The following is a 54,623-nucleotide window of genomic DNA, read 5'->3' as shown; positions in this document are numbered from 1 at the left end:
CTCCAGGGACACCTTCATCCCGGCCGACGTCGCGGCGTCGACCAGCGCGGGGATGCCGGTGACGCCACGGGAACCGGAGTGCTCGTCCTGCGGGGTGCCGTCCCGCAGGATGCCCACGACCTCCCGCAGCTCGTGCATCGCCGCCACCGACGCCTGGCGCAGCACGCCGACCGCCTCGCGCTGCTGCCCGGTCAGCGTCCGGTCCACCTCCAGGGCGCCGGTCTGCACGGCGATGAGGGCCAGCTGGTGGCCCAGGCTGTCGTGCATGTCCTGCGCGATGCGCTGCCGCTCGCGCATCCTGGCCTGCCCCACGATCATCTGGCGCTCGCGCAGCAGCTGGGCGTTGCGCTGCTGCAGCGTCTGCAGCAGTGTCCGGCGCTGGGTCCAGTAGCGGCTGGCCAGGCCGGGGACGACGGTGATCACCAGGAAGAACAGGGTGTTGAGCACCACGATGAACGTGGACGACTGGTGCCCCACCCATGCGGCCAGCCCCACGAACAGCACCAGGGAGGCGGCGAAGGCCAGCAGCGCCCGCAGCACCCCGGCGATCCGGCGCCCGGCGGACCAGCCCGCCACCGCGAGCACCAGCACCGCCCCGCTGTCGGCGAGCCCGGCCAGGACGGCCGCGGCGATCAGCGCCGTCGCGGGCAGCACGCGCCGGACCAGCAGCAGCGCCACGACGCCGAGGGTCGCCGCGACGGCTCTCGGCCAGCCGTGGTCCTGCACGAGCTCCGACCAGACGGTCAGCAGTGCCAGGACGACGGCCAGCACGCTCTCGCCGACGACCCGGCGCCGCGACCACTCCCGCCGGTCGGTCAGCCGCGCCCTCAGATCACGTGCCCACGATGTCGCATCCACCCCCGCACCTTAGGCAGACCGGTCCGCCCGGCACATTCACCGAAGGTCGCGACAAGGTCCGACGAAAGTAGATCCGGCGCAGCCGGCGGGCGCGGGGGCCCCGCCTCACATCCTGGGGTGCGCGGCCACATGGGTGACCGCCTCGATGTCGTGCCCGGCCTTCTGCAGCAGTTCCCGCGACAGCTCGTTCAGCGCCCGGGCCGCGGCGACCTCCTCGCCGACCCGCTCCTGCTCGGGGTCGTCCGGGTGCCGGGTGGCGTGGGCCCGCGCCCTGAGCTCCGTACCGTCCGGGAGCCTGAGGAGCACCGCCGCGTGGGTCCGCTTGTCGATCTCCTCGAACTCCACCTCGACGTGCCAGCCAACGATCGTCTTCATGAGTGCACCTCCTCCGGCAGTACCTTCCAGCGTGCACCCGTGGGGCGGAATGCGACACCGGTGGCGTCGGAGGCCGTGCCATGCTGCCGGACCATGGCCGATGGCACCGACGCCGCGACCGAGGCCTCGCAGGCCCTGTGGCCCACCGTCCGCACATCCGTCGCCTGGCTGGACGCGGCCGCCGAGCTCTGCGACGCGGCCGGCGCCGGCTGATGGCTGCATCTGCGGGTACGTCGTGGCTTGTCGCGCAGTTCCCCGCGCCCCTACGGGGCGCGGGAGACGCCCTAGGCCGCCGCCGTGCCGAACTCGCGGATCGCGCCGTCGACGATCGCCTGCAGCCGCGCGTGGTGCGCGCCGCGCCAGTAGACCCGTCCGCAGGCGACGCACTGGGCGAAGACGTCGTACGTGCGGCGCGTCCCGTGTTCGAGGTGCTCGCGCACCGCGTCCTTGTCGGCGTCCTGCAGCGGACCGTTGCAGGCCGTGCAGCGCGTCCAGGGCGCCAGCGGCGGGCCGAAGCGGCTCAGGACGTCCTTGAGCTGGTCGTCGGGCCGGTCGCTGTAGACGTAGCCGCCCGCCCAGATCTCGCGCCGGCGCAGCAGGCCGCGGTCCCGCGAGAGCAGCACGCGCCGCTCCGCGGCGGAGAGCGCCGCAAGGGCCGGGTCGCCGATGTCCTCGCTCTCGTACGCCGCGTCGACGCCCAGCAGCCGCAACCGCCGCGCGAGCGTGCCCAGGTGGACGTCCAGCAGGAAGCGCAGCGGTGCCCCCGGCACCTCCTGGGGCCGTTCGACCGCTTCCACCTCCACGTGTTCGCCCGCCGCCGGCACGTGGGAGACCGGGACCGGGCGGCCGTCGACGAGCAGCCGGCCGACCTCGGTGAGCGGGACGCCCAGGGACTCCACGACGTGCCCCAGGGTGGAGACGCCGTCGGTGACGAAGGGCGCCCGGGGCCGGCGTCGCTCGGCGGCGACGAAGAGCTGCAGGCCGGGGGCGAAAGTCAGGTGGATCTGCGGACCGTTCACGTCCCACAGCATGCCACCCTCACCACCGCGAGCGCCCCCGGGTTTTGCGGGGGCCGCTCGCTGCCGTGACGGGCCCGGCTGTCCCGCCCGCGGGGCCGAGGGGCCGGGCCCGCGGGGTCAGGGCAGCTGGGCGCCGACCGCCCGGAGGGCGGCGGGGACGGGCTGGAAGAACGTCTCGCCTCCGGAGGAGCAGTCGCCGCTGCCGCCGGAGGTCAGGCCGAGCGCGGTGTCGCCGTCGAACAGGGCGCCGCCGCTGTCGCCGGGCTCGGCGCACACGGTCGTGCCGATCAGCCCGTCGACCTGGCCCTCCTCGTAGTTGACGGTGACGTCGAGGCCGGTGACCTGGCCGTCGTGGACCTGCGTGGTGCTGCCGCTGCGCCGGACCTGCTCGCCGACCGTGGCCTCGCCGGCGCTGCCGATGGGCTGGCTGCCGCCGTCGTACAGGTCGACCGCGCTCGGGTGGGGCTCGCTGCCGGAGGTGTAGCGCACGAGGGCGTAGTCGTGGCCGGGGAAGGAGGAGGTCTCGGTCGAGCCGACCACGGAACCCCCGTAGGAAGGGGACCAGGAGGCCGAGGCGTTGCCGCAGTGCCCGGCCGTCAGGAAGTACGGCTCGCCGGACTTGGTGACGTTGAAGCCGAGGGAGCAGCGCACGCCGCTGCCCCATATCGCGTCGCCGCCGGCGAGGAGGGGCCGGATCTTCCCGGTGGTGTGCCGGAGGGTCGCGCGGTCGCCGAGGTCGGCCACGGCTTTCTGGACGCGGGCCAGCCGGTCGCCGGTGACGGTGCTGTCGACGGTGACGACGACCTTGTTGCTCCTGGGGTCGGCGGACCAGGCGGTGCCCGCGACGGCGGCCCGGCGGTTCAGGAGCACTCTGGCGGCGGCGAGTTCGGCGGAGGAGTGCGTGACCGTACGCGGCTGTGCTCCGGCGGCCCTGACCTGCTGTGCGGTGGTGGCATCGAGGACGTTGACGACGAGAGTGCGGGTTCCGGCGTCGTAGTACGAACCGGCGGTGCCGGCGGCGAGTTCGGTGCCGAGGCGCTGGGCGAGCCCGGCCGCCCGGGCGGCGGTCAGCGTCTGCGGGCCGGGCGTGGCCGCCCGGGCCTGCTGGAGGGTGAGGGAGGCCGTGGCCAGGGCCACGGTGGCGGCGACCGCGAGGGTCGTGCGCCGGGCGGGCATGCGTGAGGGAGTCAACTCGTCGACCTCCTGTGAGGGGGGTGTGCCCGGCGGGAGGCGCCGGGCCCGGAGGGTCTGGCCGGCATGACGGCAACCGCACGTCGCGTTCATGCCAAGCGAGTCGCGAACGAGTGTCCGCCCGGGCGCGGACGGTCCACAAGAAGACATCCGGCCGCACACGTTCGCTCAGAACCGCACGCGTGCCTCTCCCAGCAGCGGGCGACTACCGGACGTTCGCTCGGGCGACTGTCCGGTAATCGCCCCCGTTCCCCTCCGTCTCAGGAGCAGCTGCTCCCCCCGCCACAGCTCGAACAGCTGCTGGACGACGAACAGGACGACGACGAACAGCTCGAACCACCGGAGTCCGAGGAACTGCCGGAATCCGAGGAGCTGCCGGAGTCGGAGGAGCTGCCGGAGTCGAAACTGCCGCAGAAGAGGCCCCCGTCGCACGAGGCGCCCACCACGGCCACCGACGACGAGGACGAGGAAGACGAAGAAGAAAAGGACGAGGAGGAGGACGACCGGGAGGTGCCCGAGCGGCGGTGGCTCCTGCGTCGCTCCGCCGCCCGCTCGAACGCCTTGCGCAGCTCCTTGCCGGGCAGCACGCTCGTACCGTGCACGGCGACGATCCCCGCCTCTCCGGCCGGGTGGGTCTCCGCGTTCTTCCGGCTCCAGGGGTCGTCCTTCCCGATGCTGCGGGCCAGGGCCGCACCCGCGTCCGTGTACGGGATCCCGGCGGGCGGTCGGCAGTGGTGCCGGACCACCAGGGCCGGCACGGCCGACAGCAGCGGCACGAGGGCCCACGCCCACAGGTCGCCCTGGACGAGGACGACAAGGGCCAGCGCCACGCCGGCGATCAGCCCTGCGAGCTGCACCGTGACGGCCCGGGGCCACTCGCGCCGCAGCTGCGGGGTCAGCAGGAGGCCCAGCTTGACCAGGGTGGTGTCGAGAGGGGCCATGGCGTCGTCCTGGCGCAGCTTTGTGCGCAGGGTGCGCAGGGTGTTGCTCCAGTCGGCGCCGCAGTGCTTGAGCAGGGCCCGTTCCACGGCGTTGTGCGCGACGGGCTCGACCACCTGGATGCGGCCGCCGCTGACGGTGAGGCGCCCGTCGGCGTGCAGTGCGGTCACGGCGGTGTCGGCGACGCGGCCGGCGCCGCCCCGCAGGTAGGCGAGGACGGTCAGGTCCAGGTCCTCGGGCCGCAGCGACCACGACGAGCCCTGGGCCCGGCGGCGCAGGATCATCAGCCGGGCGGTCGGTATGAGGATGCACAGCAGCGCGGCACACAGTGCCGCCACGACGACGAAGGTCATGGGTCGGATGCCTTTCGATCGGCAGGTGAGCGGCGCGTCAGCGCGCGGTGTGCCGGCGGCGCAGGGACGCGGCGAGGCGGCGCAGCGGCCCCCGGGCCGGCTGCGTGGGGGCGTGGTGCCCGTCGGCCCACGCGGCCAGCCGTTGTCGGCGCTCCGGATCGGGGACGGCGCCTCGCAGCAGCAGGTAGTGGGCGAAGTTCAGCGCGTCCTTGCGGTAGCCGCCGGTCATGGGGCGGTTGCGGGCGTAGGCGAGGAACAGGTCGCGGAAGTCGGCGCCCAGGATTCCGGGGAGTTCGGGGGCCACCTTGCCGACGACGGAGACGCGTTTGGCCAGCAGGGCGCGGCGCTGGGCGGTCAGTCGCCGCTCGTCGAAGCCCTCGGGCGGCGGGCCGCCGGCGACGAGGGCGCACAGCAGGGCGTGCTGGGCGTGGGCGAGGCGCCGGCGGGCGGCCTCGGTGCCCGGTGCCTGCTCAGGCGCGGACACGGGCACCCGCCACGACAGCGCGGACGGCGTCGAGTTCCGCGGCCAGTTCGGCCTCTTCGGGGAAGAGGTCGTCGCGTTCGAGGAGGACCCCGGGCGGCGTGATCCGGTCGCAGAGCTCGGCGAGCACGGCGAGGACGGGTTCGCCGACGGGGTGGGCGTGGCTGTCGTGCCACAGGCCGTCGCGCTCGAACCCGCCGGCCACGTGCACGTAGGCGATGGCCTCCAGGGGCAGGCCGTCGAGGACGGCGGCCGGGTCCTCGCCGCGGTTGACGTGGTTGGTGTGGAGGTTGGCGACGTCGACGAGGAGCCGTACGCCGGTGCGCTCGACGAGCTCGGTGAGGAACTGCGCCTCGGTGAGCTCCTCGTCGGGCCAGGCCAGGAACGCCGCGATGTTCTCCAGGGCGAGCGGTACGGGCAGGACCGCCTGGGCGGCGCGCACGTTGGCGCACAGGACGTCGAGGGCGTCGCGGGTGCGGGGCACGGGCAGCAGGTGTCCGGCCTCCATGAGGGGCCGGCCGCTGTGGCCGCCGCCGGCCCGCACGAAGGCGATGTGCTCGCTGACCAGGGGTGCCTGCAGCGCCTCGGCCAGCTCGGCGAGGGCGACGAGGCGGCCGAGGTCGGGCCGCTCGGCGCCGCCGAGGCCGAGGCCGACGCCGTGCGGGACGACGGGCGTGCCGCGCTCGCGCAGGCGGCGGAGCTCCTCGGGCAGGTGGCCGGGGCAGATGTTCTCCGCCACGACCTCGACCCAGTCCAGGCCGGGCAGCCGTTCGACGGCTTCGGCGATCTCCGGCCGCCAGCCGATGCCCGTTCCCAGGACGGCGTGCGGTGCCGCATGCCGTGCTGCGTCGCGTTCGCGTGTCGCGTGCTGTGTGGCGTTCATCGCCGTACACCCCCCGTACGTTCCCCCGTGGCGCCCTGGGCACCGTGTTGCGAGGGTGATTCCCTGCGTGGGCCTGGTAAACCCTTGATCGACGAGGAAAAAACCGGGCGGGATGTGATCTTGGCAATGCCGCCGCCCGGCCCACGGCGGGCCGGGCGGCGCGGGGCTCAGGCCACGGCCGCGGAGGTCTCCTCCAGCAGTGCGGCGTGGTGGCGGCGGGCCACCTCGGGGTGGGCGCGCAGCCAGCCCTTGATCTCGTTGCGGCCGTACTCGGCGAACAGCGGGTTGGCCGTGTCCTGCGTGACGCCGGGGGCCCGGTCGGCATGGGCGAAGGGCAGCGGCGCGATGCGGGCGTCGAGCCGGGGGTTGAAGAAGAAGGGCACGGAGAACCGCTCGCGGCTGCCGGCCGGGCTGATCACCCGGTGGTTGGTGGCCTTGAGGTAGCCGTTGGTGGCCACCTCCAGCAGCTCGCCGAGGTTGATCACGAAGGCGCCGGGCAGCGGGGGCACGTCGATGGGCGTGCCGTCGCCGCGGTCGACCTGCAGGCCGCCGACCTGGTCCTGCAGCAGCAGGGTCAGGAAGCCGTAGTCCTTGTGCCAGCCCACGCCCTGGCCCGCGCCGTCGGGTGCGGTGCCCGGGTAGCGCACGAGCTTCAGGTGCAGGTGCGGGCGCTCGGCGAAGGCGTCGTCGTAGAAGTCCTCCGGCGCGCCGATCGAGGCCAGCAGCTCGTGCAGCAGGCGCCGGGCGACGTCGCCGAGCCGCTCGACCCAGGCGAGGGCGGTGGTGCGCAGCTCAGGGAGGGCGGCGGGCCACTGGTTGGGGCCGTCCAGCCACCAGTAGCCGGGCTCGCCGGGGCCGGGGACGTGCGGTTCGCGCTCGGCGCCGATGTCGAGCTGGTCGCGCCAGTCCTGGCTGCCGCCCGTGCGCTCGTCGCCGATGCGCGTGTAGCCGCGGAAGTGGGGGGAGTTGAGGTTGCTGATGGCGAGCCGGTCGGCTTCGGGCAGGGCGAAGAACGCCCGCATGACGCGCATCAGCTCCGCGGTCTCCTCGGCGGTGATGCCGTGGCCGATCAGCTGGAAGAAGCCCACGTCGCGCGCGGCGGCGTGCAGGGCCTCGCGGAAGCGGGCGCGGGCGTCGGGGCCGGCGGAGGCGGCGGAGAGGTCGAGGACGGGAAGCTCATTGATCATGGAAGGTCCACTGCGTGAGAGCCCGGTCACGCCCGGCGGGTGGCCGGACGGCCCGCCGGACAGCCGCAGGATGTGCGGACGGAGCGGGGCCGGGGAGGGGTGGAAAGCAGGATGAGACGATCAGGCGCAACAAGAGATCGCCCGGAGGGGATCACGCGGCCGCGGGCCCCGGGTACGGGACGGGCTCGGGCGTGGTCAGCCGCAGCGGCGACAGGACGTGCTCGTGACGCGGGCGAAGTCCACGTGGCGGCGCTTGACGAGCATGTTCATAACGCCAGCTTATACGTTCTCAAAGGAAGAGCCAGATGTCGGCGGCGTGGCACGCGTCACACGCCGTTCACAAAACCGTAGCCGTTCAGCCGTCGCCGCTTGGTCTCGGCCGTCCAGCCGTCGCCGGTCACCCGTCGCCGCTCGCCTCCGCCCCTGCGCCCTTCGCCCGTTCACCTTCGGCGCTTGTCGACCAGCAGCGTCCGTTCATAGTGCCGCATCTCCTCGACGTCCCGGGCGTACGGCCCGACGTGGGCGAAGAATGGCGGGAAGTGGGGGCCGTGGCGGAATCCGTGCTCATGGTCCTCGACGGAGGACCACTCGATGCGCAGGACGTAGCGCTCCGGCTCCTCGACCCCGCGCGAGAGTTCGTACCCCAGGCACTGGGGAGCGGCGTACAGATGCGGGGCCGCCGCGGCGTAGGCCTTCTCGAAGGCGGCGCGGCGCTCGGGGTCGGCGATGCGGTAACGGATGTATTCGACGGTCACGTCGCACCCTTCTGCAGCGAACCCCCGACGGGTTCGGCGATGCTCGGCGGAACCTGGGAACCTGCGAAGGCCCGCCCGGACTCGGCGCGTGGGGGCGCTGTCCGGACGGGCCGGGCGGTCGGCGAACCCGCCGCGCCGCGCACGCTACCAGCCGGACCGGCGGGAAATCGCAAAGCCCGCCACCACAAAGGAGTTGACCTGTGTTCCTGCCCTTCTTGCGGTAATTCCGCACTGGAGCGAATGAGTGAAACTCCGGAACTTCTCAATTCGGCCGCAGTTACTCAGTTCGCTTCCCGGTGGGAATCATCGATCGATCGAAAGGCAAGTGACGTGCTCAACAAGGTGCTCGCCACGGCAGCGGTAACGGCATCCGTCGTGGGTGCCGTCGCCTCTCCAGCGATGGCCGTCGACAACGACCAGGATGTGGCCAACGCCAACGGTGCGAAGACCGGCTACGGCAACACCCGGACCGGGGGTCACGAAAGCCCGCAGATGAGCCTGATCCAGGGCTCGCTCAACAAGCTCTGCGTGGGCATCGGCAAGGTCGGCGTCCAGTCGATCCTCGCCCTGATCAACATCGGCGTCCAGGACGTTCCGATCCTCACGTCCCAGCAGCAGCAGCAGTGCACGGACAACTCGACCATCAACGACGGTGACGACCCGCTGTCGCACCTGGTCGACGAGATCCCGATCATTTCGGGCAACGGTTCGGGCAACGAAGGCGAGGGGCACTGACGATCGTCGCAGTGCCATGAATTCCCCCCGCTCCGGGTGTACGGGCCCCGGGGCGGGGGGATTCTTGTATGTCCGGACGGGCGGCACCGCGCCGGGGCGGCCCGGCCGGATTCCCGGCTCGAACGCAATTCCGCAGGGCCGGCCGCCCGCCGCCCCTCGATCAGGGAGGCCACGCACTCGTGCTCGTAGCATCCGCCCCCACACTGGCCGTCAACGTCCTGGACGCGTCCTCGTTGCTGACGGCCTTCGGCACGCTCGGGATCGCCGTCGTGCTGTTCGCGGAGACCGGTCTGCTCATCGGCTTCCTGCTGCCCGGCGACTCGTTGCTGTTCACCGCGGGGCTGCTGTGCCGCTCCGGAGCCCATTCCGGACCGCACCTGGACCTGCTGTCCGTGCTGGCCGCCGCCGTGGCCGGCGCCCTGCTGGGCGCGCAGTGCGGGTACGTCCTGGGGGCGCGCGGCGGCCGCGCCCTGCTGGCGCGCTCGCACAACCGGCGGTTGCTGGAAGGCGCCGCCCGCGCCGAGGAGTTGCTCGGCCGCTACGGGCACGCGCGGGCGATCGTCCTGGCCCGCTTCGTGCCGGTGGTGCGCACGGTGCTCAACCCGCTCGCGGGGGCGCTCGGCGTCCCGGCGCGCGTCTTCGCACTGTGGCAGGTGACCGGGGGGCTGGTGTGGACGGTGGGGCTGACGCTGGCCGGGTACGCCCTGGGGTCCGCCGTCCCCGACGTCGACCGCTATCTGCTGCCCCTGGTGGGCCTGGTGGTGGCGGTGTCGCTGCTGCCGGTGGCCCTGGAGGTGCTGCGCGGCAGGCGGCGGGCCGCCGCCGCATGCTCCGGTGAGGCCGCGACACACCCGCCCCATCCCGACCGGACCCCCGAGGTCCCCTCGGACCCCGAGGGGGCCCGTTGACGGCGCTCACGGGCCCCGGGCCGCGGCCCGCACCCTCCCCCGGGTTCGACGGCTCGGGCATCGACGGCGGCCTCTACACGGACATCACGCACGACGCCCAGCACGCGCCGTGGCTGCTGAACGACACGGTCTGCACCTGGTCGGCGTTCGGGCTGGCGCTGTTCGCCGCGCTGATGCTCGTCGCCTGGTGGCGGGCCCGGCGCTCGGACTCGCCGATGATGGCCCGGGCGCTGGCCGTCCCCCTGGTCGTGGTGGCGGTCTACGGCGTGGACCTGCTGCTCAAGGCGGTGGTGCGCGAGGAGCGGCCCTGCCGTTCGATCCCCGGCAGCTTCACGCTGGCGGCGTGCCCGCCGCGGGACGACTGGTCCTTCCCCAGCAATCACGCGGTGGTCGCCTTCGCGGCGGCCGGCGCGCTGTGGCTCGTCGACCGCAGGGTGGGTGCGGTGGCCGTGCTGGCCGCGATCGCGATGGCCGCCTCCCGCGTGTGGATCGGGGTGCACTATCCGCACGACGTCGCCGCCGGCGCCCTGGTGGGCGTCGCCCTCGCCGTCCCCCTCACGGTGTTCGCGACGCACGGGGCGCGCTGGGTGGAGCGGGCCCGCAAGGGCCGGCTGCGGCCGTTGCTGGTGGCCCCGGCCTGACCCGCGGGACGATCCCGGACCCGAATCGGGGAGCATTCCCCGGTTACTGTAGGCTCGTACCGAGAAAACGGGGAACAGCCCCCGTTTGATTTCCGGTCATCCGGCCGCAGAAAGGGATCCCGCATGCCCGCACCTGCCCTCGACGACCTCACGTACCCCGGTACGGACCTCGCCGCCGACCGCCACCCGCTCTACGCCCGGCTGCGCGCCCAGGGGCCCGTCCACCGCGTGCGCACCCCCGACGAACGCGACGCCTGGCTCGTCGTCGGCCACGAGGAGGCCAGAGCAGCGCTCGCCGACCCCCGGCTGAGCTGCGACCTGCGCCACTCCCCCGGCTGGAGCGGGGACGGCGGCTACGCCATCGGCCTGAACATGCTCCAGACCGACCCGCCGGACCACACGCGGCTGCGCCGCCTGGTGGCCCGGGAGTTCACGGCGCAGCGCATGGAAGCCCTCCGCCCGCAGATCGTCCGCCTGGCCGAACGGCTCGTGGCCGGCCTGCCGTCCGGCGGCCGCGCCGACCTGGTCGAGTCCTTCGCACTGCCGCTGCCGCTGACCGTCATATGCCAACTGCTCGGCGTGCCCCCGGCCGACCGCGCCGACTTCCGGGCCTGGTCCGACGAGATGGTGCAGCCCACGAGCGAGGCGGCGGCCACCGCGGCCGCCGGGGCCATGACCGGCTACCTCGCCCACCTCATCGAAGCCAAGCGCACCGGCGCCGCGGACGACCTGCTCGGCGCCCTGACCCGCACCGCCGACGACGACGGCGACCGCCTCTCGTCCGCCGAACTGCTGGGCATGGCCTTCCTCCTGCTCGTCGCGGGGCACGAGACCACGGTCAACCTGATCTCCAGCACGGTCCTCAACCTGCTGCAGGATCCCGGGCGCATCGCCGCGGTGCGCGCCGATCCCGCACTGGTGGCGGCAGCCGTCGAGGAGACCCTGCGGCACGACTCGCCGGTGGAGCGGGCCGCGTACCGCTACACGAAGGAACCCGTGGAGATCGGCGGCACCCTCGTGCCCGCCCGGCAGGCGGTGATCGTCGTGCTGTCCGCGGCGGCCCGCGACCCGCGCCGCTTCCCCGAACCCGACCGCTTCGACCTCCACCGCGAGGCGCGCGGCCACCTCGCCTTCGGCCACGGCGTCCACCACTGCCTGGGCGCGCCGCTGGCCCGCCTGGAGGCGGCCGTCGCGGTGGAGACGCTGCTGCGGCTCCTGCCCGGTCTGACCCTGGACGCCGACCCGGCGGACCTGCAGTGGCGGCCGAGCCTGGCCCTGCGGGGCCTGCGGGCCCTGCCGGTGCGGTACTGACGCACCGGCCCGGGGGTGAGCGGCGCGTGCCGGCCGCGTGTGCTGCCCGCCGTGGCCGCCCCGATGGGCTAGTTTGCGCCGTGTGACGCCCTATAGGCCGACGGTCTCCCGACGGGCCCTGGTGACCACCGGAACCGCCGCCGCGTGGGGAGCGGCGGGCCGGGCGCCGGCCGGAGCGGCCCCACGCCGCGCCGGCCGGGTCCGCACCGGGTTCGAGCGGCTGGCCGCCGACGGGTACCGGCTGCTCGCCGGACAGCGGATCGGCGTCATCACCAACCAGAGCGGCATCACCTGGGACGCGCGCGGCATCGTCGACGTCCTGCACGCCGACCGCAGGGTGCGTACGGTCGCCGTCCTCGGCGGAGAGCACGGCTACCGCGGCACCCCGCAGGCCGGCCTGTCCGAGGGCGACTCCAGGGACGCGGCGACGGGGCTCCCGGTGTACGACACCTACCGCAAGAGCGGGCAGCCCCTGGTCGAGCTGTTCGAGCGGGCGGGGGTGGACACCCTCGTCTACGACAGCCAGGACTGCGGCGCCCGCTACTACACGTGCATCTGGACGCTCTACGACTGCCTGGTCGCCGCCGCCGCGGCCGGCAAGCGCTTCGTCGTCCTGGACCGGCCCAATCCGATCTCGGGCCGGCACGCCCTCGGGCCCGTCCTCGACCCCCGGTGGGCCACCTTCGTCGGCCGCGCGCCCATCGCCCAGGCGCACGGCATGACCGTCGGCGAGCTCGCACTGCTGTACAACGGCGAGTTCGTACCCGCCGTCGCCGGCCGCAGGGCGGAGCTGACCGTCGTGGAGATGACCGGCTGGCACCGCGCCGACTTCTTCGACGCCACCGGCCTGCCGTGGGTGCCGCCCAGTCCCAACATGGCCACCCCGGACACCGCCCTCGTCTACTGCGGCACCGGATTGTTCGAGGGCACCAACATGTCCGAGGGACGCGGTACGGTGCGGCCCTTCGAGATGCTGGGCGCGGAGGGACTGGACGGGCGCTGGGCCAAGGCCGCCAACGCCGCCCGCCTGCCCGGTGTGCACTTCCGCGAGGCGTACTTCGTCCCCACCTTCGGCCCGTTCCTGGGCAGGACGATGGGCGGCGTGCAGCTGCACGTCCACGACCGCGCCGCCTACGACCCCCTGCGCACGGCCGTGGCCCTGCTGGTGACCGCCAAGCGCACCTGGCGCGGGTTCGCCTGGCGCCCGGACCACTTCATCGACAAGCTCTCGGGATCCGCACGGCTGCGCACCATGATCGACGCCGGTGCGGACACGGACGAGGTCGTCGGCGCCTGGCGCACGGAGCTCGCGGCGTTCCGGACGGTACGGGCGAAGTACTTGCGCTATGCGTGAGCGCCGCACGGGGAAGCGGGCGGATCAGCAGGGCAGCGGGTGCGGGACGTTCTCCGTGACGGGGCCGGTGTTGCGGCACAGCTGGTAGCCCTGGGCGTGCAGGTCGGCGATGATGTCGTTGAGCGCGGCGGGGAAGTTGCTGAACAAGTGCCCGAGGATCACGCCGTTGTGCTTCTCCTCCTGCGAGGCGTCCCGCACGCTCGCCCTGACGGCCTCGGCGCTGCGCAGCCCGCCCGGGCCGTCGCCCTTCTCCCAGTCGTGCGTGTCGATGGTCCAGTTGCAGATGCGATAGCCCAGATCCGCGGCCACGTCGCGCTCGCGCTCGCCGGCATCCCCGTAGGGGGGCCGCAGCAGGTTCCCGTTGACGCCGCTGCGGATCTCGTCGTGCAACTCCTGCTCGTCGAGAGCCGTGAGCTGCTTGTGGGTGAAGGAGTGGTTGCCCACCCAGTGCCCCTGCTGCCGCAGCGTGGCGGTGATGTTCGGGTACTGGGCGGCGAACTTGCCGATGAGGAAGAACGCCGCCCGCACGCCCTGGGCCTGCAGCTGGGCGCCGATGCGCACCGAGCGCTCCGGATCGCTGTACGCCCAGTCGTCCAGGGACAGCAGCAGGCGCCCGGAGGTGTTGCCACACCGCTCGCGGTCGTAGCCGCCCTCGGCCTCCGGCGGCGCGGAGGCCCGGCCGGGGCGGCCACCGTCGCCGTCGTGCGGCACCCCGTCCGCGCCCTCGCCGCCGGCGTGGCCCGGCGCCTTGCCCGCCGGCGCTCCCGCGCGCAGCGCTGCGGCGGCGCCCCGGCACTCGGCGGGCAGGCGTGCCGGGCGCCCGTCCGCGCCGCGGCGGGGCGCGCAGTCCAAGGGGTCGTCCTCCATCCGGGTCACCGCGAACGCCGAGCAGGTCACCAGCGCGGAGAGCACCGCCACGGTCTTCAGCGGAATCCGCCGGCGCCGCCGGTGGCGCCCCCGGCCACGCCGGAAGACCTCTGCGTATCCGGACATGCACGACTCCTCACGGGTGACGGACCGCCGGCACGGCACGGTCCCTCACCTCACCCCGGCACGACACCGGTTCGATGATCTTGACACCAACCCTCGGGGCAGGTGCGCACTCCCGCAACCGCGGACGCCGGGGCGCGTCGCCCGCCCGGGTGGCACCGCGCGCGGCGGCCGCGGCGGTCACGGCGTTGCGGGACGCGCCGGGGCCGTAGGCCAAGCGGCCGTCGGACGAAGAGGTGACGCCACGCCCGGCCGGGGGCCGCGGCAGCGCCCCGGCGGCGGCGCCGGCTCGTCACTCGGCGCGACCGCGCCCCAAGGGGCGCGGGGAACTGCGCGACAAGCCACGACGCGCCCGCAGATGCGGTGCCGTGCTGCGCCCGGATCCCGGGGTGGCGCGTTCGACTGCGGGCCGTCGGTGGCCGCTCGCGCCCACGCGGCGGCAGCCGCCGATCGGCACAGCCCCGCGCCCCTTACGAGGCCGCTGCCAGCCAGCGGGGGTCGAGGGCGCCCTCGGCGCTGATCGCGGTGGGGCCGGTCAGGAGTGCGGGGGCGCCGGCGGCGAGGGTGACGGTCAGGGCTCCGGCGGGGTTCTCGACGACGGTGGTGTCCCAGCCGCCGGCGGCGTGCTGGACGGCGGCGGCCGCCGCGCAGGCGACGGTGCCGCCGGTGCGGACTTCGCCGGTGCCGGGCCGGTAGGCGCGTACGCGCAGGCTGCCGCGGGGCAGCACGTTGACGAAGACGAGGTCCGGGGCGGGGTGGATGACGCCCGCGGTGCGGGGGAAGGCGGCGGAGTCGGTCCGCGGTTCCTTCCTCAGGTCGAGGTAGGAGACGGGGGTGTCGACGACGCTGACGAGGTGCAGGCTGCCGAGCGAGATCGTCGTGGCCGGGTGGGTGCGGTCCTCGGCGGTCACCGACGCGCTGCCCAGCACGCGGGGGCGGGGCAGTTCGACGGTGGCGCGGCCCTTGTCGTCGACGCTGGCGCGCTGGTCGCCGACGGGGGTGGCGAAGCGCACCGGGCCCGCGGGGGCGAGGCCGGCCTCGGCGAGGTAGCGGGCGGCGAAGCCGGCGCCGGGTCCGCACAGGAGGGTGTGCGAGCCGTCGGGCTCGCGGCAGTCGAGGAACCAGGCGGTGCGCGGCCTGCGGTGGGAGCCGCCGCCCGCGGTCTGCGTCAGCCGCACCAGCCCGTCGCCGCCCAGCCCGGCGTGCGGGTCGCACACGCGGCGCACGGCGTCCTCGGACAGCGGGATCCGGTCGCCGGGGTCGAGCAGGAGGAGGAAACCGTCGCCGCAGCAGTGGCCCTTGACGTAGCGCGGCCCGGGCCGGGCGGTGCGTTGCCGTTCCATCGACCACCTTCCGGGTGCGGGGTGCCGCGGCGGGCCCGTGGCGCCCTGATGGCGCATCGTGGTCCGGGGCGGGCGGGGGCCGCAACGCGTTCGCCGGGCTTCTGTCGGCCAACTGCCGGTCGGCTTCCGGTCCGTGGGGCGGCTGGTGTGCGCGCGTCCGCCGGGCGCATGGCGCCGCGTGCTCCGGCGCCGGGTTCGCGCCGTCTCACCGTATTGCCTGCATAGCGGGTGGTAGGAGGCATCTTGACCGTGTCGGTGGGCACCTTACGCTGGAAGGGGCCGGTCGCGGGGGAGGCTGCCGGCGCGAGGGGGAATGGGTGGGGTGGACGGTTCCCAGGAGGTCGCCTTCGGTGCGCTGCTGCGCCGCTGCCGGCTCTCGGCGGGGATGACGCAGGAGGAGCTCGCCCGCGCCTCGACGCTGAGCGTGCGGGCCATCAGCGATCTGGAGCGCGGTCGCACGGCGAGCCCTCAGCGCAAGTCGGTCGAGCTCCTGACCAGCGCCCTGACGCAGCGTCAGCCGGTGTCGGGCGGCCGGGAGGGCGCCCGACGGCTGCTGGAGGCGGCCGTGATGGCCCGGCTCTCCCCCGGGCGCGGTCCCGAGCGGCCGGTGCTTCCGCGCCCTCTGCCGCCGGACGACGGCATTCCGCGCGAGCTGCCGCCCGACGTCGCGGACTTCACGGGCCGTACGGCCGAACTGCGCGACGTACGGGAGGCCTTGTGCCCGCCGCTGGGTCCGCCGCAGCGGCTGGTGCTGATCACCGGGCATCCCGGGGCGGGCCGCACCGCGCTGGCGGTCCACGCCGCCCACCGCTGCCGCGGCGCCTTCCCCGACGGGCAGGTCCACGTCGACCTGGCGCCCGCCGGCCGCCCGGCGCCGCGGCCCGACGAGGTCGTCCGCCGGGTCCTGCGGTCACTGGGCGCCCCGGCGGGGGCGTACGACTCCCCGGAGGAGGCGAGCGCGCGCCTGCGCGCCGTGCTCGCGCGCAGGCGCGTGCTCATCGTTCTCGACGACGCCGTGCGCGAGGGCCAGATCCGCTGCGTGTGCCCGGCGCTCGGCGGTTCGGCCGTGCTGGCCACCGGCCGGCGGCGGCTCGCGGCGCTGCCCGGCGCCCGGCACGTCGAGGTGGGCGCCTTCACGGCCGGGGAGGCACTCGCGTTCCTGGCCCGGACGGTGGGGGCGGAGCGGGTGGGGCGGGCACCGCGGGAGGCCGCGCGGGTGGCCGAGTTGTGCGGCCGGCTGCCGCTGGCGCTGCGGGTGGCCGGCTGCCGGCTGCGGGCCCGGCCGCACTGGACGCTGGGCACGCTCGCGGAGGAGGTGCTGGGCGAGCCGCGGACCCGGCTGCGCGAGCTGAGCGCGGGGGATCTGTCGGTGCGGGCGTCCGTGGCGGCGGCCTTCGCCCTGCTCGACGACCAGACCCAGTGGGCCCTGCTCCGACTGGCGGCGGACGGCGGGGCCGTCTTCGGTATGGAGGAGGCGGCCGCGCTGCTGGGCTGCGGGGCGCCCCGGGTGCACCGGATCCTCGGCGACCTGCTGGACTGTCACCTGCTGGAGGTCACGGACACCGAGGGCGCGACGCGTTACCGCGTTCCGGTACTGGTGCGGCTGTTCGCGCTGGAGGGTCAGCGGGTGGTGTAGCCGCCGTTGACGAACAGGGTCTGGCCGTTGAGCCACCAGCCGTCGGTCAGCAGGAACTTCACGTACGGCACGATGTCCTCGATCTTGGTCAGTTCGCCGTTCATGGACGAGGACTTGTGGTACGCGATGGAGTCGTCGGTCTCGGCCGGGTAGAAGAACGAGGTGTCCATGGGGCCGGGGGCGATGTTGTTCACCGAAATGTTCCGGCCGAACAACTCCTTCGACAGCGCCCGGGTGAAGTGCTCGACCGGCGCCTTGCTGCCGGCGTAGACCGAGTACAGCCCCGTGTAGGCGGCGAGCAGCGAGGTGACGATCGTGACGATCTTCCCGCCGTCCTCGATCCGGCGGGCGGCCTCCTGCATCGTGAAGAAGGCCGCCTTGGAGTTCACCGCGAACATCTTGTCGTACTCGTCCTCGGTGACCTCGGTCATCGGCTTCTTGATCACCATGCCGGCCGTGTTCACCAGGCAGTCGACCCGGCCGAACGCGCCCACCGCGACCTCGAACAGGCCCTCGGCCTCCGACGGCCGGCTGAGGTCGGCCTCGTGCACCACCGCCTCGCTGCCGGCCGCCCTGACCGCCTCGGCGGTCTGCTGGGCCCCCTCCTTGGAGGACGGGCTGTTGTAGTGGACGACCACCTTCGCGCCGTCCGCGGCGACTTCCTTCGCGATCAGGCCTCCGAGGTTCCTCGAAGCGCCCCCGATCACGACGACCTTGTCCTTGAGCGTGTGGCTGGGCATACGCCCCTCCTCGGCGAGGGCTGACGGCAGGGCACGACCAATTTATGGTGGTACGGCATGCCCCGCATGTCGGCTCCCCCGCCGGCGAGGGTCCTTGGTCAGCCCTGCGCCGGCCCCTCCTGATGGCGGCGTGGGAACAGCAGCCGGGCGATCAGCCGGGCGCGGGCGGCCGGCCCGCAGGGACGCTCCCCCGCAAGCCGCCCACCGGCGCGCCCCGCACCGAACCCCTGGGCGATCTCCTCGGCGATTTCCTCGACGGACTCCTCCACCACGACGGGGGCCGGCTCCGGCTCGGGCGTGGGGCGGACGGAACGGTAGGCCTCGGCGCGCACGTAGGCGCCGAGTGCGCGCGCAGCATCGATGCGCATGACGTCACTCCTGGGTCGTACCTGCGGGACAGCCGGGACACGGCGACGCCCCGCCCCCCTGAAGGAGGGGACGGGGCGTGGACGTGCTCAGCAGCGCAGGACGGAGTGGTGCGCGTGCCCGGTGGCGACGGCGTCACCGGGCCGGGCCGGCGCCCGCGGGCCGGGGAGCCCCCCGGCCTCCCCGGCGGCGGGCACGAAGGCCGGCGGGCAGGTGCGCCTGCCCGCCGGCCGCCCGACCCTCCCCGGGCGCGGTACGCGCTGTTCGGTCGTGCAGGTGACGCACTCGTCGGAGGAGTCGTCCTCCATCAACGCGGAGACGGGCGCCCCCGCACGGACGGGGACGGGCTCCGCGCCGGCGGACACCGAACCCGACAGCACCAGCAGGACGGAGGCCAGCACGGCGACCACTGCCCGCACCACGGGCGGCAGGATTGCGGCGCGACCCCACATCGGCATGGTGAAAGGGTAGATGCGGCAGCACTTTCGGTGCATTCCGTCGATCGGGTGAGATTGGCAGGATACGAGTGTTATTTCCTGATTGATCGGCCCATCCTGACCGGTCGGCACGACCGATCGTCCCTGGCCGGAAGTCGCCCCTTCCGGCCGGCGCCGCTCAACGGTGCGCGCCCCGCCCGTGGTCCTCGGAGGCGATCAGGAACGCTTCCGACCGAGGGGCAGGCACCCATGACCGCACCCAGGACTGCCAGAACACGCCGCCGGACGCTGCTGGGCGTCGCAGTGACCGCCGCGCTGGCCGCCACCACCCTGACCACGACGACCCTGACCACGACCGCGACGGCCGCCCCGGCCCGCGCACAGGACCGGCACGCCGCGACCCGCGCCGTGATGGAGGAGCACGTCAGAGCCGGGCTGCCCGGCGTCCTCGGCGGCACCCGGGAACGCACCGGCGGCCGGACCCTCGCCTGGAACGCCTCCGCAGGCGTCGCCGACCTCACCTCCGGCCGCAAGCGCCAGGAGCGCGACCACTTCCGCATCGGCAGCATCAGCAAGGTGTTCACCTCGGTGGTCCTGCTGCAGCTGGAGGACGAGGGTCGGCTCGACCTGGACGACACCGTGGAGAAGTACCTGCCCGGCGTCGTCCACGGCAACGGCCATGACGGCAACCGCATCACCTTGCGCCAGCTGCTCAACCACACCAGTGGCATCTTCAACTACACGCAGGATCCGGCCTTCTGGAAGGAGCTCACCCAGGACTTCACCGCACACCGGTACGAAACCCGCACTCCTGCCCAGCTGGTGGCGACCGCCATGCGGCACGCCCCCTTCTTCTCACCCGGCGAGCCGGGCAAATGGCAGTACTCCAACACCAACTACATCCTGGCCGGCATGGTGGTCGAGAAGGTCACCGGGCACTCCTACGCCTCCGAGATCGAGCGGCGCATCGTGCGCCCGCTCGGCCTGCGCCAGACCAGCCTGCCCGGCACCTCGCCCTGGATGCCCGACCCCTCCGGCCGCGCCTACAGCAAAATGCCCGCCGACCCGGAGGGCCGCACCTACGACGTCACCGAGCTCAACATGAGCTGGGGATGGGCGGCCGGTGAGATCATTTCCACCACGGGCGACCTCAACCGCTTCTACGGCGCCCTGCTCGGCGGCGAGCTGCTGCCCGAACGCCGGCAGCGCGAACTGCTGACCACCGTGCCGGCGAACGACGGCGGGTCCGTCGGGTACGGACTCGGCGTGGAGACCGCCCGCCTGTCGTGCGGGAAGGACGTGTGGTTCCACAGCGGCGGCGTCCACGGCTCGGTCTCCCTGGCCGCGGCCACCCCCGACGGCCGGCACACCGCCGCCTTCAACGTCAACGGCGACTGGGCGGCGATCGACCTGCAGGCCCTCCTGGAGTCCGAGTACTGCGGCACCCGCCCGCCGGCCGGCAAGGGCAGCGGCCCGGCACCCGAGCGGCTGCTCTCCCCGCGCTGACCCGCGCCGACCCCACGGCGTCCCGGCGGCGGCGCACGGCCGCCGCCGGTTCGCGGCAACGCACACCTGCCGTGCGGTGTTGAGATGTAATGAGGCGGCGCAACGAGGCGTCCCCGCGGCGAAGGAGCGGACCGTGACGGATCCGGAACGGGAACGGGCGGAGTCGGCGGCCCGGCAGGCGGCGGCGCAACTGACCGCCCAGGGCGTGCACGCCGTGGCCCTGACCTTCGTGGACAACGCCGGGATCACACGCGTCAAAGCGGTGCCGACCGGCCGGCTGAGCCACGCCGCCCGCTGGGGCGTGGGCGCCTCGCCCACCTTCGACGTCTTCCTCTCCGACGACTCCGCCGTCACCAGCCCCCACATCGGCGGCCCCGACGGCGACCTGCGGCTCTTCCCCGACCTCGACCGGCTCACGGTGCTCGCCGCCCGCCCGGGCTGGGCCTGGACGCCCGCGGACCGCTACGAGCAGCACGGCGGGGCGTACGCCGCGTGCCAGCGGCTGTTCGCCCGCCGCATGACGCGGGCCGCCGGCGAGCGGGGCCTGGAGCTGCGGATGGGCTTCGAGACCGAGTGGGTCGTCGCGCACGCCGGAGCGCCCGGCCCCGGTCCCGGCTACGCCGCGACCGGACCGGCGTACGGCATGGCGCGCGTGACCGAGCTGTCCGGCTACCTCAGGGACGTCCTCGCCGCCCTGGCCGCCCAGGAGGTGACGGCCCTGCAGATCCATCCCGAGTACACGCCCGGGCAGTTCGAGGTCTCCGTCGCCGCGAGCGACCCGGTGGACGCGGCCGACCTGGTCGTCCTCGTGCGCGAGACGATCCGCGCGGTCTCCGCCGACCACGGCCTCGACGCCTTCTTCGGGCCCGTCGTCGAGCCCGGCGGCGTGGGCAACGGCTCCCACCTGCACCTGAGCCTGTGGCGGGAGGGGGTGAACCTGTGCCGGGCCGGCGACGGCCCGTTCGCCATGCACCGGGAGTGCGAGGCGTTCCTCGCGGGCGTCCTCCACGAGCTGCCGGCCCTGCTGGCCCTGGGCGCCCCCTCGCCCGCCAGCTACCTGCGCCTGGAGCCCTCGCGCTGGGCGGGGGCCTTCCAGTGCTGGGGCCTGGAGAACCGGGAGGCCGCACTGCGCTTCGTCACCGGCGCCCCCGACGACCCCTCGGGCGCCAACGCCGAGGTCAAGTGCTTCGATGCGGCCGCCAACCCCTACCTCGTGACCGGCGCGGTCATCGCCGCAGGACTGGCCGGCATCGAGGAGGGGCGCACCCTGCCGCCGCCGGTGGCCGGCGATCCGGCCACGACGGGCGGCCAGGTGCGCCTGCCCACCTCGCTGACCGAGGCCACCGACCGCTTCGCCGGCTCCGCGCTGCTGCGCTCGGCGCTCGGCGACCCGCTGTTCGAGGCGATCGTGGCCGTGCGCAGGGGCGAGGCCGCGCTCTACGAGGGCGTCTCCCCCGCCACCATCGCCGCCGCCACCCGCGGACGGTACTGACATGCCCGGCACCGCGGCCGTCGAGCTCGCCATTCCGCCGCTGGTCGACCAGCACTGCCACGGGATCGACCGCCGGGACCTGGCGGCCGGCGACTTCGCGGCCTACCTCACCGAGTCCGACGCGCCTCCCGCGACGGGCACCTCCTTCTTCGACACCCAGCTCGGCTTCGCCGTACGCCGCTGGTGCCCGCCCCTGCTGGGGCTGGAACCGCACTGCACCCCGGGCCACTACCTCGCACGCCGACGGGAACTGGGCGCCGCCGAGGCCGCGCGGCGGCTGCTGGGGGCCACCGGCATCGCCGAGTACCTCGTGGACACCGGCATCCCCGGCGACCTGACCGGCCCCCGCGAGCTGGCCGCCGCCGGCGGCGGGGCCACCTGGCACGAGGTCGTCCGCCTCGAACCGCTGGCCGAGCGGGCCGCCGACACCGCCGAGGGGACCGGCGCCTTCCTGGACGCCCTCGCCACCGCCGTCACCGACGCCGCCCGTCATGCGGTGGGCTTCAAGTCGGTCGCCGCCTACCGCCACGGCCTCGACCTGCCCCCGGACCGCCCGTGCCCGGCGCAGGTGCGCACCGCCGCCGACCAGTGGCTGCTGACCCGGGCACCGGGCGAACGCCTCACGGACCCGGTCCTGCTGCGCCACCTGCTGTGGTCCGCGGCCGACACCGCGCTGCCCCTGCAGGTGCACACCGGCTTCGGCGACCCCGATCTGACGCTGCACCGCAGCGACCCGCTGCTGCTGACGGACTTCGTGCGCGCCGTGCGCCCCACCGGCGCCACCGTGGTGCTGCTGCACTGCTACCCCTACCACCGCGGCGCCGCCTACCTGGCGAGCGTCTTCCCCCACGTGTACGCCGACATGGGGTTGGCCCTGACCCACACCGGCGCCCGGGCCCACGCGGTGCTCGCGGAGATGCTGGAGCTCACCCCGTTCGGCAAGCTGCTGTTCTCCACCGACGCCTACGGCCTGCCCGAGCTGTACGTGGTGGGTGCCGAGCTCTTCCGCCGGGCCCTTTCCCGGCTGCTCGGGGACTGGGTGGCCGAGGGTGCCTGGTCGGCGGCGGACGCCGGCCGGGTGGCGGCCATGGTCGCGGCGGACAACGCCCGCCGCGTCTACCGCCTGGGGCGCACGGACTCCCGGTCGCACCGGCCGCACGCTGAGCCGTCCGGGTGAAGGCCCCCGCCGAACGGCCCAGCCCCCGCCCCGCGCCGGTACCGTCGCGGCCGGGCCGCCGCCCGCGGGGGGTGGCGGCGGCGAGGGCGACGAAGGGCACTGCGACCGATGCGACATCCGATCCCGGGTCCCGTCGCCTGTGCGCTGGCCGCGGCGCTGGTGCTGAGCACGCCGTGCGACGCCCGGGCGGCCAGCGGGACGTTCACGTACTTCACCCGGCAGGGGGCGGAGGCGCACGACATCACCGACCCGGTCGACGGGCGCTGCTACGCCGTCGGCGACGCCCGGGGCATCGTGGGCAACGAGACCGACCGCAACGCCTATCTGTTCGACACCCCGGACTGCCAGGGCGCCGCCGCCTACTTCCCGGCCGGCTTCTATCGCCTGGAGTCCTTCCGCAGCGTGCTCTTCCTGCACTGAGCCGGGCGTGACCCGTTCGGCCGTCACCCGCCGGATGCGCGTTCCCCCTCCCCTGCGGCCGGTCTTCGCTACTCTGGGCGGTCGAGCCGCCGACGCGGGGAGGACGCATGGGAACCCCAGTGGTCTGGAGCACCGACCGCATCCACGAGGTCCTCGGCTGCCCCGATCTGTGCCGGCGCTTCGCCCTCGAACTGGGCCGCGCCCCGGCCCGCGAGGCGCCCGCCGTCCTCGCGAAGTGGCAGGGCATCGCCGAGCGCACCCTCGCCGCCGTCGAGCGCGGCCGGCGGGACGCCGCGCTGGAGGCGGCGGGCGGCCAGGTGCCGGGCGAGTGGATCGACATCACCCAGAAGGTGCAGCGGGACGCCGCCCTCGTTCGCGCCCGCGGGACGGCCTGAGCTGACAGTCTGGGCCGCGTGTACGCGCTGAAATACGATGCGACGATAGCGGCCGTCTGGGACTGCCTGCCCGCACCGGTGAGCGAGCACCTCAGCGGCGTCCTCGCCGCCGCCTGCGCGGACCCCCTCGCGTCCACCGTCCCGTACGGCGAGGACGACGGCATCATGCGGATGCTGGTGCTCGACGACGTCTTCCTCGTCCTCTACCTCGGGCACCAGACCAGGACGCTGCACATCTACCAGATCGACTACCTCGGCTGAGGCCGTCGCGCCAGGCCGGCCAGGACCTCGGCGGCGCGGTCCAGCTCCTCCTCGGTGTTGTAGTAGTGCGGTGAGAGGCGCACCAGCGGGTGCACGCCGCGCACTTCGGTGTCGAACTGCGACTGCTCGGGCACCGTGACGGTCACGTTGATGCCGTGGCGGGCCAGTTCGGCCTTGACCTCCTCCGCCGGAACGCCGTCGACGGCGGCGGTGACGATGGCGCAGCGCTCGCGCCCCAGGTCGTGGGTGCGGGCCCCGGGGACGGCGTCGATCCGCTCGCGCAGGGCGGCGCCCAGGGCGACGGCCCGGTCGCCGATCACCGGCAGGCCGAGGTCGAGGGCCTGGCGCACGGCGCTGCCCAGCCCGAGGACGGCCGCGTAGTTCATCTCCCACGTCGCGAAGCGGCGGGCGCCGGGGCGCCAGGCGTAGCCGTCGGTGTCGTCCCAGCGGGCGGACGCGGTCTCGCTGACGTGCGGTTCCAGGCGTTCGAGCATCTCCTCGCGCACCCACAGCAGGCCCGTGCCCCGCGGGCCGCGCAGGAACTTGCGGCCGGTGGCGCACAGCATGTCGCAGCCGATCTCGGCGACGTCGACCGGGAACTGGCCGACCGACTGGGTGGCGTCCAGCAGGAACGGCACCCCGGCCCGGCGGGTGATCCGGCCGATCTCGGCGACGGGGTTGACCAGCCCGCCGCTGGTGGGCACGTGGCTCACCCCGACCAGGGCGGTGCGCTCGTCGACGAGTTCCGCCAGGGCGGCGGTGTCGAGCTGGCCGTGTTCGTCGTCGGGCACGACCACGATCTCGGCGCCGGTGCGCCGGGCGGCGTGCACATAGGCCAGTACGTTGCTGCCGTACTCCGAACGGCCGGTCAGGATGCGGTCGCCCGGGCGCAGGGGCAGGGCGTGGAAGGCGGCCTGCCAGGCGTGGGTGGCGTTGTCGAACAGCGCCACCTCGTGGGGGCGGCCGCCGAGGAGTTCGGCGACGAGGGCGGGCACCGCGCGGATGTCGGCCTCGCGTTCGGCGGCGGCCTCGTAGCCGCCGATGCGTGCCTCGAGTTCGAGGTGCCCGGTCATGGCGTCGAGGGTGGCGCGGGTCGGCAGGGCGGCACCGGCGTTGTTCAGGTGCACGCGGTGGGCGCAGCCCGGGGTGTCGCGGCGCAGCGCGGCAATGTCCATGGGTCCCCTCTCATGGCGCAGCTCTCATGGCGCAGCTCTCATGGCGCAGCTCTCATGGCGCAGCTCTCATGACGCAGCTCTCATGGCCCGACGGTCGGCCGGCAGTCCGACTCCATCACGGAAGCCGCCCCGGTGACCAGCCCCCTGACCTCGGGCGAAGGGAGCGCCTGCGGCGGGTGCGTATCCGTGCCGCAGCCGTGTCGTTGACAGGAGGAGGGCGGCAGGAGGGCCGGACAGATGCGCATCCAGATCATCACAGCGGGCACCACGGGTTCCGTCGCTCCGTACACCGGCCTGGGGCACCGGCTCTTCGCCGAGGGCCACGACGTGGAGATCGTGGCGCACGAGCGGTTCGAGGAGACGGTGGCCTGCTGCGGGCTGCGGATGCGCCCGCTGCCCGGGGACCCCTTCGAGGAGCTGCTGGGCGCGCACAACCGGCTGCGCGGAGGCGGCCGTTCGCCGCTGGCCCTGGCGCGGTTCGCGCGGGCCACCGAGCGGGCGGCGCTGGCGCTGGTGGAGGGCGTGCTGGCGGCAGTGGACCTCAAGGCCGACCTGGTGCTGCTGTCGGCCCTGGTGGCGCCGCTGGGCCGGGTGGTGGCGCAGTACCACCAGATCCCGAGCATGGGCGTGTTCCTGCAGCCGGACACGCCCACCGCGGCATTCTCGCCGTGCACGACGGCGTGGCGGTCGCCGGGCCGGACGAACCGGCTGCGCGGCCGGTGCGCCAACGGGGTGCTGGACGCGCTGTACGCCGCGGCCAATCGCAGCCTGCACGCGCGGCTGGGGCTCGCCCACCGCAGCGTGCACCGGCTGCGGGCGGAGCGGGAGCGCTCGCGCTGGCCGATCTGGCACGGCTTCAGCCCCACGGTGCTGCCGCGCCCGGCGGACTGGCGGCCCGGGCTGCACGTCGCCGGCTACTGGTGGCCGCACGAGTGTGCGGGCTGGCAGCCGCCGGCGCTGGTCGGCGACTTCCTGGCGGCGGGGCCGCCACCGGTGTTCGTCGGCTTCGGCAGCATGATGCCGGGCGATCCCGAGCGGCTCGCCGAGATCACCGCCCGGGCGCTGCGGAAGGCGGGCGTGCGGGGCGTGGTGCAGTCCGGCTGGGCGGGCCTGTCGGTGGTCAACGACGACGTCATCACGGTCGGGGCGATGCCGCACGGCTGGCTGCTGCCGCGCATGGCGGCGGTCGTCCACCACGCCGGCGCCGGGACCACCGCCGCCGGGCTGCGCGCGGGTGTGCCGGCGGTCCCGGTGCCGGTCTTCACCGACCAGCCGTGGTGGGCCGAGCGGCTGGTGCGGCTCGGGGTGAGCCCGGGGGTGCTGCCGTTCTCCGGGCTGACGGCGGACCGGCTGGCCGGCGCGCTGCACCGGGTGACGGCCGAGCCGCGCTTCGCCCGCCGGGCCACGGAACTGGCCGCCCGGCTGGGCCTGGAGGACGGCGCCGGCGCGGTGTCCCGGGCGGTCGCGGAGGCCACCTGTTGACCCGGCCGGCACGTCGCGGAACGTCGAGGAGCCCGCAATGAGACTTCCCTTCCCCCCGCCCGCCCCCTCCCCGGTCCTGCCGGCGGACACCGAGCAGCCCGCCGGCTTCTCGATGCCCCCGCTGGACGCCTGGCTGCACCGGCATCAGAGCAGCGGGGCGGTGTGCATGACCGCCGGGCTGCTGGCCTGGTTCGAGGGCCCGGCGCCCCGGCTCGGCGAGCTGCGCGAGCTGGTGGCGGACCGCTGGGGCGCCTACGAGCGGCTGCGCCTGGTGGCCGGGCCGGACCGGGGGGATGCCCGTACGTGGCCGTGGTGGACGCCGGCCGCGGCGTTCGCCCCCGAGTGGCACGTCACCGAGGGGCCGCCGGGCGGCCTGGCGGGTGTGGCCGGGCAGCTGCTGGCCCAGCCGATGGGCCGGGACCGTCCGGCGTGGCGGCTGCACCTGCTGCCGGCTGCGGGCGGCTTCGCGTTGCTGTTGTGCTGTCACCATGCCCTGCTGGACGGGATGTCCATGGTGACGCTGGTGCGGGCGCTGCTCGACCAGCCGGCCGGGGTGCCGGGGCAGCGCGGTCTGCCGGGCCCGGCGCCCGGCGGCCCGGGGCGGTTCGCGGTGGCGCGGGCGCTGGCCGACCTGGTGCCCCGGGCGCGGCCGCTGCCGTTCCACGGGCCGGTGGACTCCCGGCGCGTGGTGTCCTGGTGCCGGGTCCCGGCGGCGGACCTGGGCGCGGCCCGGGAGGCGCTGCCGTCGGGGCGGGCCTCGGCCAATGCCGTCTTCCTGGCCGCGACGGCGGGTGCGCTGCGGGCGGCGGGGGTGACCGGGCGGCTGCGGCTGCCGGGCGTGTGCGCGATGGTGCCCGTGGACGTGCGCTCCCCCGGCGGTCCGACGCCGCTGGGCAACCATTACGCCGCGGTCAGGGTGCCGCTGCCGATGACGGGCGGCCCGCTGCGGCGGCTCGCGGCGGTGGACGCCTTCACGCGGCGGGCGGGGCTCAAGCGGCGGGCGCGGGCCCAGGCGCTGCTGGTGGCCTCGCGGCCGCACCGCTACGGCGCCGTGGGCGATGCGCTCGGCCGGTACGCCGATTCCTGCCTGTATTCCTCGCTGCTGTGTTCCAGCCTGGCCACCCATGCGGGCCCGCTCGGGCTGGGGCGGGCCCGGCTGACCGGCATTGCCGCGCTGCCGTCGCTGAGCCCCGGGCATCCGGTGGCCGTGACGATGAGCCTGCACGACGGCGGTGCCACGCTGACCGTGGTCAGCGATCAGGGCCACCGCCGCATCGCGGAGCGGCTGCCCGCGCTGATCGGCCAGGAGATCCTCGCGCTGTGCCCCTGAACAGGCCGCCGGGGCCCGGCCGCGGGGGCCCGCGGCGGGCGGGCAGGCGGGCAGTAACGTCCCGCCGCGGCTCTCGTTCCCCTGGTGAAGCCCCCCACGAACGGAGACCGGCCGTGCCGACGCGTACCGCACTCTTGGAAGAGGTCATCCCGCTCACCCTCGACGGTTACGCGTACAGCGGCCGGGTCGTCCACCAGCCCGGTGCCAGGCTCGCCCCCATCGTCTTCGTCGGCGGGGCGTTCCAGTACCAGAACGCGTGGGGGCGGCTGGAGCAGGGCTGCCGCGAGGCGGCGAGCGTGATCACCGTCGACCTGCCGGGCTGGGGCGGGGCGGACCGGCTGCCGGCACACTACGGCTTCGACTTCCTCGCCGAGGCCCTGGACCAGTTGCTGGAGAAGGTCGCGCCGTCCCCGGTCAACGTCCTGGGCACCTCCTACGGCACGGCCGTGGCCTACGAGTGGGCGCGGGCGCACCCGGGGCGGGCCGAACGCCTGGCGCTGGTGGGCACGATGTCCCATCTGACGCCGCGGGTGCGGGCCACGGTCGAGCAGACGATCCGGCTGGCGGAGGAGGGCCGGCGCAGCGAGTTCGCGCAGTGCGTGATCGAGGGGATGATGTGCACCTCGCCCCGGGTGACGGTCTCGCGCCGGCCCACGGTCGTGCGCTGCCTGAACCGGGCGCTGCACGAGATGAGCGACGAGGACCTGCGCAAGTTCCGGGACAACTCCGAGCGGCTCCTGGCGCGTTCGACGCTGCCCGGGGGGCCGGCGGTGCGGGTGCCGGCCCTGGTGGTGACGGGTGAGCACGATCCGCTGAGCACCCCGGCGCTGGGCCGGCAGGCGGCCGCCCGGCTGGCGGACGCCCGCTTCACCACCTTGCGCAACGCCGATCACCTGGTGCACCTGGAGTGCCCGGGCGAGCTGGTGGACCTGCTGCTGCGCTTCTTTTCCGGCGACTGCCTGGACGGGCTGGAGTACTGCCGGCCGGTGGAGTACTTCCGGCACCGCTCGGTGGGCACGCTCCCGTCGCCGCGCCCGGCCCGGGAGCTGTGAGAGCCGCTCTCAGTCCTCGTGGGCGCCTGCGGGGAGCTTGCGCAGCGTCATGCGGGTGGTGGTGTGGAAGGCGTAGTCGAGCATCTTCGCGGCGTCGCGGTAGCGGTCGCCCTGGGCGGCGAGGACGGCGCCGATGACGGTGTGCTCGCCGCGGCGGGCGGCGAAGACAAGGCAGGGGCCGGCGGCGCGCGTGGAGCCGGTCTTGATGCCGATGACGCCGTCGTAGGAGCCGAGCAGCTTGTTGGTGTTGTACCAGGTGTAGAGGCGGTTGACGTTCTGCGCCCGCTGCCGGGTGCTCATGGCGCGCACGACGGTGGCGAAGGTGTCGCTGGACAGGGCGTGCGCGGCGAGGACGGCCAGGTCGTGCGGGGACGTCCAGTTCTTTCCGGCGGGGCCGGAATTTCCGTCGAAGGAATCGTAATGGGTGTCGGCGAGCCCGAGTTCCTGCGCTTTTTTGTTCATGTCGGCGACGAAGGATTCGGTGCGTTCCTTTTCCGTGGCGCCGCTGCCGAAGGTGTCGGCCAGTGCGTAGGCGGCGTCGCAGCCGGAGGGCAGCATCAGGGCGTACAGCAGCTGCCGTACGGTGAGCCGGTCGCCGGTGCGCAGGTCGGCGGTGCTGGCCTGCTGGTCGCGTACCCAGTCGCGGTAGACCTGTTTGACGGTGACTTCGCGGTCGAGGTCGGCGGCGTGCTCGTCGACGACCACGACCGCGGTCATGACCTTGGTGGTGCTGGCCATCGGGCGCCGTACGTCGGCGGCCTTGCCGAACAGCGGCTGGTCGCCGTCGGCCAGGTACGCGCCCTTGGCGTCGACGGTCGGTGGCGGCGGCCCGCCGGCCGCCTGGGCTCCGGCGGCCGGGAGGGCTGCCGTGACGGCCGCGGTCGAGGCCGTCAGTGCCACCGCCAGGCGGCGCAGCCGCCGGACGGCGATTCCCCCACAACGCTGCATGCGATCTCCAGTTGTCCTCGCTCATCGGGTTGAGGCGAGCGAAATGCTGGCACCTCGCACCACACGAGACGAAATCCGTTTCACTCCTACGAGCAGATCGTCGGATTGTTCATCGGCGGTCGAATGCGCGTGCCCGATGAGCGAGGAGGTCACAGGAGAAGGACGGCGGCCGGATCAGCCGTTGCAGACGCCCTTGGCGTAGTCGACGGTCGCGCCGGCCTGGGAGTGGCGCCACTGCCGGTCGAGCAGGTTGCTCTCCAGCTGCTTGGCGGCCTGCGGGCTCTCCACGATGTAGCCGAAGTCCTGCAGCCAGGAGGGGTAGAGGTTCTTCGAGCCGACGTAGAAGGCCGAGCTGTCGACGGAGATCAGCTTGTGGTGCTGGGCGTAGGGGTGCCCGTCGGCCCACGTGGCGTTCGGGGAGCTGCGGAAGGTGGCCAGCTGCAGGTTGCTGCACATCGCCGCACGGGCCTTGCCGTCATCGCCGGTGACCTTGGCGAGGCGGGACTTGAGGGTGTCGCTGATCTCGGACAGGGACTTGATCTGGGAGTAGCCTCCGCTGCCGACCGCGCCGCGGTTGGCCGGGTCGCTGACGACGATGCGCACCTTGACGCCCGCGGCGAGCTTGGCGGCGAGGGTGTCGTAGAGGCGGACGTCGTAGCGCGGCAGGGGCGGGCAGGTGGCGTTGAGGTCCTGCTGGGAGATCTCGATGTGCCGCTCGGCGCTTGCCACCAGGGCGCGCAGGGCGCTCTCCTCGGGGTTGACCGTGTCGTAGTCGCGGTCGGCGTTGGTCCGGTCGGGCAGGCCGACGACGCACTTGGTGTCGGAGGCCGTGGGCAGCTGCGGCCGGTACGCGGAGGAGGTGTCGCGATCCTTGATGCCGATGCCGAGGCCGCCGACGGCGATGACGGGGACGTCACCGGTGGGGGCGGCGGGCTCGGGGTTGGCCTCCTTCTCCATGGCGGGCATGCAGTCGCCGCCGGAGGAGGCGAACCAGACGGAGGCGATGTTGGACTTGTTGCGGCAGGTCCAGCCCCACAGCGTGTCCAGGTAGCGGCCGGCGGAGTGCGCGGCCGGGCCGGTCAGCGCCAGGTCGACGTCCGTGACGGGGTGGGCGGTCTCCAGGTAGTCGCCCTTCCAGTCGTTGATGCCGCCCGTGACGGCCGATGCGCCGTCGACGACCAGCAGCTTGGAGTGGTTCCAGGAGAAGCCGGTCTTGGACGTGGTCATCGACGCGACGTTGAGGGTGATGTTGTCGGCGGCGGCGCCGAGGCGGGCCTTGAGGTCGTCGCGGTACTTCGAGGGCAGGACGTTCATGTGGTAGACGGGGGCGGCGCCGACCAGCACCCGTACCTTGAGCTTGTTGCCGGCGGCCACCGACGACTTCAGGCCGGCGGCTATGGCGTCCTGGAAGGCGCCGTCGGGGAAGGGCGCGAGGGTGGAGATGTCCACGGTGCGCCGCGCCTTGGAGATGTTCTCCGTCATCTTGGCCAGCAGCCGCTTGGTGCCCGGGCGTTCGGTGCACGTGGCGTCGTCCCAGCAGCCGGGCGTCTGCAGCAGCCAGTCGGCCGGGTCGGCGGCGGAGGCGTCGAGGCGGTTGCCCTCGGTGCGCTGCCAGACCTCGCCCTCCAGGCCGGGCGAGACCTCGCGCAGCGACTTCTCGACGGCGTCCAGGTGCGGGGTGGCCGAGGGGCTCGCGACCGCGGGGGCCGCGGGCAGCACGGCGAGGACGACGGCCGACGCCGCCGCGCTGCGCGCGAGACGGTGGGTACGGCGTGGTGGGCGACGACGGGACACTGTGCATCCTTCAACTAAGTAGGGCATGGGCGGTGTTGGACCTTCGGTGATGGGTCATCACTTCGTGAACGAAGAGTAAACGGAAGATCAACTTCAGCAAAGCCGTCCTCTGTCGTCCCGTGTACACCTCACGTATGACACGCCCTCTCCCCACCCGCCCTCAGAGGTACGCCAGGACCGCCTCAGGGGCTGACTCCCGCCCCCACCGGCCGGACGTATTTTCGAGATCGACGGCGGCGCGGCGCCGGTGAGGCCGCCCGCGCGCCCGGAACGTCCCCGATGAGAGGCAGCAGATGTACGGCAAGGCATTCGCCCCCGAGTACCGCGGAGCCCTCGGCGAGCTCTCGGTCAACTCCTCCATCGAGGAGGTCCTGCGCACGGCCACCGAGCAGCTGCGCCGGGCCGAAGCGGCCGGCAGCGACCTGGAGTCGGCCCACGCCGGCCTCGCCGCCGCCGAGGCCGCCAGGCGCCTGGGCCGCATCGACGAGGCGGACCGGGCCTGGCGGGCCAGTTACCGGGCCGCGCGGCGGGCCGGCGACGAGGGCGCCATGGCCTGGGCCGTCTGGAGCGGCGGCACGCTCGCCCGCCAGCGCGGCCGGCTCGCCCTCGCCCGCCGGCTCCTCGCCCTGGCCGCCGACCTGGCCGAGCGCGGCGGCGACGTCGTCGCGCGCGGCTACTCGCTGGCCGGGCTGGCCGAGACCGGCCGCATCCAGGGCGACTACGCGGCCGTGGCCGACCTGCACGAGAAGCTGCTCGCCGAGGCCAGACGGCGCGGCGAGGCCCGGCACACCGTGTGGGCCCTGGAGGGCATCGCGCAGATGCACCGCAACACCGGCGCCCACGACAAGGCCCTGGAGATGTTCGAGGAGGCGGCCTCCATAGCCCTGCAGGCCGACGACACCCGCGGGCACGCCTGGGCGCTGCGCGGCATCGCCGACGTGCTGTCCCTGCGCGGGGACACGCAGCGGGCCCTGGAGCTGCTGTCCCGGGCCGAGGCCGGCTGCCGCCGCATGCGCCTGGCCGGCGCGCTCGCCTACAACCACAAGATGCGCGGCAACGTCCTCTTCCGCGCCGGCCGGTACGAGGAGGCGCGCGCGGTCTACGAGGAGGCGCTGGCCGAATTCCGGGAGATGGCCGAGCCGCGCGGCACCGCCCTGGCGACGCTGGGGCTCGTCAAGTCCCGCGCCCGGCTCGGGGAGGACCCCGCCCGCACGGCCGCCGCGCTCGACGCGCTGGAGCAGTCGCTGGAGGGAACGGGGCTGCGGCACGTGCGGGAGATGGTCGCCACGGCGCGCGCGGAGCTGGACCCGGCGACGGCGGGGGCCCGGCGATGACGACCGCACCGACCGCCCCGCCCGTCGTCGAGGCGCAGCAGGTCCTCGCACGCTGCCGCACCCTGGTCGAGCCCGCGCTGCGGGAGGCCGTGGCGAGCCTGCACCCCTGGCCGCACCGCATGGCCTCCTTCTCCCTCGGCTGGTGCGAGGCCGACGGCACGCCCACGACCGGCGGCGGGGGCAAGGGCGTGCGCCAGGCCCTGGCCGTCCTGGGCGCCGAGGCGGTGGCCGCCCCGCGTGAGCACGCCGTGGCCGCGGCCGTCGCCGTGGAACTGGTGCACACCTTCTCGCTGCTGCACGACGACATCATGGACGGCGACGAACGGCGCCGGCACCGCGCCAGCGCGTGGAAGGAGTACGGCACGGGGCCGGCGGTGCTGGCCGGCGACGCCCTCTTCGCGCTCGCGGTGGAGAGGCTGGCCGGCTCCGGCAGCCGGCACGGCGCGCAGGCCCTCGGGCTGCTGGCCGGCGCGATGCGCTCGCTGGTCCACGGCCAGGCGGAGGACCTGCTGTTCGAATCCCGCCCCTGGACGGGCCCGGCGGCGGTCACGGCCGCCGAGTACGAGGCGACGGCGGTGGCCAAGACGGGCGCCCTGCTGGCGTGCGCCCTGACCCTCGGCCCGGTGCTGGCGGGCGCGCCGGCAGCGGTCACCGACGCCCTCGCCGCCGCGGGCAGGGACCTGGGCACCGCCTTCCAGGCCGTGGACGACGTCCTCGGCATCTGGGGGGATCCGGCGCACACGGGCAAGCCGGTCCACGCCGACCTGCGGCGGGGCAAGAAGACGCTGCCGGTCGTGGCCGCACTGGCAGCGGGCGGCGAGCCGGCCCGCCGCCTGGCGGCCCTGCTCGGCGCACCCCTGGACGCGGAGGCGGCCCGGCGGGCGGCGCACCTGGTCGAGGAGGCGGGCGGCCGCGCCGCGGCCCTGACCCTGGCCCGCGAACGGGCCACCTCGGCACGGCAGCGACTGTCGGCGGCGGCACCGACGCCTGGGGCACTGCTCGAACTGCTCGCGCTCGCCGACCACCTGGTGGAGCGGCACCTCTAGGCGTGTCCGGCGGATCTTCGTCGCGGGGCACGCCCGGGCAGCTCCTTCGGCCGGGCTCGGTCATGCTGCCGCGTGCCGCACCTCGTCGTACCGCCCCAGGGCTATCTGCGCGAAGTGCCGCAGCGACTGCGTGCCCGGGGTGAAGTAGCCGCTGTGGCCGTGGGCGCCGGTGGAGGGGATGCTCAGGGCGCCGAAGGCGCCGGAGGTGGGGTCGGCGCCGTGGCCGAGGCCGAAGAGGCTGACGTTGGGCACGTCGCCTATCCAGTCCTGCCCGTTGCGGCGGGTGGCCCAGACGCGGGCGCCGGTGTGCAGGGCGGCGGCGGAGTCGGCGTGCACGCCGGGGCTGGCGAGGACGACGAGGTCGGCGGCCTCGGCGGCGCCCAGGTGCGGGGCGGCCAGGCCGCAGACGACGGAGCCGTAGCTGTGGCAGAAGACGGCGGGCGCGACGTCGCCGCCGAGGGCCGCGAGTCCGGCGAGGAAGCGGTCCAGGCGCGGGGCGCCGGCCTCGGCGAGGCGGCCGGTGGCGGCGTCGAGGCCGACGCCGACGGGGGTGGTGTAGCCGGCCCAGGCGATCACCGCGGTGGGTGCCGCGGGGTCCTGGCGTGCCATTTCCGCGCGCAGGGCGCGGGCCATGCCGGCCGGGCTGTCGTAGCGCTGCTCGCCGCGGTCGAAGGTGGCCAGGTCGGTGTCGGAGCCGGGCACCACGACGGCGGTGTGCCGGGCGGCCGTCCAGTCGCCGTACACCTCGGCGAGCTGGCCGCGGCCGCGGGGGTCGAAGGCGAGGATCTGCCGGCCGGGGGCGAGCAGGCGGGCGTAGCGGGCGGCACGCACGCCGGCCTGCTCGCGCTCGTGGGCGGTGAGGGAGCCGTCGGCGGAGCGGGCCAGCTGCCGGTCGCGTTCGGCCGTGATGGCGAGCCGGTTGGCGGCGTAGCGTAGGGCGACGGGGGCGCCGTCGAGGTTGCCGACGACCAGGGGGTGACGGGTGGCCAGCTGCTGCTGCCGGGGGCCGTCGAGGGAGGCGAAGAAGCGGGCGATCTCGCGCGGGGTGGCGGTGGCCGGGTCGGGCAGGGGCCGGTGCAGCACGTCGTCCGCGCACCAGGCGGCGCTGCCGGCGGGCGGGCCGGTGACGGCGTCCTGCCGGTCCCCGGCGGCCCAGCCGGCGGTGCCTGCCATGGCGGTCGCCGCGAGGGCCGTGGCGATCAGGGTGCGCTTGAGGCGGCGCATGGGTGGTTCTCCCTCGTCGTGCCGTGCTGACGAGGGGAAACGTAGGGAGCAGGTGACTGACGCCGCGTCACTCCACGGTGCTGTCCGGCAGGTGATACCCAGGTATGACAGCGGTGTCCGGAGCGCGACTACGGTGGGGCGATGATCTTCGAATCCCGTATCCAGATCCTTGGTCCCGACCTCGTGCTGCGCCCGGTGCGGGAGGACGACGCCGAGGCCATGGCCCGCGCGTACCGCCGGGAGCGCGAGCACCTGCGGCCGTGGGAGCCGGTGCGCGGCGAGACGTTCTTCACGGCGGAGGGCCAGGCCGCCCGGTTGCGGGACCTGGTGGAGCTGCGGGCGGCCGGCCGGTCGATGCCGTGGGTGCTGGCCGAGGACGACGGCGCGGGCACCGGCTCCGGCGAGATCGTGGGCGTGGTGAACCTGAACAACATCGTCCACGGCGCATGGCGCAGCGCCAACCTCGGGTACTGGATCGCGGCGGCCCGCACGGGCCGGGGCCTGGCCTCCGCCGCGGTGGCGGCGGTGTGCCGGGACGCGGACGAGCACCTCGGACTGCACCGTGTGGAGGCCGGTACGGTGCTCGCCAACGCCGCCTCGCAGCGGGTGCTGGCCCGGTGCGGCTTCGAGCGGATCGGTGTCGCCCCCGCCTATCTGCACATCAACGGCGCGTGGCAGGACCACGTCCTCTTCCAGCGGATCCTCAACGACCGCCCGGTGGCGCCCGCTGCGTGAAGCGCCGCAGCGCCGGGCCCACCCGGTGGGGTGACGACACCCGCCCAGCGGTAACGGATGATCGCATCAACCGTTGATCGCAACGCCGGCCATGCCGTGGACGGCCGCGGCCGATGCCCGATCCATGGGTGGCCGTGGCACGGCTGTTACACAACGGCAGGCAAACCGGAGGTTACGACTCATACGATCAGCGTCTTGTTCGACGGGCGATTGATCATCATCGCCCTTTTCCATGCACGCGCCGGCCCGCCCGGCGGAGGGGGACGCGTCCGTGCCGGCACGAATAGCACGTCGTCGCATGCTCGGCGCCGGTGGCGGTCTGCTCCTGGGAGCGGGCGCGATGAGCGGCGCCTGGCAGTGGCTGGCCCCCGAGGCACCGCGGGAGCGGGGGGCCGGGCACACCGCGGCGCGCCCCGCCAGGACGGCCCCGGCCGAGGCGTTCGTCCACGTCATGGCGCACGCGGACGACTCGCTGTACTTCATGAACCCCGAGCTGGAGCAGTCCCTGCGCAGCGGCGCGCCTTCGGTCACCGTCTGCATGACCGGCGGCGAGTCCGACGGGCGCAACGCGCTCACGCGCACCCCGGGGTACGCCCGGCTGCCGCAGAAGCGGCCGGAGTTCGTCCGGGCGCGCATCAACGGGCTGCGCGAGGCCACCGCCCGCATGGTCACCGGCGACTGGCTCAGCCCCTGGAGCGTGGAGCCGCTGACGCTGCTGCCGGGTTTCCAGGTCGAGTTGCAGACGCTGCGGGCCGCACCGCAGATCCAGCTGATCTTCATGGAGCTGGTGGAGGCCCGGTACGTGCGGGTGCCGCGCCGGGAGAGCCTGCGCGGCCTGTGGCTGGGGGCGACCGAGCAGCTGCCCACCCTCGTGCCGGCCGGGAGCCCGGTCCGGCGCACCCAGCGCTACACCCGGCAGCAGGTGATCGACTCGCTGACGGCCGTCCTGGAGCGATACCGGCCCACCGTCGTGCGCACACTGGACCCGACGCCGACCCACCTGCCCAAGCAGCCGGACTTCCCCGGCGTACCGGCGGTGCTGCACGGCCTGGCCTGCCACGACCACCAGGACCACACGGCCTCGGCCCGCTTCACCCAGGCCGCCCTCGCCCAGTACTGGGGCCGGCCGCACGCCCGGCCGACCGCCGTGGACGCCTACGTCGGCTACGAGGTGGCCCTGCTGCCCGACAGCCTCGACCGGGCGGCCACCGCGCACAAGGTGGAGATACTCGACGTCTACGGCTGGGCCGACGGCAGGGACTGCGGCGATGCGGCGGGCTGCGGCGACCGCAAGATCGGCAACCGGTCGAAGGACATCCGCTGGTCCGACAACCTCCGCCACCGCGCCCCGGGCACCCAGCGCTGGGTGCAGGCGCTGCCCGACGGACGGCTGGCCGCCTTCGCCGTCCTCGACGGCGAGGCGCAGTGCTGGACGGAGACGGCGGCGGGCAGCGGCATCTGGTCGCCGCCCGTACCGGCCGGCGGCTCGATGCTGGAGGGCCAGGTGCAGGCGCTGCGCCGGCCCGACGGCACATTGGTGCTGTTCTCCGTGCGCACGGTGCTGCCGCGCCCGGGCACCGCGCACCGGCGGGAGGTGATGACGGCCGTGCAGCAGGGCATGACCGGCGGTGCCCCGACCTTCGGGCCCTGGCGTTCGCTGGGCTCGCCCGAGGACGACGCGGAGCACTCGCTGGAGGTGGGGCACCCGGTCGCGGTGGCCGGCGCGGACGGCACGCTGTGCGTCGTCGTCAAGGACTGGGCCGGCGGGCTCGCCTTCCGTACGGCCGACCCGGACGGCCGGTGGTCGCCGTGGGAGGCGCCGGCCGGGCAGGACGAACAGCCGCCGGTGCGCATCGAGGACGCGCTGGACGCCGTCGTCGACGGCCGGGGCCGGGTGCACGTGGTCGCCGCCGACGCCCGCACCGTGCAGCACTGGATCGCCGACGGGCCGGGCGCGCCCCTGCGCCCGGCCGGGCCGACGGGGCTGCCCGCGGCGGGCGCGCCGCCGGCACTGGCGGCGCTGCCGGGCGGTGGCGTGCGCCTCGCGATGCGCGAGGCGGGCACCGCCCGGGTGCTGCTCTTCGACCGCCCCGCGGACGGCACCTGGCGGCCGGTCACTTCCTGCGCGCCCCTGGGCGGCTACGGGCGGGTGGCGCTGTCGGAGGAGGGCGGCACCACGGTGCTCGCGGCCCGGGACGACGCGGGCCTGGCCCGGCTGTCGGCCGGGCCGGGCCGCCCCGGCCCCTGGCGGGAGGGGGGCGTCCCGCACCGCGGGACGCCCGCCCTGGTCCGCGACGCCCGGGGGCGTACGGTGGCGGTGGTGCTCGGCATGGACGGCCGGCTCTCCAGCGCCCGCTCCCGGGTCACGGGCGGTGTGCCGTTCGGGGAGTGGGTCTCCCACGACGGCACGAGCGACCTGCAGACCTCCTAAGCCGTGCCACGGAGCCTGCTTCAGGCCCTGGTGACGTCCTGGTGGATGACCTGTTCGGCGTTGCGCTCGGCGAGCGCCGTGATGGTCACGAAGGGGTTGACGCCGATGGAGCCCGGGATGAGCGAGCCGTCGGTGACGTAGAGGTTGCGGTAGCCCTTGACGCGGCCGTACAGGTCGGTGGCCTCGCCCAGGACGCAGCCGCCGAGCGGGTGGTAGCAGAAGTCGTCGGCGAAGTTCTTGAGCCGGGCGCCGAAGAGGTCGTACCGGTACATGGTCGTGTTGACCTTGTTGATCCGGTCGAACAGCGACTTGGCGGCCTCGACCGCGGGCGCGTTCTGCTCGCGCTTCCAGCGCAGGGCGGCCCGGTCGGTGGCGGCGTCGTAGACGAAGGTGCCGCGCTCGGGGTTCTTGGTGATGGCCAGGTACAGGCTGACCCACGTCTCCAGGCCGGCGGGCAGCGGGGCGATCTCGGCGAAGACGGGGTGCTCGGGGTTGTCCCAGTCGTCGATGCCCAGTGCCGGGATGGTGGCCTGCTTGGTGCCGGTGGGGTTCCAGATGTGGTTGGCACGGGCGGTCATGATGTTGCCGTTGGGCCCCCAGCCCTTGCCGATCTCGGGGCTCAGCGCGGGCAGGGTGCCGGTCTCCCGGGCGCGCAGCAGCAGTTCCGTCGAGCCGAGGCTGCCGGCCCCGAGGAACAGATACGTGCAGGAGATGTCCTTGGTGGCGAGCACCGCCCCGTGGGCGTCGCTCTCCTGCACGCTCAGCAGGTACGCGCCGTCGCCGCGCTGCCGAATCGTTTTGACCTGGTGGAGGGTGGCGATGGTGACCTTGCCGGTGCCCAGGGCCGCGGCCAGATAGGTCTTGTCCAGGCTCTTCTTGCCGTGGTTGTTGCCGTAGATGACCTCGGTGGCGAGCGCGGACTTCGGCACCTCGCCGGCCGCCTCGCGCTTCATGTACGCGAAGTCGTAGACATTGGGGACGAACGTGGTGCTCAGGCCCGCCTTCTCCGCCTGCTTGCGCGAGACGCGGGCGAACTTGTACCACTCCGTCTCCTCGAACCACTGCCGGTCGATGTGGTTGACCCCGAGGGCGGCGTTGGCGCGCGGGAAGTAGCGCTCGTACATCTGCGCCGCGTCGACCTGCGGCAGGACCTCCTCGAAGTACGCGCGCCGCGGCGTGACGGCCATGCCGCCGTTGACCAGGGAGCCGCCGCCGACGCCGCGCCCGACGTAGACGGACATCTCCTCGAAGGCGACCCGGTCCAGGACCCCGGCGTAGGGCGTGATGTTCTTGTTGACCACGTCCAGCCACAGGAAGCTGCCCAGCGGGGCCTCGGTGCGGTTCTTGAACCAGGTGGAGCGCTCGTCGGGCTTGAGCATGCCGGGGAAGACGTTGCCGTCGGCGCCGGGGGCGTCCCACTGCCGGCCCATCTCCAGCATGAGCGTCTCGACGCCCGCCTCCCCCAGGCGCAGCGCCGTGACGGCGGCGCCGTAGCCGGTGCCGACGACCACGGCCCGCACGTGCCGGGGCCCGTCCGCCGCGGCGCCCTTGGCGCGTACGGCCGCGGCCGCGCGGCTCGCGGTGGTGATGGTGGTGGCCCCGGTGAGGGCGGCAGCGCCGAGTGCCGTCATGCCGAGCAACCGGCGACGCGACAGGTGCTGGTCTACCACGGGAGGTACCTCGCCTTCCTGGCGGCTGGTGAGCCTGGTGAAGCTCACACTGTGCCCACCGGCACGACAAGGAAAGACCTAGACATGGACTCACTCGGGCCCCAGGGCCCTGTTTTCGACCGGAGTTGAGCGTTCACCCACCTGGTTGGTTCGCAACTGAACGGCTCTCGCGATGCTGATATGTGCAGGACATATGACTGCTGTACGCTCCGGGCCGTTCACCGACACCACCGGAGCGAGCTGTGCAGCCGCACGTGGATCGACTGGAGCGACCTATGGACACCGCCGCCCTCCGCCCGGGCCACGCCGTCGTCGTCCCCTGGCCGAAGACCCTGAGCGCCCCCGCCGACGGAGCGCTCGACCTGTGGCTGCTGCACCTGCCCGATCCCTGGCTCGCCGGCGCCGTCCTCGACACCGCCCCCCTCGACGAGCAGGAGCGCGCACGCGCCGCCTCCTTCGTGCACACCGTCGACCGCGCCAAGTACGTCGCCTCCCACCTGATGCTGCGCCGGCTGCTGGGCGCGTACCTGGACCGGCCCGCCGGCGAGGTGGCGTTCGTCCGCGAGCCCTGCCCCTGCTGCGGCGCGCCCCACGGGCGGCCGGCCCTCGCCGGCGACGACGGCCCGCACTTCTCCCTCTCGCACGGCGGCAACCTCGTCCTCGTCGGCGTCGCCGCCGCGCCCGTCGGCGTGGACACCGAGCAGCTGCCCGCCGCCCACACCGTCGGCGAGGTGGCCACGGCCCTGCATCCGGACGAACAGCGCGAGGTGATGTCCGCCCCCGCCGTCCGCCGCGCGGCGGTCTTCACCCGGCTGTGGGTACGCAAGGAGGCCTACCTCAAGGGCCTGGGCACCGGCCTCGGCCGCTCCCCCGCCCTGGACTACCTCGGCAACGGCGGCCCCGGCACGCCCGCCTGGCCCGCCGGCTGGACGATCGTCGACGTCCCCGTGGGCGCGGGCCACGCGGCGGCCGCGGTGCGCGGGCGGATCGGCAGCCGGTACGACGTGACACGGCTGGACCCGCAGGAGCTGGCGGCCTGACGGGGCGCCCGCCGCGGGGTCAGCCCAGACAGGTGATGTGCACGAGGGTGACCGTGTCGTCGCCGATCAGGACGACGCCGGCCGTGCGGCCGTGGGCGATGGTGCGCATGGTGCCGTCGTCCACCCCGTAGGCACTCGAATGGGCGATCGGGTCGGCGAGGGCGTCCAGGAGGCACACGGCGAGGTCGCGGCGCGCCTCGTCGGGCAGGCTCTTGTAGGAGGCGTGCAGGCTGGGGTCGAGGCTGAGCCGGTAGGTCACGCGGCACCCCGGCGCCCGCGGCGCCCGGTGGCGGCGCGCAGCTCCTCGGGGCTGATCTCGACCAGAGCGGCGGTGTAGGTGGCCGGCAGCCGGCCGTTGTCGTGCACCAGCGCCCGCAGCTGCTCCAGCCGGGGCCGCTCGGCCTCGAAGTCCTCGATGAAGGCCACCCACCGCTCGATCACCGCCGGCAGCTCCCGTACGTCGGTGAAGGTGACCTCGCGCAGGAAGGTGGCGCGCAGCTCGGGGTGCGGCAGGGCGTGACCGATGCTGTCGATGGTCCACGAGTGTGGGGTGCTCACGGGCCCTCCCCGGGTGCGGCGGCGTGCGGGCCCCACCTTAGCCCGTCGGCGCACCTGCGGCCGGGCACGCCGCGACGGCGTGCCCGGATCCGCTCCGGCAGCGGTCCGCTCAGCAGCGGACGAGGCCGGTGTACTTGTAGTAGGGGGCGAAGACCACGGACTTCTTGTCCTCCACGGTCTGCCCGGGCTGCAGCTCGTAGCAGCCCCACTGCAGGGCGTCGTTGGCGTAGGTCGGCCGCACGCGCTGCACGGTGGTGCACTTGTTGGTCATGTGGACGGTCGCGTACATGTCCATCATGTTCCAGCCGTAGCCCTCGACACAGCTCGGCGCGGGCTCGGCCGTGGCGGCCTGTGCCGTGCCCTGGCCCGTCACGGCGAGCGTCAGACCGCCGGCGGCGACGGCCAGCGCGGCGAGCGTGGTCTTGAACTTGACTAAGTTGCCCATGACTTCTCCTTGGATGGGGGCGGAAACACCCTCATTCAAGGAGGAATCACGGACAACGGCCAGGCTGGATCAACGAGTTCGAAGCAGAGGCTCATCTACTGCCGTCGTCGGGGGCCTGCCCCGCCGCGACCCACAGCGCGGACGAGGCGAGCAGAACCGCAGTACTCAACACCCATGCCAGCGCACGCCTTTTGACCATGGGCCCTGCCTACCCCGGCCGGCCGTGTCCGCCTCCGGCTCCCGGCAGCACTCCGCCCGCGCGCGCCCGCCTCGCGCGCGGGCGTTCGCCACCCTCACCCCGCCCGAACGCGGGGATGCGCGCCCATGTCGCGGGCGAGGGACCGGCCATGGGCGCCGCCCCGTTCCTGCCGCGGCCGGTCAGCGGATCGGCAGGCCCGACAGGGCCCGGGCGATGACCAGGCGCTGGATCTCGCTCGTGCCTTCGAACACGGTGTAGATGGCTGCGTCCCGGTGCATGCGCTCGACCGGGTACTCGCGGGTGTAGCCGTTGCCGCCGAGGATCTGCATGGCCTGGGCGGTGACGGTCTTGGCCGTCTCACCCGCGAAGAGCTTGGACATCGAGCCCTCCGCGGAGGTGAACCGCTTGCCGGTCGCGGCCATCCACGAGGCGCGCCAGACCAGCAGGCGGGCCGCGTCGATGCGGGTGCGCATGTCGGCGAGCTGGAAGGCGACGCCCTGGTTGTCGATGATAGGGCGGCCGAACTGCACGCGGGTGCAGGCGTAGTCGAGGGCCACCTCGTAGGCGGCACGCGCGATGCCGACCGCCTGGGCGCCCACGGCCGGGCGGGACGCCTCGAAGGTGGCCATGGCGGCGTTGGCGGCGCGCTCGGCGCCGGTTGTGCGCGTGCGTTCGCGGGCGCGGGCCAGGCGCTCGTCGAGCTTCTCCTTGCCGCCCAGGAGGCAGTGGCCGGGCACACGGACGTCCTGCAGGACGACTTCGGCGGTGTGGGAGGCGCGGATGCCGTGCTTCTTGAACTTCTGGCCCTGGGCCAGGCCCGGGGTGCCGGGCGGTACGACGAAGGAGGCGTGGCCGCGGGCGCCGAGCCCGGGGTCGACGACGGCGACGACGACGTGGACGTCGGCGATGCCGCCGTTGGTGGCCCAGGTCTTGGTACCGCTGAGGACCCATTCGTCCTTGGCCTCGTCGTACACCGCGCGGGTGCGCATGGCGGCGACGTCGGAGCCGGCGTCGGGTTCGGAGGAGCAGAAGGCGGCGATCTTCACGTCGTCGGCGTCGCCGTACATCTGCGGGACCCAGGTGCCGATCTGCTCGTCGGTGCCGTTGGTGAAGACGGCGACCGCCGCGAGGGCCGTGCCGGAGATCGCCAGGCCCAGGCCGGCGTCGCCCCAGAACAGCTCCTCCATGGCCAGCGGGATGCCCAGGCCGGTGGGGTCGAAGAACTGCCGGGCGTAGAAGTCCAGGGAGTACAGGCCGATCCGGGCGGCCTCCCGGACGACGGGCCAGGGGAACTCCTCCCGTTCGTCCCATTCCGCCGCGGCGGGACGCATGACGTCGGCGGCGAAGCCGTGGATCCAGTCGCGGACGGCTTCCTGATCGTCGTTCAGCTCCGGCGTGAACTGCGTCATGACCCCTCCCAGCATGCGCTACCTCCGGTAACCGCAGTATGTTACCCATCGGTAAAGCATGTCAACGGCACGCCCGTCCAATCCGCAGCGTGGAGCGGGTGTTACGTTGCGCAGGCATTTTGAATCACCGGGGCGGGGAGGCACCTCATATGGAGACCAGTCAGCAGACCACTCAGCGGGAGGAACAGCAGCGCGCGGCCGAACAGCGGCGCAAGGAACTGCTGGAGGCCGCGGACCGGGTGGTGCTCAGGGACGGCCCCGGCGCGTCGATGAACGCCATCGCCGCGGAGGCCGGCATCACCAAGCCGATCCTCTACCGGCACTTCGGCGACAAGGGCGGGCTGTACCGGGCGCTGGCCGTCCGGCACACCGACGCCCTGCTGTCGGGTCTGCGGGCGGCCCTGGACGCGCCCGCCGAGCGGCGCGAGCGCGTCGAGGCCACGCTCGACACCTACCTGGCGGCCATAGAGGCCCGGCCGCAGGTCTACCGCTTCCTGATGCACCCCGCCGACGAGGGCCAGCCGACCGAGCAGGGCTTCGACGTCGGCCGGCACTCCGCACCGCTGCTGCGCCGCCTCGGCGAGGAACTGGCCGAGGTCATAGCCGAGCGCGTCGACCTCGGCCCGGACGGGGAGGGGCTGGCGCGCTCGTGGGGGCACGGGATCGTGGGCATGATGCACGCGGCCGGCGACTGGTGGCTGCGCGAGCGGCCCTGCCCGCGCGCGGACTTGGTGCGCCACCTCGCGGATCTGCTGTGGGGGCGGCTCGCCGCCTCGGGCGACCGCGCGGACGGGCCGGGGTTCTGACCCGGCCCGCTGTCAGGGGCGCAGCCCCGCGCGCCGTGCCGCCCGCAGGGCGCGCCTGCGGCGCAGGCCCGTCAAGTGGTCGAGGTACAGGCCACCGTCCAAGTGGTCGCACTCGTGCTGCAGGCAGCGCGCGAAGAACCCGGTGCCCCGTACCGTCACCGGGGTGCCGTCCAGACGGAAGCCCTCCACCACGGCCTCGTCGTGGCGGGGCGTGCCGGCCTCGACGCCCGGCACGGACAGACAGCCCTCCGGGCCGCGCAGCACCGGTCCGTCGGTGGCGACCAGGGTGGGGTTGACGAGGTGGCCCAGGTGCCGGACGTCCTCGTCGTCCGGGCAGTCGTAGACGAAGACCCGCAAGGGCACACCGACCTGGTTGGCGGCGAGCCCCACGCCGTTCGCCGCGTACATGGTGGCGAACATGTCCTCCACGAGCCGTGCGAGGTCCGTACCGAAGTCGGTGACGGGTTCGCAGGGCGCAACGAGAGCCGCATCCCCGAGCAACCTCATGGGTCGCACTCGTCCTGAACTGCCGGGAATCGTGGCTCTTCGCATGGCCCCAAGGGTACGTTCCGGGGGCAGCGGGTTCGGGCCCCGGTCCGGATCTCGATAGGCTGATCCCCGACCGTTGCCTCCTGGCCGGCGATGACGAGCGCAAGGGGGGCGTTCCACCGGCTGACCAGGGAAGCGGCGCGGCGCCGGATGCAAGGAAGGATCTAGGACGATGGCAGGCAACTCGGGGCCGCTGTCGCCGCGGGCCAAGCTGGCCGTGACGGCGGGCAAGGCGGCTGCGGCGGTGTCGCGGGCCGCGGGCCGCGGCAGCGGGTCGGTGATCGGCGGCAAGGTCGCGCTGAAGCTCGACCCTGATCTGCTGGCCCGGCTGGCGACCCACCTGGACGTGGTCCTGGTCTCGGCCACCAATGGCAAGACGACCACGACCCGGCTGATCGCCGAGGCGCTGCGGGCCAGCGGCCCGGTGGTGTCGAACGCGCTGGGCGCGAACATGCCCGCGGGCATCACCTCCGCCCTCGCGGGCGGCTCGGACGCCCGCTACGGCGTGATCGAGGTGGACGAGAAGTACCTGGCGGGCGTCGCCCGTGACGTGGCGCCGAAGGCGATAGCGCTGCTGAACCTCTCCCGCGACCAGCTCGACCGCGCGGCGGAGACCCGCATGCTGGCGGAGAAGTGGCGCGAGGGCCTGGCCGGCACCAAGGCCGTGATCATCGCGAACGCCGACGACCCGCTGGTGGTGTGGGCCGCCTCCTCCTCGTCGAACGTGGTGTGGGTCGCGGCCGGCCAGGAGTGGAAGGACGACGCGTGGTCGTGCCCGTCCTGCGGCGGTGTGATGCAGCGCCCGGGCGACGACTGGTTCTGCGGTGAGTGCGGCTTCCGCCGGCCGACGCCGAGCTGGGCGCTGTCGGGCGACTACGTGCTCGACCCGCACGGCTCCGCGTGGCCGATCCACCTGCAGCTGCCGGGCCGGGCCAACAAGGCCAACGCCACCACCTCGGCCGCCGTGGCCGCGACCTTCGGCGTGCCGCCGCAGGTGGCGCTGGAGCGGATGTACCAGGTGCAGGCGGTGGCCGGCCGGTACGACGTGGTGCAGTTCCTCGGCCGCGACGTGCGGCTGCTGCTGGCGAAGAACCCGGCCGGCTGGCTGGAGACCTTCTCGCTGATCGACGGGCCGCCGGCGCCGGTGATCCTGTCGGTGAACGCCCGCGGCGCGGACGGCACCGACACCTCCTGGCTGTGGGACGTGGACTACACCCGCCTCGCCGGCCACCCGATCATGGTCCTCGGCGACCGCAAGCTGGACCTGGCGGTGCGGCTGGAGGTCGCGGGCGTGGACTTCCGGGTCTGCGAGACGATGGACGAGGCGGTGCAGATGGCCCCGCCCGGCAGGATCGAGGTCATCGCGAACTACACCGCCTTCCAGGACATCCGCCGCCGCGTCGGCAACTGACCCGCGACAGCGCTTCATAGGGATTGTGAGCATGAGCCAGAACAGTCTGCGTGTGGTGTGGGTCTACCCCGACCTGCTCAGCACCTACGGTGACCAGGGCAACGTCCTGGTCCTGGAGCGGCGGGCGCACCAGCGCCGCCTGGACGTCCAGCGGGTCGACGTGCGCTCCGACCAGCAGATCCCCACCTCCGGGGACATCTACTTGATCGGCGGCGGCGAGGACCGCCCGCAGCGCCTCGCGGCCGAGCGGCTGCGCCGCGACGGCGGCCTGAACCGGGCCGTGGCCAACGGCGCGATCGTCTTCTCGGTGTGCGCCGGTTACCAGATCCTGGGCCACGAGTTCATCAACGACCTCGGCCAGCGGGAGCAGGGCCTGGGCCTGCTGGACGTGATCAGCACCCGGGGCGAGGGCGAGCGCTGCGTGGGCGACGTGCTGGCGGACATCGACCCGCAGCTCGGCCTGCCGCCGCTGACCGGCTTCGAGAACCACCAGGGCGTCACCCACCTGGGCCCGACGGCCCGCCCGTTCGCCCGGGTCCGCTTCGGCAAGGGCAACGGCACCGGTGACGGCACCGAGGGCGCGTTCAACGACACCGTCTTCGGCACGTACATGCACGGGCCGGTGATGGCCCGCAACCCGCACATCGCGGACCTGCTGATCAAGCTGGCGCTGGACGTCAACGCGCTGCCGCCGGTCGACGACCGCTGGTACGAGGCGCTGCGCGCCGAGCGCATCGCCGCCGCGACCCAGCCCGCGTAGGCCCCGCGCCCCGTAGGGGCGCCCTGTAAGGGGCGCGGGGCAGCGTTCGATCTGCGGCTGCCGCCGCGTGGGCGCGATCGGCCACCGACGGCCTGCAGCCGACGTATCGTCCGCGCTGCGGGCACGTCGTGGCTTGTCGCGCCCACGCGGCGGCAGCCGCAGGTCGACACCGCCCCGCGCCCCTACGGGGTCCCCGCCGCCGCGGCGCTAGGGTGGCGGGGACCGCGCCCGGCGGCGGGTCGGCCGCGGAACCCCGCCCTGTGTGAGGTGGCCCTGTCATGCGCATCGGTGTGCTCACCTCCGGCGGCGACTGCCCCGGTCTCAACGCCGTCCTGCGGTCCGTCGTCCACCACGCGGTCTGCGACCACGGCGACGAGGTCGTGGGCCTGCACGACGGCTGGCACGGCCTGCTCGAAGGCGATCACCGTCTGCTCGACCCCGCGGCCGTCGCCGGTGTCCTGGGCGCCGGCGGTACGCTGCTGGGCTCCTCCCGCATCGCCCTCGGCGAGCTGCCCGGGGGCGTGGAGCTCGCCCGCGACCGGGCGGCGGCCCTCGGCCTGGACGTGATCATCGCCATGGGCGGCGCCGGCACTCTTGGGGCGGCTCACCTGCTGGCCCGGGCCGGGCTGCCCACGGTCGGCGTCCCGCGTACCGTCGACGACGGCGTCGCCGCGACCGATGTGGCTTTCGGCGTCGACACCGCCGTGGCCGTGGCGGCGCGCACCGTGGACCGGCTGCGGGCGCAGGCGGCCTCGCGGCAGCTCGTCGTCGTCGCCGAGGTGGCGGGCCGTCGCACGGGCTGGGTGGCGCTGCAGACGGCAACGGCCACCGGCGCGGACGTGGTCGCCGTGCCCGAGCGCCCCTTCTCCGTCCATGCCCTGACCGCAGCAGCGGGCCGCAGTCTGGCCTCGGGGAAATGCTGCACCGTCGTGGTGGTCGCCGAGGGCGCCACCGCCCACGACGCCCTGCCGGCCGCCGCGTCGCCGGCCGCCGCCTGCCCCGGGGTCGCCGAGCTGCTGGCCGCCGAGCTGCAGCAGCGTCTGGGGGCCGAGGTCCACCCGGTGCCCCTGGGCCCGGCCCAGCGCGGCGGCGCCCCCACCGCGTACGACCGGGTGCTGGCCAGCCGCTTCGGCCGGTACGCCGTGGAGACCGCCCGCGCGCGGGCCGGCGCCCCCACCGCGGTCATGACCGCGTTGCACGGCGAGGCGCTCGTCCCGGTGCCCCTGACCTCGGCGCCCGGGCACCGGCCGGTGCCGCCGGAACGCTATGCCGAGGTCGGGTGCGTGCTGTGAGGAGGGCGCCTCTACGCTTGTCCCGGCGCATCGGTGCGAAATGGGAGAGAGCGGATGGATCACAGCGGGCACGGCATGATGCACATGGACATGCCGCCGTTCACGCTGGGACGGGGTCTGCAGTTCAGTGGCGAACCGTTCTTCATGATCGGCTGCCTGCTGGCACTGGGCCTCTACGGCTGGGCCGTGGTGCGGCTGCGCCGGCGCGGTGACGCCTGGCCGTGGGGCCGCGTCGTGGCCTTCGTGGCCGGCGTGCTGACCGTGGCGCTGGTGATGTGCACCAAGCTGAACGACTACGGCATGGTCATGTTCAGCGTGCACATGGTGCAGCACATGGTGATCAGCATGCTCTCCCCCATCCTGGTCCTGCTCGGCGCGCCGGTGACGCTGACCCTGCGCGCGCTGCCGGCCGCCGGCCGCGGGCGCAAGGGCCCCCGGGAATGGCTCGTCGCCCTGCTGCACAGCCGCTACATGCGCATCATCACGCACCCGGCGTTCACGATCCCGCTGTTCATCGCGAGCCTGTACGCGCTGTACTTCACCCCGATCTTCGACTTCCTCATGGAGAGCCGGGCGGGCCACATCGCGATGATGGTGCACTTCCTCGCCGTCGGCCTGGTGTTCTTCTGGCCGATCATGGGCGTGGACCCCGGCCCGCACCGCCCGGGGTACGTGATGCGGATGCTGGAGCTGTTCGCCGGCATGCCCTTCCACGCGTTCTTCGGCATCGCGCTGATGATGGCCTCCGAGCCGATGATCGGCACGTACATGCACCCGCCGGCCTCGCTGGGCATCGACGCGCTGGACGACCAGAAGGCGGGCGGCGGCATCGCCTGGGCCTTCAGCGAGATCCCCTCGGTGGTCGTGCTGCTCGCGCTCGTCTTCCAGTGGTACCGCTCCGAGCAGCGGCAGGCCCGGCGCAGCGACCGCGCCGCCGACCGCAACGGCGACAAGGAGCTGGCGGCCTACAACGCCTACCTGGCCTCGCTCAACGCCCGGGGGCAGTGAAGGCGGCCGGCGGCGGTATGGCCCGCGGACCGCGGCCGGGAGACCATGGTCTCCTGGCCGCGGTCCGCGTTTTTCGGTGCACGAGCCGCTCACGCCGGACCGCCATCCGAGGAGGTGCGGCGATGTCCGGATCGGCGAAGACGATGGCGTGGCTGACCATGGGCGCCCTGGTGCTGGTGACCGCCTATTCGGTGGCCCTGGGCGGCAACGGCTGGCTGTGGTTCATCTGGTCCGTGCTGGGACTGGCGACCATAGGCACGCTGGCGGCCCGCGGGGCGTGAGCCGGCCGGCGCATCGCACCCTGCGGCAGCACGTCAGAAGCGGAAGACGGGCCCGGTCGCGGCCTCGAGCGCGCACAGGCCCGGGAAGGTCCGGCGCCAGGCGACGGGCAGCCCGTGCCAGTCGCCCTGCGCGGTCGCCTCGACGGGATCGTCCTCCCGGGTGCACACCCGCTCCTCGTCCCCGAGCAGCGCCTCCGGCTGCCCGCCGGCCAGGGCCAGGCTCTCGCATGCCTCCGCCGCATGGGGATGGTGGCCGCCGGGGCCGGGGCAGACCAGGCGTACGCCGCGGATCCAGGTGCCGTGCGCCCCGGAGATCGTCAGCAGGTACCGCCCGTCGCTCGCATCCTCCGGGTCGACGGCGTGGGCCTGGCCCAGGGGCCAGGTGAGCAGGGCGGTGGCGGCGGCCGCGACCGCGGCGGGGCGGGGGAACGTACGTGGGGACATGAGGGGCGTGCCTTCCGGGTGCTGGTGTGCCGGCCAGGCCACCGCGCCCGGGCCGGGCCCGCCAAGGGGCCGCACCGCGCCCGCCCTCGTGTGGGGGACGCCGGCCACCCGGTCGGGCGATGTGCGGGCCGCCGGAGCCCGGCCGCGAAAAACGTGTCGCCGCGAGCCGTTCGGGCCCGTACTGTCCTCGCTTGTCATTGATCATTCAACGGGAGGACCGGGAACGCACATGAGTGCCCGGCTGCGCGAGGTCGCGCGGATCACGGAACGGATCGTCGCCGAGGGCGGCTACACCACGCCCGGCGGCCGCTGGGCGGACATCGCCGAGGACGTCCGGCGCTCCCGCGAGGGGACGCGGCTGTACGGGCCGGAGCCGGTGCCGGTGCCGCAGGCGGGCCCGGCACATCCGACGGTCTTCGAGGTGACCGCGGAGGGCAGTCTGGACGCCGCCCGCCGGCTGGCGGCCGACGGCCCGGTGGCCGTCCTCAACTTCGCCTCCGCCCGCAACCCCGGCGGCGGTTACCTCAACGGCGCGCAGGCGCAGGAGGAGGCCGTCTGCCGCGGGTCGGCGCTGTACGCGTGCCTGCTGGAGGCTCCCGCGTACTACGCCGCCCACCGCGCGGACCCCAGCCCCTTCTACAGCCACCGGGTCATCCACTCCCCCGGTGTCCCCGTCTTCCGCGACGACCGCGGCGAGCTGCTCGAAGAGCCGTACACCGCCGGCTTCCTGACCTCGCCCGCGCCCAACGCGGGTGTGATCGCCCGCCGTACGCCCGAGCAGGCACAGCTGATCCCGGCAGTGCTCGCCGAGCGCGCGGCCCGGGTGCTGCAGGTCGCGGCGGCGCACGGGTACGGGCGTGTGGTGCTCGGTGCCTGGGGCTGCGGCGTCTTCCGCAACGACCCGGCACAGGTGGCGGCGGCCTTCGCCGGCCACCTGAAGGGCTCGGGGCACTTCGCGGGCCGCTTCGAGCACGTCGTCTTCGCGGTCCTGGACCGGCAGCCGCACTCCGCGAACAGGGCGGCCTTCGCCGACGCCTTCGCCGGGTGAGCGGCGCGGCGCCGGCGGGCTACTCCTCGATGGCCCCGCCGACCGCGCGCAGGTGTGCGCGGAAGGTGAGAGCAGGGTCGGCCGCGCGGGCGGCGAGGTAGGCGTCGAAGCCCACCTGGCGGCGCAGCGGGACGCCCTCCCTGATCCTCGTGGCCTGCCGCCGCTCGGCGTCGCGGATCGCCTCCGCGGCGGCGAGCACCGTCCCGGCCCGCTCGGCCGGCACGAACACCACGCCGTCGTCGTCACCGAACACCAGGTCCGCGCAGCCCACGGTCCACTCCCCCACGACCGCCGATTCAAGAGCCTGCGGCGGGCGGGCGTCCAGGCGCTGCGGCCCGGCGGGCAGTGCGCCCATGCTGAACACCGGCAGGCCGATGGCGCGGATGTCGGCGGTGTCCCGGTGCAGGCCCCACACCACCACGCCGGCCAGCCCGGCGTCCGCGGCCTCCAGCACCGCGAGGTCGCCGATGCACGCCTCGTCCGTGCGGCCGTCGTTGTCGACGACCAGCACGTCCCCGGGTGCGGCCCGTGCGACGGCCTCCAGGAAGACGTCCACGCTGCCGACGTGCCGTGCGGGCAGCACGCGACCGGCGAGGCGCGTGCCCTCCACGACGGGCCGCATGCCGGCGGGTGCGCACCGCACGGGCACGCCGGTGCGCACGCAGCCGTCGGCGATGTGAGCGGTGGTCAGATCGGTGCGGTCCATGCTCTGCCTCCTGGGTGGCGAACGGGAGTTTACGATCGCCGCATGTCCAAGCACACCGCAAACCCGTCTGATTCCTCGTTGTCCCTGTGGTCGCGGGATTCGCTGCTGTCGATCGGATCCGTGGGCTCGGTGCTGTCGATCGGCTCGGTCGGCTCGGTGCTGTCCGTCGGCTCGGTGGGCAGTGCCCTCTCCCTGGGTTCGATCGGCTCGGCCCTGTCCGTCGCCTCGGCCGGCTCCTGGCTGAGCACCGGCTCGGTCCTGTCCGCCCGGTCGCGGTGGTCGGTGCTGTCCTGGCGCTCCCGCGGCGGCTTCCTGGCCGCGGGCGTGGTGGCGGCGGTGGCCTGCGCCGCCCTGACGACGGGCCGCCGGCCGGCCACCCGCCCGTAGGCTCTCAAAGGTCCAGCTCTCAAAGGTCCAGGGCGTGACCTGTCGTCACGTCGACATGGGCGGGGATCTCTTCGTGGCGGTCGCCGACCGTCGGCGTTCCGGTGGGCTCGAACATGAGGATGGCGGCGCCGGACGGAGCGTACGGCTTGTGCTCCATGCCGCGCAGGACGGTGAAGACCGCGCCCTGGCCGAGCACGACCGTGCGCTCCCCAGCGGGCTCGCGAAGAGACAGGTGCAGTTCGCCGTCGAGCACCAGAAAGAACTCGTCGGTGTCGTCGTGGGCGTGCCAGACGTGTTCGCCGTCGACCTTGGCGATGCGTACGTCGTAGTCGTTGACGCGCGTGACGATGCGGGGGCTCCACAGGTCGTCGAAGGAGGCCAGGGCCGTGCCGAGGGCGATGGGTTCGCTGTTCATGGCCCTCATCCTTCCGCCCGCTCCCGGCCCGTGGGAGTGCTAGGAATTGCATATGTCGCAAGAATCCTCGCACGCAGTCCGTCCCCCGGGCCCGCACCGCGTCGTCGTGATCGTGGACGAGAACTCGAACCCCTTCGAGCTCGGTTGCGCGACCGAGATCTTCGGCCTGCGCCGCCCCGAGGTGGGCCGTGACCTCTATGCGTTCACGCTCTGCTCGCCGGCGCCCCGCACGCTGATGCGGGACGGGTTCTTCACGCTCACGGGCGTCGCGGACCTGGCGGCGGCCGATACGGCGGACACCTTGATCGTGCCGAACCGGCCCGACGTCGAGGTGCCCCGCCGCCCGGCCGTGCTCGATGCCGTGCGGCGGGCGCACGCGCGGGGCGCACGCCTGGTGGGTTTTTGCAGCGGCGCGTTCACCCTGGCGGAGGCGGGGGTCCTCGACGGGCGGCGGGCCACCGCGCACTGGCAGTGGGCGGATTCCTTCCGGACCCGCTTCCCCTCCGTACGGCTCGAACCGGATGTGCTGTTCGTGGACGACGGCGACATCCTCACCGCCGCGGGCAGCGCCGCCGCGCTCGACCTGGGACTGCACATCGTCCGCCGCGACCACGGCGCGGAGATCGCGGGCGCCGTCAGCCGGCGGCTGGTCTTCGCCGCCCACCGCGACGGCGGGCAGCGGCAGTTCATCGAGCGGCCGGTGCCCGAGGTGCCGGACGAGTCCCTGGCGCCCGTGCTGGCCTGGGCCCAGGAGCGGCTGGACTCGGCCCTGACGGTCGCGGAGCTCGCGGCACGGGCCGCGGTCAGCCCGGCGACCCTGCACCGTCGCTTCCGGGCGCAGCTGGGCACGACGCCCCTGGCGTGGCTCACGGGGGAACGCGTCGCCCTGGCCTGCCGGCTCATCGAGCGGGGGGAGTCGCGCCTGGACGTGGTCGCGCGCCACGCCGGACTGGGCACCACGGCCAACCTGCGCGCGCTCATGCGCCGCGAGACCGGGCTCAATCCCTCGGCGTACAGGCGCCGGTTCGGACCGGAGGCGGAGTGACGAGCACAAGACCGGTTCTGGTCGTTCCGTGGGCCTGGAGTGGCCGATGAGCAGCCGGATCCGACAGGGTCGGCCCCCCTTTTGACGGAGATCCTCCGGACAGTGTCGTCAGGAGTATTCCGGGCCGCGAATCGCTTGGATGGTAGGGGAAGGGCGCGTTACCAGGCCACCGTCACATCGATCCATCAGAGGACCTCATGGACAGCATGCCCTGCGCCGTACCGACGGCGCCCCGCCCCGGCCCGGGGCCGGTGCGATGACCGGCGACCGCCGGAGCCGGCTCGAGGACGGCCGGCTGCCCCTGGACTTCCAGGCCTTCTACCTGGGCGTCGAGGAGATGTACCACTCCTACGCCACGGAGATCCTCGGCAACCGTGAGGATGCCGAGGAGGCCGTGCACGAGGCGTTCTGCCTGATCCGCGACGAGTGGGCCGACCTGCTGTGCAGCAGCAACGTCGAGGAGGGCGCCTGGTCGGTCCTGCGGCTGGCCACGATGCGCCGGCTGCGCAGCGGCAGCGGGCGGCCGGCGTTCGTGGCCAAGGGGGCGTTCGCCCGGGCCATGGACGCCGCCGGGGACCAGCTGGCGGTGTTGGAGGAGAGCATCGGCCTGTACGCGGCGATAGCCGAGCTGCCGAGCCGGCAGTTCGACGTCATCGTGCTGCAGTACGTCATCGGCTACCCCGTCACCCGGACCGCCTGGCTCCTCGGACTGGACGAACGAAGCGTCGACTACCACGGCCGCAAGGGCAAGGAGTACTTGCGCCGGCAGCTCGGCATTCCGGAAGTGACGCGTATCAAGGAGGTCAGGAAGTGACCGGGCGGGGTGCGGGCATCGAGGAGCTGCTG

The 54,623-nt window shown here is 74.0% G+C and carries 55 protein-coding genes and 1 pseudogene (1 of these 56 running past the window's edge); 30 read left to right on the top strand and 26 right to left on the bottom strand.

Annotated features, from left to right (window positions below; translation table 11 throughout):
• The 8 genes and pseudogenes from AC27L3_RS18010 to AC27L3_RS17975 all read right to left on the bottom strand — a co-directional run.
• Window positions 1–858, bottom strand: partial view of a sensor histidine kinase gene (locus AC27L3_RS18010; protein WP_487235047.1) — the 5' end (the start) only. Its footprint begins 879 nt before the window's first position; 858 of the gene's 1,737 nt are visible here — the first part of the coding sequence; it begins with the start codon at window positions 856–858; the stop codon falls past the left edge of the window.
• Between the two features lie 105 nt (window positions 859–963).
• Entirely contained in the window at window positions 964–1,233 is a 270-nt protein-coding gene (locus tag AC27L3_RS18005; RefSeq protein ID WP_487235046.1) for a DUF1876 domain-containing protein, read from the bottom strand.
• Between the two features lie 284 nt (window positions 1,234–1,517).
• Window positions 1,518–2,252: a Mut7-C RNAse domain-containing protein gene (locus AC27L3_RS18000; protein WP_487235172.1), complete on the bottom strand. Its 735-nt coding sequence runs from the start codon at window positions 2,250–2,252 to the stop codon at window positions 1,518–1,520.
• 117 nt (window positions 2,253–2,369) lie between these two features.
• Complete coding sequence (locus tag AC27L3_RS17995) at window positions 2,370–3,443, bottom strand: S1 family peptidase (RefSeq protein ID WP_487235045.1); 1,074 nt, start codon at window positions 3,441–3,443, stop codon at window positions 2,370–2,372.
• A 260-nt stretch (window positions 3,444–3,703) separates the two neighbouring features.
• Window positions 3,704–4,735 carry a TIGR04222 domain-containing membrane protein gene (locus AC27L3_RS17990; protein ID WP_487235044.1) on the bottom strand — a complete coding sequence of 344 codons (1,032 nt, stop codon included), beginning with the start codon at window positions 4,733–4,735 and terminating at the stop codon, window positions 3,704–3,706.
• A gap of 37 nt (window positions 4,736–4,772) precedes the next feature.
• Window positions 4,773–6,099 (bottom strand): annotated as a pseudogene (locus tag AC27L3_RS17985) (MbnB/TglH/ChrH family RiPP precursor modification enzyme).
• Window positions 6,100–6,266: 167 nt separating this feature from the next.
• Window positions 6,267–7,286: an isopenicillin N synthase family dioxygenase gene (locus AC27L3_RS17980; RefSeq protein WP_487235043.1), complete on the bottom strand. Its 1,020-nt coding sequence runs from the start codon at window positions 7,284–7,286 to the stop codon at window positions 6,267–6,269.
• Window positions 7,287–7,726: 440 nt separating this feature from the next.
• Entirely contained in the window at window positions 7,727–8,041 is a 315-nt protein-coding gene (locus AC27L3_RS17975; RefSeq protein WP_487235042.1) for a putative quinol monooxygenase, read from the bottom strand.
• A 330-nt stretch (window positions 8,042–8,371) separates the two neighbouring features.
• Here AC27L3_RS17975 and AC27L3_RS17970 point away from each other — a divergent pair, with 330 nt between their 5' ends.
• The 5 genes from AC27L3_RS17970 to AC27L3_RS17950 all read left to right on the top strand — a co-directional run bounded on the left by AC27L3_RS17970 (window position 8,372) and on the right by AC27L3_RS17950 (window position 12,990).
• Window positions 8,372–8,776, top strand: coding sequence for a rodlin (locus tag AC27L3_RS17970; RefSeq protein ID WP_487235041.1), 405 nt, complete (start codon window positions 8,372–8,374; stop codon window positions 8,774–8,776).
• 179 nt (window positions 8,777–8,955) lie between these two features.
• The gene (locus tag AC27L3_RS17965) at window positions 8,956–9,684 is read left to right on the top strand and encodes a DedA family protein (protein WP_487235040.1); all 729 of its coding nucleotides are present in this window, start codon (window positions 8,956–8,958) and stop codon (window positions 9,682–9,684) included.
• A complete protein-coding gene (locus tag AC27L3_RS17960; RefSeq protein WP_487235039.1) occupies window positions 9,681–10,325 on the top strand; it encodes a phosphatase PAP2 family protein in 645 nt (214 codons plus the stop codon). Before AC27L3_RS17965 ends, AC27L3_RS17960 begins: the two co-directional genes overlap by 4 nt.
• 123 nt (window positions 10,326–10,448) lie before the next feature.
• Window positions 10,449–11,636 carry a cytochrome P450 family protein gene (locus AC27L3_RS17955; RefSeq protein WP_487235038.1) on the top strand — a complete coding sequence of 396 codons (1,188 nt, stop codon included), beginning with the start codon at window positions 10,449–10,451 and terminating at the stop codon, window positions 11,634–11,636.
• Window positions 11,637–11,757: 121 nt separating this feature from the next.
• Window positions 11,758–12,990 (top strand): exo-beta-N-acetylmuramidase NamZ family protein, encoded by a 1,233-nt coding sequence (locus tag AC27L3_RS17950; protein ID WP_487235037.1) that lies wholly within the window; start codon window positions 11,758–11,760, stop codon window positions 12,988–12,990.
• 24 nt (window positions 12,991–13,014) lie between these two features.
• Here AC27L3_RS17950 and AC27L3_RS17945 read toward each other — a convergent pair whose 3' ends face one another.
• Window positions 13,015–13,983, bottom strand: a complete 969-nt coding sequence (locus AC27L3_RS17945) for a polysaccharide deacetylase family protein (RefSeq protein ID WP_487235036.1) — start codon at window positions 13,981–13,983, stop codon at window positions 13,015–13,017.
• 467 nt (window positions 13,984–14,450) lie between these two features.
• Complete coding sequence (locus AC27L3_RS17940) at window positions 14,451–15,323, bottom strand: diaminopimelate epimerase (protein WP_487235035.1); 873 nt, start codon at window positions 15,321–15,323, stop codon at window positions 14,451–14,453.
• A gap of 322 nt (window positions 15,324–15,645) precedes the next feature.
• Between AC27L3_RS17940 and AC27L3_RS17935 the strand changes: the two genes are divergently transcribed.
• Complete coding sequence (locus AC27L3_RS17935) at window positions 15,646–16,959, top strand: helix-turn-helix domain-containing protein (RefSeq protein WP_487235034.1); 1,314 nt, start codon at window positions 15,646–15,648, stop codon at window positions 16,957–16,959.
• Here AC27L3_RS17935 and AC27L3_RS17930 read toward each other — a convergent pair.
• The 3 genes from AC27L3_RS17930 to AC27L3_RS17920 all read right to left on the bottom strand — a co-directional run bounded on the left by AC27L3_RS17930 (window position 16,944) and on the right by AC27L3_RS17920 (window position 18,523).
• Window positions 16,944–17,699 (bottom strand): SDR family oxidoreductase, encoded by a 756-nt coding sequence (locus AC27L3_RS17930; RefSeq protein ID WP_487235033.1) that lies wholly within the window; start codon window positions 17,697–17,699, stop codon window positions 16,944–16,946. The two genes, AC27L3_RS17935 and AC27L3_RS17930, sit on opposite strands and share 16 nt — an antisense overlap.
• 98 nt (window positions 17,700–17,797) lie before the next feature.
• On the bottom strand, window positions 17,798–18,067 hold the full coding sequence (locus tag AC27L3_RS17925; protein WP_487235032.1) for a hypothetical protein: 270 nt from the start codon (window positions 18,065–18,067) through the stop codon (window positions 17,798–17,800).
• A gap of 87 nt (window positions 18,068–18,154) precedes the next feature.
• Window positions 18,155–18,523 carry a hypothetical protein gene (locus AC27L3_RS17920; protein WP_487235031.1) on the bottom strand — a complete coding sequence of 123 codons (369 nt, stop codon included), beginning with the start codon at window positions 18,521–18,523 and terminating at the stop codon, window positions 18,155–18,157.
• Window positions 18,524–18,751: 228 nt separating this feature from the next.
• Between AC27L3_RS17920 and AC27L3_RS17915 the strand changes: the two genes are divergently transcribed.
• From AC27L3_RS17915 to AC27L3_RS17890, 6 genes are all read left to right on the top strand, one after another.
• Window positions 18,752–20,008, top strand: coding sequence for a serine hydrolase domain-containing protein (locus tag AC27L3_RS17915; RefSeq protein WP_487235030.1), 1,257 nt, complete (start codon window positions 18,752–18,754; stop codon window positions 20,006–20,008).
• A 133-nt stretch (window positions 20,009–20,141) separates the two neighbouring features.
• Window positions 20,142–21,500, top strand: a complete 1,359-nt coding sequence (locus AC27L3_RS17910) for a type I glutamate--ammonia ligase (RefSeq protein ID WP_487235029.1) — start codon at window positions 20,142–20,144, stop codon at window positions 21,498–21,500.
• Window position 21,501: 1 nt separating this feature from the next.
• Window positions 21,502–22,677, top strand: coding sequence for an amidohydrolase family protein (locus tag AC27L3_RS17905; RefSeq protein ID WP_487235028.1), 1,176 nt, complete (start codon window positions 21,502–21,504; stop codon window positions 22,675–22,677).
• Between the two features lie 108 nt (window positions 22,678–22,785).
• Window positions 22,786–23,097 carry a hypothetical protein gene (locus tag AC27L3_RS17900; RefSeq protein WP_487235027.1) on the top strand — a complete coding sequence of 104 codons (312 nt, stop codon included), beginning with the start codon at window positions 22,786–22,788 and terminating at the stop codon, window positions 23,095–23,097.
• 107 nt (window positions 23,098–23,204) lie between these two features.
• On the top strand, window positions 23,205–23,492 hold the full coding sequence (locus AC27L3_RS17895) for a hypothetical protein (protein WP_487235026.1): 288 nt from the start codon (window positions 23,205–23,207) through the stop codon (window positions 23,490–23,492).
• 18 nt (window positions 23,493–23,510) lie between these two features.
• A complete protein-coding gene (locus AC27L3_RS17890; RefSeq protein WP_344438819.1) occupies window positions 23,511–23,753 on the top strand; it encodes a hypothetical protein in 243 nt (80 codons plus the stop codon).
• Here the strand turns inward: AC27L3_RS17890 and AC27L3_RS17885 are convergent.
• Complete coding sequence (locus AC27L3_RS17885; protein WP_487235025.1) at window positions 23,741–24,928, bottom strand: aminotransferase class V-fold PLP-dependent enzyme; 1,188 nt, start codon at window positions 24,926–24,928, stop codon at window positions 23,741–23,743. The two genes, AC27L3_RS17890 and AC27L3_RS17885, sit on opposite strands and share 13 nt — an antisense overlap.
• Before the next feature lie 237 nt (window positions 24,929–25,165).
• On the opposite strand from AC27L3_RS17885, the gene AC27L3_RS17880 reads away from it, so the two are divergent.
• The 3 genes from AC27L3_RS17880 (at window position 25,166) to AC27L3_RS17870 (ending at window position 28,792) form a co-directional block, all read left to right on the top strand.
• Entirely contained in the window at window positions 25,166–26,410 is a 1,245-nt protein-coding gene (locus AC27L3_RS17880; protein WP_487235024.1) for a glycosyltransferase, read from the top strand.
• Between the two features lie 37 nt (window positions 26,411–26,447).
• On the top strand, window positions 26,448–27,740 hold the full coding sequence (locus AC27L3_RS17875; protein ID WP_487235023.1) for a wax ester/triacylglycerol synthase domain-containing protein: 1,293 nt from the start codon (window positions 26,448–26,450) through the stop codon (window positions 27,738–27,740).
• Window positions 27,741–27,853: 113 nt separating this feature from the next.
• Window positions 27,854–28,792, top strand: a complete 939-nt coding sequence (locus AC27L3_RS17870; RefSeq protein ID WP_487235022.1) for an alpha/beta fold hydrolase — start codon at window positions 27,854–27,856, stop codon at window positions 28,790–28,792.
• A gap of 9 nt (window positions 28,793–28,801) precedes the next feature.
• Here AC27L3_RS17870 and AC27L3_RS17865 read toward each other — a convergent pair whose 3' ends face one another.
• Both AC27L3_RS17865 and AC27L3_RS17860 read right to left on the bottom strand, forming a co-directional pair.
• On the bottom strand, window positions 28,802–29,740 hold the full coding sequence (locus AC27L3_RS17865; protein ID WP_487235021.1) for a D-alanyl-D-alanine carboxypeptidase family protein: 939 nt from the start codon (window positions 29,738–29,740) through the stop codon (window positions 28,802–28,804).
• Window positions 29,741–29,914: 174 nt separating this feature from the next.
• A complete protein-coding gene (locus tag AC27L3_RS17860; RefSeq protein WP_487235020.1) occupies window positions 29,915–31,534 on the bottom strand; it encodes a phospholipase D-like domain-containing protein in 1,620 nt (539 codons plus the stop codon).
• Window positions 31,535–31,827: 293 nt separating this feature from the next.
• On the opposite strand from AC27L3_RS17860, the gene AC27L3_RS17855 reads away from it, so the two are divergent.
• Together AC27L3_RS17855 and AC27L3_RS17850 are read left to right on the top strand one after the other, a co-directional pair.
• Window positions 31,828–32,868, top strand: coding sequence for a tetratricopeptide repeat protein (locus AC27L3_RS17855; protein WP_487235019.1), 1,041 nt, complete (start codon window positions 31,828–31,830; stop codon window positions 32,866–32,868).
• The gene (locus AC27L3_RS17850; protein WP_487235018.1) at window positions 32,865–33,914 is read left to right on the top strand and encodes a polyprenyl synthetase family protein; all 1,050 of its coding nucleotides are present in this window, start codon (window positions 32,865–32,867) and stop codon (window positions 33,912–33,914) included. Before AC27L3_RS17855 ends, AC27L3_RS17850 begins: the two co-directional genes overlap by 4 nt.
• A gap of 60 nt (window positions 33,915–33,974) precedes the next feature.
• Here the strand turns inward: AC27L3_RS17850 and AC27L3_RS17845 are convergent, their stop codons facing one another.
• On the bottom strand, window positions 33,975–35,138 hold the full coding sequence (locus AC27L3_RS17845; protein ID WP_487235017.1) for an alpha/beta hydrolase: 1,164 nt from the start codon (window positions 35,136–35,138) through the stop codon (window positions 33,975–33,977).
• Window positions 35,139–35,279: 141 nt separating this feature from the next.
• On the opposite strand from AC27L3_RS17845, the gene AC27L3_RS17840 reads away from it, so the two are divergent.
• Window positions 35,280–35,873, top strand: coding sequence for a GNAT family N-acetyltransferase (locus tag AC27L3_RS17840; protein WP_487235016.1), 594 nt, complete (start codon window positions 35,280–35,282; stop codon window positions 35,871–35,873).
• Between the two features lie 298 nt (window positions 35,874–36,171).
• Window positions 36,172–38,304 carry a PIG-L family deacetylase gene (locus AC27L3_RS17835; RefSeq protein WP_487235015.1) on the top strand — a complete coding sequence of 711 codons (2,133 nt, stop codon included), beginning with the start codon at window positions 36,172–36,174 and terminating at the stop codon, window positions 38,302–38,304.
• A 20-nt stretch (window positions 38,305–38,324) separates the two neighbouring features.
• Here the strand turns inward: AC27L3_RS17835 and AC27L3_RS17830 are convergent, their stop codons facing one another.
• Window positions 38,325–39,935, bottom strand: coding sequence for a GMC oxidoreductase (locus AC27L3_RS17830; RefSeq protein WP_487235171.1), 1,611 nt, complete (start codon window positions 39,933–39,935; stop codon window positions 38,325–38,327).
• A 314-nt stretch (window positions 39,936–40,249) separates the two neighbouring features.
• On the opposite strand from AC27L3_RS17830, the gene AC27L3_RS17825 reads away from it, so the two are divergent.
• Window positions 40,250–41,014: a 4'-phosphopantetheinyl transferase family protein gene (locus AC27L3_RS17825; RefSeq protein ID WP_487235014.1), complete on the top strand. Its 765-nt coding sequence runs from the start codon at window positions 40,250–40,252 to the stop codon at window positions 41,012–41,014.
• 19 nt (window positions 41,015–41,033) lie between these two features.
• Here AC27L3_RS17825 and AC27L3_RS17820 read toward each other — a convergent pair whose 3' ends face one another.
• The 4 genes from AC27L3_RS17820 to AC27L3_RS17805 all read right to left on the bottom strand — a co-directional run bounded on the left by AC27L3_RS17820 (window position 41,034) and on the right by AC27L3_RS17805 (window position 43,625).
• The gene (locus AC27L3_RS17820) at window positions 41,034–41,273 is read right to left on the bottom strand and encodes a hypothetical protein (protein WP_344438792.1); all 240 of its coding nucleotides are present in this window, start codon (window positions 41,271–41,273) and stop codon (window positions 41,034–41,036) included.
• Window positions 41,270–41,572: a hypothetical protein gene (locus tag AC27L3_RS17815; RefSeq protein WP_487235013.1), complete on the bottom strand. Its 303-nt coding sequence runs from the start codon at window positions 41,570–41,572 to the stop codon at window positions 41,270–41,272. Before AC27L3_RS17815 ends, AC27L3_RS17820 begins: the two co-directional genes overlap by 4 nt.
• Before the next feature lie 109 nt (window positions 41,573–41,681).
• Window positions 41,682–42,017, bottom strand: coding sequence for a hypothetical protein (locus AC27L3_RS17810; protein WP_487235012.1), 336 nt, complete (start codon window positions 42,015–42,017; stop codon window positions 41,682–41,684).
• A gap of 378 nt (window positions 42,018–42,395) precedes the next feature.
• Window positions 42,396–43,625, bottom strand: a complete 1,230-nt coding sequence (locus AC27L3_RS17805) for an acyl-CoA dehydrogenase family protein (RefSeq protein WP_487235011.1) — start codon at window positions 43,623–43,625, stop codon at window positions 42,396–42,398.
• 149 nt (window positions 43,626–43,774) lie between these two features.
• On the opposite strand from AC27L3_RS17805, the gene AC27L3_RS17800 reads away from it, so the two are divergent.
• A complete protein-coding gene (locus tag AC27L3_RS17800) occupies window positions 43,775–44,431 on the top strand; it encodes a TetR/AcrR family transcriptional regulator (RefSeq protein ID WP_487235010.1) in 657 nt (218 codons plus the stop codon).
• A gap of 12 nt (window positions 44,432–44,443) precedes the next feature.
• On the opposite strand, the gene def is transcribed toward AC27L3_RS17800, so the two are convergent.
• Complete coding sequence (gene def / locus AC27L3_RS17795; protein WP_487235009.1) at window positions 44,444–44,983, bottom strand: peptide deformylase; 540 nt, start codon at window positions 44,981–44,983, stop codon at window positions 44,444–44,446.
• A 169-nt stretch (window positions 44,984–45,152) separates the two neighbouring features.
• Here def and AC27L3_RS17790 point away from each other — a divergent pair, with 169 nt between their 5' ends.
• The 5 genes from AC27L3_RS17790 (at window position 45,153) to AC27L3_RS17770 (ending at window position 49,732) form a co-directional block, all read left to right on the top strand.
• Window positions 45,153–46,391: a MurT ligase domain-containing protein gene (locus AC27L3_RS17790; protein WP_487235008.1), complete on the top strand. Its 1,239-nt coding sequence runs from the start codon at window positions 45,153–45,155 to the stop codon at window positions 46,389–46,391.
• Window positions 46,392–46,422: 31 nt separating this feature from the next.
• A complete protein-coding gene (locus AC27L3_RS17785) occupies window positions 46,423–47,151 on the top strand; it encodes a type 1 glutamine amidotransferase (RefSeq protein WP_487235007.1) in 729 nt (242 codons plus the stop codon).
• Between the two features lie 278 nt (window positions 47,152–47,429).
• Window positions 47,430–48,443: an ATP-dependent 6-phosphofructokinase gene (locus AC27L3_RS17780; protein ID WP_487235006.1), complete on the top strand. Its 1,014-nt coding sequence runs from the start codon at window positions 47,430–47,432 to the stop codon at window positions 48,441–48,443.
• Window positions 48,444–48,497: 54 nt separating this feature from the next.
• Window positions 48,498–49,451 carry a cytochrome c oxidase assembly protein gene (locus AC27L3_RS17775; protein ID WP_487235005.1) on the top strand — a complete coding sequence of 318 codons (954 nt, stop codon included), beginning with the start codon at window positions 48,498–48,500 and terminating at the stop codon, window positions 49,449–49,451.
• A 122-nt stretch (window positions 49,452–49,573) separates the two neighbouring features.
• Window positions 49,574–49,732 carry a hypothetical protein gene (locus tag AC27L3_RS17770; RefSeq protein ID WP_487235004.1) on the top strand — a complete coding sequence of 53 codons (159 nt, stop codon included), beginning with the start codon at window positions 49,574–49,576 and terminating at the stop codon, window positions 49,730–49,732.
• 33 nt (window positions 49,733–49,765) lie between these two features.
• On the opposite strand, the gene AC27L3_RS17765 is transcribed toward AC27L3_RS17770, so the two are convergent.
• Complete coding sequence (locus AC27L3_RS17765) at window positions 49,766–50,176, bottom strand: SSI family serine proteinase inhibitor (RefSeq protein ID WP_487235003.1); 411 nt, start codon at window positions 50,174–50,176, stop codon at window positions 49,766–49,768.
• A gap of 229 nt (window positions 50,177–50,405) precedes the next feature.
• On the opposite strand from AC27L3_RS17765, the gene AC27L3_RS17760 reads away from it, so the two are divergent.
• Complete coding sequence (locus AC27L3_RS17760) at window positions 50,406–51,224, top strand: TIGR02452 family protein (protein ID WP_487235002.1); 819 nt, start codon at window positions 50,406–50,408, stop codon at window positions 51,222–51,224.
• A 19-nt stretch (window positions 51,225–51,243) separates the two neighbouring features.
• Here the strand turns inward: AC27L3_RS17760 and AC27L3_RS17755 are convergent, their stop codons facing one another.
• Window positions 51,244–51,930 (bottom strand): RraA family protein, encoded by a 687-nt coding sequence (locus tag AC27L3_RS17755; RefSeq protein ID WP_487235001.1) that lies wholly within the window; start codon window positions 51,928–51,930, stop codon window positions 51,244–51,246.
• Between the two features lie 42 nt (window positions 51,931–51,972).
• Between AC27L3_RS17755 and AC27L3_RS17750 the strand changes: the two genes are divergently transcribed.
• The gene (locus AC27L3_RS17750) at window positions 51,973–52,317 is read left to right on the top strand and encodes a hypothetical protein (protein WP_487235000.1); all 345 of its coding nucleotides are present in this window, start codon (window positions 51,973–51,975) and stop codon (window positions 52,315–52,317) included.
• 19 nt (window positions 52,318–52,336) lie between these two features.
• Here AC27L3_RS17750 and AC27L3_RS17745 read toward each other — a convergent pair whose 3' ends face one another.
• The gene (locus AC27L3_RS17745; protein ID WP_487234999.1) at window positions 52,337–52,732 is read right to left on the bottom strand and encodes a cupin domain-containing protein; all 396 of its coding nucleotides are present in this window, start codon (window positions 52,730–52,732) and stop codon (window positions 52,337–52,339) included.
• Between the two features lie 52 nt (window positions 52,733–52,784).
• Between AC27L3_RS17745 and AC27L3_RS17740 the strand changes: the two genes are divergently transcribed.
• Both AC27L3_RS17740 and AC27L3_RS17735 read left to right on the top strand, forming a co-directional pair.
• Window positions 52,785–53,777, top strand: a complete 993-nt coding sequence (locus tag AC27L3_RS17740; protein WP_487234998.1) for a GlxA family transcriptional regulator — start codon at window positions 52,785–52,787, stop codon at window positions 53,775–53,777.
• A 256-nt stretch (window positions 53,778–54,033) separates the two neighbouring features.
• Entirely contained in the window at window positions 54,034–54,591 is a 558-nt protein-coding gene (locus tag AC27L3_RS17735) for an RNA polymerase sigma factor (protein ID WP_487234997.1), read from the top strand.
• The last annotated feature ends 32 nt before the right edge of the window (window positions 54,592–54,623 follow it).

Source organism: Streptomyces sp. PKA51 (genome assembly GCF_057552455.1).
This window is presented reverse-complemented; position numbering and strand designations above follow the sequence as displayed.

What these genes read in the sequence shown, in the direction of transcription:
- AC27L3_RS17765 (WP_487235003.1), bottom strand. Translation starts at nt 50,176, where the DNA reads ATGTCCCCACGTACGTTCCCCCGCCCCGCCGCGGTCGCGGCCGCCGCC.
- AC27L3_RS17840 (WP_487235016.1), top strand. Translation starts at nt 35,280, where the DNA reads ATGATCTTCGAATCCCGTATCCAGATCCTTGGTCCCGACCTCGTGCTG.
- AC27L3_RS17825 (WP_487235014.1), top strand. Translation starts at nt 40,250, where the DNA reads ATGGACACCGCCGCCCTCCGCCCGGGCCACGCCGTCGTCGTCCCCTGG.
- def (WP_487235009.1), bottom strand. Translation starts at nt 44,983, where the DNA reads ATGCGAAGAGCCACGATTCCCGGCAGTTCAGGACGAGTGCGACCCATG.
- AC27L3_RS17855 (WP_487235019.1), top strand. Translation starts at nt 31,828, where the DNA reads ATGTACGGCAAGGCATTCGCCCCCGAGTACCGCGGAGCCCTCGGCGAG.
- AC27L3_RS17865 (WP_487235021.1), bottom strand. Translation starts at nt 29,740, where the DNA reads ATGCAGCGTTGTGGGGGAATCGCCGTCCGGCGGCTGCGCCGCCTGGCG.
- AC27L3_RS17740 (WP_487234998.1), top strand. Translation starts at nt 52,785, where the DNA reads ATGTCGCAAGAATCCTCGCACGCAGTCCGTCCCCCGGGCCCGCACCGC.
- AC27L3_RS17780 (WP_487235006.1), top strand. Translation starts at nt 47,430, where the DNA reads ATGCGCATCGGTGTGCTCACCTCCGGCGGCGACTGCCCCGGTCTCAAC.
- AC27L3_RS17885 (WP_487235025.1), bottom strand. Translation starts at nt 24,928, where the DNA reads ATGGACATTGCCGCGCTGCGCCGCGACACCCCGGGCTGCGCCCACCGC.
- AC27L3_RS17775 (WP_487235005.1), top strand. Translation starts at nt 48,498, where the DNA reads ATGGATCACAGCGGGCACGGCATGATGCACATGGACATGCCGCCGTTC.
- AC27L3_RS17770 (WP_487235004.1), top strand. Translation starts at nt 49,574, where the DNA reads ATGTCCGGATCGGCGAAGACGATGGCGTGGCTGACCATGGGCGCCCTG.
- AC27L3_RS17875 (WP_487235023.1), top strand. Translation starts at nt 26,448, where the DNA reads ATGAGACTTCCCTTCCCCCCGCCCGCCCCCTCCCCGGTCCTGCCGGCG.
- AC27L3_RS17930 (WP_487235033.1), bottom strand. Translation starts at nt 17,699, where the DNA reads ATGCCCAGCCACACGCTCAAGGACAAGGTCGTCGTGATCGGGGGCGCT.
- AC27L3_RS17880 (WP_487235024.1), top strand. Translation starts at nt 25,166, where the DNA reads ATGCGCATCCAGATCATCACAGCGGGCACCACGGGTTCCGTCGCTCCG.
- AC27L3_RS17835 (WP_487235015.1), top strand. Translation starts at nt 36,172, where the DNA reads ATGCTCGGCGCCGGTGGCGGTCTGCTCCTGGGAGCGGGCGCGATGAGC.
- AC27L3_RS17745 (WP_487234999.1), bottom strand. Translation starts at nt 52,732, where the DNA reads ATGAACAGCGAACCCATCGCCCTCGGCACGGCCCTGGCCTCCTTCGAC.
- AC27L3_RS17990 (WP_487235044.1), bottom strand. Translation starts at nt 4,735, where the DNA reads ATGACCTTCGTCGTCGTGGCGGCACTGTGTGCCGCGCTGCTGTGCATC.
- AC27L3_RS17925 (WP_487235032.1), bottom strand. Translation starts at nt 18,067, where the DNA reads ATGCGCATCGATGCTGCGCGCGCACTCGGCGCCTACGTGCGCGCCGAG.
- AC27L3_RS17845 (WP_487235017.1), bottom strand. Translation starts at nt 35,138, where the DNA reads ATGCGCCGCCTCAAGCGCACCCTGATCGCCACGGCCCTCGCGGCGACC.
- AC27L3_RS17945 (WP_487235036.1), bottom strand. Translation starts at nt 13,983, where the DNA reads ATGTCCGGATACGCAGAGGTCTTCCGGCGTGGCCGGGGGCGCCACCGG.
- AC27L3_RS17735 (WP_487234997.1), top strand. Translation starts at nt 54,034, where the DNA reads ATGACCGGCGACCGCCGGAGCCGGCTCGAGGACGGCCGGCTGCCCCTG.
- AC27L3_RS17760 (WP_487235002.1), top strand. Translation starts at nt 50,406, where the DNA reads ATGAGTGCCCGGCTGCGCGAGGTCGCGCGGATCACGGAACGGATCGTC.
- AC27L3_RS17895 (WP_487235026.1), top strand. Translation starts at nt 23,205, where the DNA reads ATGGGAACCCCAGTGGTCTGGAGCACCGACCGCATCCACGAGGTCCTC.
- AC27L3_RS17850 (WP_487235018.1), top strand. Translation starts at nt 32,865, where the DNA reads ATGACGACCGCACCGACCGCCCCGCCCGTCGTCGAGGCGCAGCAGGTC.
- AC27L3_RS17955 (WP_487235038.1), top strand. Translation starts at nt 10,449, where the DNA reads ATGCCCGCACCTGCCCTCGACGACCTCACGTACCCCGGTACGGACCTC.
- AC27L3_RS17805 (WP_487235011.1), bottom strand. Translation starts at nt 43,625, where the DNA reads ATGACGCAGTTCACGCCGGAGCTGAACGACGATCAGGAAGCCGTCCGC.
- AC27L3_RS17785 (WP_487235007.1), top strand. Translation starts at nt 46,423, where the DNA reads ATGAGCCAGAACAGTCTGCGTGTGGTGTGGGTCTACCCCGACCTGCTC.
- AC27L3_RS18005 (WP_487235046.1), bottom strand. Translation starts at nt 1,233, where the DNA reads ATGAAGACGATCGTTGGCTGGCACGTCGAGGTGGAGTTCGAGGAGATC.
- AC27L3_RS17940 (WP_487235035.1), bottom strand. Translation starts at nt 15,323, where the DNA reads ATGGAACGGCAACGCACCGCCCGGCCCGGGCCGCGCTACGTCAAGGGC.
- AC27L3_RS17750 (WP_487235000.1), top strand. Translation starts at nt 51,973, where the DNA reads ATGTCCAAGCACACCGCAAACCCGTCTGATTCCTCGTTGTCCCTGTGG.
- AC27L3_RS17915 (WP_487235030.1), top strand. Translation starts at nt 18,752, where the DNA reads ATGACCGCACCCAGGACTGCCAGAACACGCCGCCGGACGCTGCTGGGC.
- AC27L3_RS17900 (WP_487235027.1), top strand. Translation starts at nt 22,786, where the DNA reads ATGCGACATCCGATCCCGGGTCCCGTCGCCTGTGCGCTGGCCGCGGCG.
- AC27L3_RS17790 (WP_487235008.1), top strand. Translation starts at nt 45,153, where the DNA reads ATGGCAGGCAACTCGGGGCCGCTGTCGCCGCGGGCCAAGCTGGCCGTG.
- AC27L3_RS17810 (WP_487235012.1), bottom strand. Translation starts at nt 42,017, where the DNA reads ATGGGCAACTTAGTCAAGTTCAAGACCACGCTCGCCGCGCTGGCCGTC.
- AC27L3_RS17980 (WP_487235043.1), bottom strand. Translation starts at nt 7,286, where the DNA reads ATGATCAATGAGCTTCCCGTCCTCGACCTCTCCGCCGCCTCCGCCGGC.
- AC27L3_RS17755 (WP_487235001.1), bottom strand. Translation starts at nt 51,930, where the DNA reads ATGGACCGCACCGATCTGACCACCGCTCACATCGCCGACGGCTGCGTG.
- AC27L3_RS17905 (WP_487235028.1), top strand. Translation starts at nt 21,502, where the DNA reads ATGCCCGGCACCGCGGCCGTCGAGCTCGCCATTCCGCCGCTGGTCGAC.
- AC27L3_RS17830 (WP_487235171.1), bottom strand. Translation starts at nt 39,935, where the DNA reads ATGACGGCACTCGGCGCTGCCGCCCTCACCGGGGCCACCACCATCACC.
- AC27L3_RS17800 (WP_487235010.1), top strand. Translation starts at nt 43,775, where the DNA reads ATGGAGACCAGTCAGCAGACCACTCAGCGGGAGGAACAGCAGCGCGCG.
- AC27L3_RS17920 (WP_487235031.1), bottom strand. Translation starts at nt 18,523, where the DNA reads ATGCCGATGTGGGGTCGCGCCGCAATCCTGCCGCCCGTGGTGCGGGCA.